Origin of the sequence: Actinoplanes octamycinicus (genome assembly GCF_014205225.1) — a bacterium.
Classification (GTDB): domain Bacteria; phylum Actinomycetota; class Actinomycetes; order Mycobacteriales; family Micromonosporaceae; genus Actinoplanes; species Actinoplanes octamycinicus.
Window position 1 is genome coordinate 3,489,272 of the sequence record NZ_JACHNB010000001.1, and the last position, 57,671, is coordinate 3,546,942.

A 57,671-nucleotide genomic window follows, 5' to 3' on the forward strand; every position below is an offset into this window, starting at 1 on the left:
TCTCACCGGCGAGCCGCGAGCGACCGCGCGGACCTGGCTGACCGCGGCCGTGGCGGCCCTCCGCGAAGCGGAGAAGTTCCTGCCGGCGGGCGCCGAGCGGGTCCCGGAGCAGGCGCTGCGCACCGCGGCGAGCCGGGAGCGGTACGCCCGCGAGCCACACGCCTTCGACCGGGAGCGCCTGGCCGCGCTGCGGTCCCGCTTCGAGCGCCGGCGGGGCACCCTGCTCGATCCGCCGGCGCCCGACGAGCCGGCGCGGGCGCCCGACGAGCCGGCGGCGACCACGACGAGTCCGGAACGGATCAGGCGGATCGTGGCCGAGAACCGGGCCGTGGAACAGTGGGCGCAGCGGCACGACCTGGACGCCGCGACGCCCGGCGCCGGCAGCCCGGAGCAGAACCGGGAGATCGAGCGGGAGCTGCGGACGATGCGCGGCGACGACCCGGAGACCGGCCTGCCGCTGGAGACGCCGATCGGCGCGCTCGCCGCGTTCCGGCAGCTGATCGGCGATCTGGAGGCCGAGTTCGCCGGCCGGGTCGCCGAGCGGGACCTGCGCATCGGCCTCGCCCTGGCCGCCTATCAGGCTTGGTTGGCGCGGCTGCGGCAGGACGACGACGAGTGGCGCGAGCAGCTCTGGGCGGACGAGATCTGGGACGTGCCGCAGGACGTGCTGCCGCCGGCCGGCTCGGCGTGGGAGATGGTCCGGGCGGCTCGCTCGGCGATCCGGGAGCCGTTCGGTGGGTGAGCCGACGCCGTCCGCCCGCAGCGAGCACGAGGCCGCCCTGCGCCGTGCGCTGGACCATGACGCGCTGCCCGCGCCGCCGGATCAGCCCTGGTACGGCGACCGCGAGCCGTCCCAGCTGATCGACGCCGGCCAGTGGGTGCTGGTGGCCGAGCGGTACGCCGCGGCCGGCGCCCACCGGACCGCCATGGCCGCCCTCGCCGAGGCGCAGAAGTTCCTGGTCGACGAGGTGCTCCCGGACACCGCCGTGTGGACCCCGGCCGGGCAGCGGCTGCGGGCCGAGCAACCGGGCCGGCTCACCGCGGACGGGCTCCGGCGGGCCTGGGCCGAGTGCGACGAGCGGCTGGGCACCGCGTTCGTCGACGATCCGGGCGAAACGGCCCGGCGGCAGGCCCGGCAGCGCGCGCGGGCGGGCGCCGATCCGGAGCGGGCCGTGCGTCAGTTGTCCGGGTTGGATCAGGCGACCGGGTTCAGCCCGCACTCGCCGCGGGCCGCCATGAGCGCGTTCCACGAGCTGCTCCGGGAGATCCGGCAGCGGTTCCGGGACGACCCGCAGGAGCGGGACCGGCGGCTGGCCCGGGTGGCCGGGGTGCGGGTCGACTGGGATCCGGACGAGGACGAGTGGGAGCTGCCGGCCGATCGGCTGCCGCCCGCCGACGTCGCCTGGGAGCAGGTGCGGGCCGCCCGGACGGCGGCCGGGCAGGATCCGGTGACCGGGGAGTTCGTAGGCTGATGACCGTGTTGTTCGCGCACACCTACGCCGAGGCGTACCTGTTCATCGATCTCACCCCGTGTGAGTGCGGCGAGACCCGGTTCGCGCCGGCCGCCGAGCCGGTGACCCTGCCGGACGGCCCCGCCCACCGCTGGTACGGCCCCTGCCCGCGCTGCGGCCGCGACCGTGCCTTCGTCTTCCGGTTCGCCACCTACGCCGACCGCAGCACCCCGGGCTACGTGGAGTACAGCCACCGCCCGGAGCCGTCCGAGCTGCTCGACGCCCGGCAGTGGCTCTGGGTGTCCGAGCAGTACGCCGCCACCGTCCCGCTGGAGGTCGACGCGTTGCGCGCGCTGCCCCGGGACGAGCAGCGGGCGGTCAAGCTGCGGCTCAGCGCGGCCGAGTCGGCGCTGGCCGAGGCGGCCAAGTTCGGCGCGCTGCCGGCCGGCCTGCCGGAGCGCCGGGAGCTGTTCCAGGAGTTGCTCAGCATCCTGCCGGACCTGACCGACGAGGAGTTCTGGGGCGCCGAGGGCGGCTACCGGGAGAAGATCCAGCGGCTCGCCGAGGTCCGCGCGATGTGGGCCGCCCGGCACGGCCTGACCGGGACCGACGACGACCGGGCCACCCCGGAGCAGGAGGCCGAGCTGGTCCGGGCCGAGCGCGCGGCGTCCGATCTGGACGTGGCCACCGGTTTCTCGACGCAGCTGCCGGCCGCCGCGGTGGCCGCCTACAACCGGCTGCCCTGGCTGGTCAAACGGCACTACACCGACCCGGCGGAGCGGGACCGGCGGCTGGCCGCGGTGGCCGCGACGCGCGCCGGGTGGCTGGCCCGGACCGGTCATCCGGGCTGGGACCCGGACTCCTACGAGGACGAGTTCGACATCCCGGCCGACCGGTTGCCGCCGGTCGCGGAGACCTGGGAGATGGTCCGGGCCGCCCGGGAGGCGGCCGGGATGGACCCGTTCACCGGGGAGTGGCGATGACCGAGCGGATCGCCGGCGCCCGCTACTCGTTCCGGACCGCGCATCCGGCCAGCCCGATGCTGCGGGTCCGCTACCGCTACGGCGTCCCGGTCGACCCGTCCGGCTTCCCGGACTGGACGCCCTACGCCCGGCTGCTGGTCGCGCTGCCGCCGGCCATCCCGGACCTGACCGTGGACGAGGCCCGGGTGGTCGACGTCCGGGCCGCCGACCTGGTCGCCCGGGTCAGCGGCGACCCGCTCTGGGCCGGCGCGCTCGGCACCCCGGTCGGCTGGACCTGGGCGCACGTGGCGCAGACCCGGCACCTCGCGCTGGTCCCGGCCGAGCTGCACGCCGCCTTCCGGCATCTGGGCGGGGTCAGCGTCGGCGGGGTGCGGGCCGCCGGGCGCGGCCTGACGGCCGGCTCCGGCGAGCCACCGAAGGTGCTGGTCACGGAACGCTTGACCGAGGCGGCGATGGCGGTCGGCGAGGAGATCCTGAAGGTACGGTTGCCGGCCGCCTACCGCGACTTCCTCTTGCGTACGAACGGAGCGGCGCCGTCCGTGCCGTCCGTCCACCCCGGACACGGCTTCATCCTGGACCAGCCGTTGTTCGGCTTCCGCCCGGACCGGCTGCACGACCTCGGCTACCAGAACGCCTTCCTGATCGACCGGTTCACCCCGGACTGGCTGGCCGTCGGGCAGGTGCAGGGCGGGCTGCTCGCCGTCCGGGTGCGCGGGACCGACGCGGGGGCGGTCGGTTACCTGGACGACGACGACTGGCGCGACCGTGATCACTTCACCGCGGCCGACGTGTGCGAGCGGCTGCTGCACCGGCTGGCCGGCGACTTCGCGTCGTTCTGGCTGGCGCTGCGCCCAGTCCCGGACGACCTGGAGGACCTGGCCGCCGGGGTGGCCGCCGGCGCCGGCCTGGCGTGGCCGGACGGCCTGGGCGCGCTGCTGCCGGCCACGCACCGGAGGGCCGCCGGATGACCGGGGCCGTCTGGGAACCGGCCGGCGCGGTGGAGGAGACCCTGCTGGGCGCCGCGGTGGCGGACGACCGGCAGCTGTTCTTCCAGGTGCTCGCCTCGTCCGACCTGTACCTCCCGCAGCTGAGCGGGGCGTCCGGGCCGCAGCGGTTCGTCACCCTGCACGCGATCGGCCAGGTGTTCCTGCCGGTGTTCACCTCGGTCCGCGGGCTGGCCGCCCGGTTCGGGCACGCGGTCGACGGCTACACCGTGACCAACTTCGCCGAGCTGCGGCGCAAGTGGCCGGACCCGGACTGGCGGCTGGCGATCAACCCGGGGACGCCGATCGGGGCGTACCTGTCGGTCGACGCCCTGGTGCAGGCGGCGCTCGGCGAACTCCAGGTGCCGACCCTGGGGGAACTGGCCGAGACGGCCGAGCGGGACGAGCTGCTCGACGCGGAGCTGCGGCAGCGGCACGCCGACGCGTCCTATCCGGACTCGCCGGACGACCCGGCGGCGCTGCGGGCCGCGGTCGAGGCCGGCGACGTGTACGGCTACCTCGACCGGCTGCTCGACGCGAACGTGCTGATCCCCACCGCGCGACCGGCCGACCCGGCGGAGATCCTGGCCGACGACGAGTTCCCCTGGCTGCCCGGCCCGGACGCCACCGTCGAGGTGTTCACCAGCGTCGAGGCGCTGGCCCGCCGGCACCCCGCGGGGACGCCGCCGGTGGTCGAGGTGGCGCTGGCCTTCGCCCTGGCGATGTGGCCGGAAGGGCACGGCATCGCGGTCGACCCGGACAGCGAGGCGAGTTTCCGGCTGCCGGCCGACCAGGTGCTCGCGCTGCTCGCCTTCGAGGGGCTGGACGGATCCGCCGACGGTGGTTCCTGAGCTGCGGGCGTACCCCGGGAAAGTCGCCGTTGAACCGCTCCGCGCGACGGCGGGACGCCACAGGGTGACGCCCGCCCGGATCGACCGGCATATCATCGGCGGGTGCTACCGGCTGCCAGGACGCGTGACGAAGCAAACCTGTACATGGACCTGCACGGGTGCCCGCGCTGCGGCAGCGTCGACGTGACCTGGTCCGCGGCGCTGGTCGACCGGTCCGGGGTGATGGCCCGCCGCTACTCCGGGCCGTGCGGCGGCTGCGGCGAGGAGCGGGAGTTCGTCTTCGCGCTGCCGGAGCGCCCCACCCCGCCGCGCCCGGACGCCTGGGCCACCTTCGGCGCCGCCGGCGAGACCTCGCAGCTCTTCGACGCCGGCGAGTGGGTCGCGGTCGCCGACATGCTCAGCCTGGCCGCCGGGCTGACCGACACCCCGGAGGCGGAGGCCCGGCAGCACGCCGGGATCGCGGTGGCCTGCCTCGACGAGGCGCTCAAGTTCCTTCCGGAGGGCGCGGTGGAGGCCCCCGAGCAGGCGTTCTGGAGCGACCAGGGCCGGGCCTTCCGGGCCCGGTCGCCGGAGCGGTTCCGCCGCGCCGACCTGATCGAGCGCCGGGCCGCGCTGGCCGGCCGGGCCGGGAGCAGGTGACCATGGCGAGCCTGCTCCGGCGCGGGACCGCGGTGGCGCTGACCGCGGGCCTGCTCACCGTCGCCGCGCCGGCCGGGCTCGGGCCCGCCCCGGCCCGGGCCGCCCAGTGCGCCCAGGCCGGCCGGCTCGCCACCGACACCGCCTGGCCGCGGGACATGCTGGCGATCGACACGGTCACCCGGTTCAGCCGGGGTGGCGGCGTGCTGGTCGCGGTCCTGTCCACCGGCGTCCGGGCCAATCACCCGCAGTTCGGCGACCGGGTGCTGATCGGCGCCGACGCGGTCGCCGGCCGCGGCACGGCGAACACCGACTGCACCGGCACCGGCACCCGGGTGGCCGGGGTGATCGCCGCCGCGCCGGCCGAGCGCAGCCCGGTGGTCGGCCTGGCCTATCGGGCCGGCGTGCTGCCGATCCGGGTGCTGTCGGACGACTCGTCCACGCAGGGCCTGGCCACCCCCGGCGCGATCGGCCGGGGCATCGAGATGGCCCTGCAGTACGGCGCCGACGTGATCGTGGTGGCCAACCCGGCGTACCAGGACGGCCAGCGGATGCGCTCGGCGGTCGCGGCGGCGATCGCCAAGCAGGTACCGGTGATCGCGGCGGCCGGGGACCTCGGCTCGCCGCAGGACGAGAACCCGACGCCGTACCCGGCCGCCTACCCGGAGGTGATCGCGGTCGGCGCGATCGACCAGGACGGGCAGATCTACTCCAAGTCCCAGCACGGCGACTACCTCGATCTGGTCGCCCCCGGAGTGGCGGTGCCCACCCTGCAGGGCGGCGGCCTGACCGAGGCGGACGGCACCGCGCTGGCCGCCGGTTACGTCGGCGCGGCCGCCGCGCTGATCCGCAGCCGGTCCGGGAAGATGCCGGTCGCCGACGTGACCCGGCTGCTCACCGCGTCGGCCAGCCCGGCCGCCGGCGGCGACGCGTTCGGCGCCGGCGTGGTCAACCCGTACGCCGCGGTGACCGGGGAGATCACCGCGAAACAGCAGCGGGCCCTGCCCGCGGTGTCCGCCCCGGCCGCCGAGCGCACCGGCGCCGAGCAGCGGCGGCGGACGGCGGCCTACGCCGGCGCGATCATCGCGGCCGTCGCGGTGGTGGCGGTGCTGATGGTGACCGCGGCGATCCGGCGCAGCCGGCGGCAGCACTGGCGGCCCGCGATGGCCCCGCCGCTGCCCGAGTACGACGAGCCGATCGAGCCCGGCCCGCCGGTCATGCTGCTGGAGCAGCCCGGCCCTAATTGACCGCGGTGACCGGCTTGACCGCCGCGGCCGGATCCAGCGTGACCCCGGCCGGGATGCTGTTCACCAGGGCGGTCGGCACCTCGGTCGCCGAGCCGGTGGCGTAACCCAGCCGGCCGAGCGCGTCCGCGCTGGGCACCGGGTGCCGCACGCCGAGGTCGGTCACCACCTGGTAGCCACCCGAACCGGGCACCTTCACCAGGGCGAACCGGCCGGCCGGCACCAGCACCGCGTCGGCCAGCGCCTTGCCGCCCGGGGTGCTGCCGGCGGTGGGCACCGCCGCGGCGAGACCGGCGGCCGAACCGCCGTAGACGATCGTCGGCGCCTTGGCCGCCGCCCGGGTGATCGCGCACGCGGTGGTGCCGCCCGCGATCGTGACCAGCTCCGGCGGGTCGGCCGGCGGCTGCGCCTCGGCCGGGCCGTTGTTCTGCTTGAGCTCCGGGAAGAACGGGGTGAGCACGCTGATGTCCACGGTCCGCGGCTCGGCCGGGAACCGGGCCTTGAGCACCGCCTGCTGCAGCGCGGTGATCGGCAGCACGCCGGTGTCCAGGATCAGGTAGTACTGCTTGCCGACCCCGGTCTCCACGGTCAGCACCTGCCCGTTGGTGAACCCGGTCACCCGGTCCGACCGGGCACCGCGGTTCTGCACCTGGATGGCCTCGATGTCGGCGCCGGCCGGCACCGCGTTCAGCCAGGCGGTGCTGACCTCGTTGACGTCCACCGCGCCGAACAACGCCGGCAGCGTGGTCTGCGCGTCGTCGATCCGGTGCTTGAAGCCGTGCCAGACCAGCTGCGCGTCCCGGTCGGTGCCGTCGGTCACCAGCAGGCCGCTGTCGCCCAGCGCGGTGCCGGCCGGGCCGGTCTGGCCGACCAGCAGCGCGGCGGTCGGCTCGTCGCCCGGCACCGCGCACATCGACCAGGGCAGGCCGACCTGCTGGCCGGCCTCGGGCAGCGAGGCGGGCGCGTTCGGGATGCCGATGGTGATCCCGCGCGGCGTGCCGGCCAGCGCCTTGGCCGCGATCCGGTAGACGACCGGGTTGGGCCGGCCGGCGGCCAGCTTGGCCGAGGTGAAGTTGAGCGCCGGGTTGAGCCGGCCCTGCAGGTAGACGAAGCTGGCGCCGGACTCCCGCTCGACCACCACCGAGCCGTCGCTCTTCCACGCGTCGGTGCCCACCTTGGTGAGCACGCCGTAGATGCCGAACCCGGCCCCGATCAGCACCGCCACCATCAGGCCGCCGAACAGCGCGCCGATGCCGCGCCGCAGCGGGGACTGCGCCGGGTCGGTCTCCCGCATCACGAACGCGGAGATCACCCGCTGGTTCAGGAACTGGTAGGACTGGAGCTGGTCACGCCGCGAAGCCACGCCGGATCACCCGCCGATCGAGGAGAACAGCCCGCGGATGTCGTCGAAGACGCCCATCACCGCGCAGGCCAGCGGGATCAGCGCCATGATCGCCAGCACGTCCAGCAGGTCGGCGGCCCGGCCCAGATAGGGCGAGGGCTGCCGCTGGCTGAAGACCACCGCGGCGTAGAGCGCGACGCCGCCGGCCAGCGCGGCGGCGGCCAGCAGCACCAGGCCGGGGAGCACGTCGTTGTGCACCGCGCCGATGCCCAGCACGGCCAGGCCGGCCACCCCGGCCACCAGCAGCGGGCTGCGCTGCCGCGGCGTGGCCAGCAGCCGGGAACGCAGCATCAGGGCGGCCACCGCGGCCACGATCAGGAACATCGCCGACCGGCTCGGATGCGACCAGCCCAGGAAGACGATCGCCAGCACGCTGCTGAACGCGGTGGCCAGCAGCAGCCCGGTGAGCACCTCGTCGGCCCGGACCACGGCGGCGAAGACGTCCGCCCGGCGCGGCAACGGCTTGTCCTTGAGGATCTCCTCGGCCCGGCTGGGCAGCTCCGGGAACGGCAGCCGGCCGATCCAGCTGGCCAGCACCGGGTACCCCGGGAGCAGGCCGATCACGGCGGTCAGCGCCACCGCGGCGGCGCCGTCCGAGGACACCCCGCCGAGGGTGAGCAGGGCGGCCAGCAGGCCGGTCAGGGCGACCGCGATGCCGGCCACGAAGAGTCGCGGCAGCCCGGCCACCCCGGCGTGCCCGAGCACGCTGAGCACCAGCAGCACCGCGGAGCCGAGCAGCAGGGCCGGGGCGCCGATGTCGAGCACCCCGGCGCCGGAGTCGGCGAGCAGCCAGGCGCCGCCGAAGAACGCGTAGGGCAGGCCGCTGGCGGCGACCACGGCGCCGGCGCCGGCGTCGGTGAACGCCCGGGACAGCAGGATGCCGACCACGGCCAGGCCGAGCGCCACGGCCAGCGCGACGATCGCCGCGGTCTGCCGGGCCGGTCCGCCGTAGGCCAGGCCGTAGAGCCCGACCAGCAGGGCCACCGCGAAGACCGCCAGGCCGCACCGCCGGGTGGCGGCGGCGCCCCAGGACCGCCCGGCGCGCCGGGCGCCGCTCGCGATCACCTCGACCACGTCGTCATAGGCCAGCTCGGGCCAGTCCTCCCGGGCCGGCTTGAGGTGCAGCAGCTCGCCGTCCCGGACGCCCTGGGCGGCCAGGTTGCGGTGCGCCTCCAGGGCGGCGCCGGTGGTCCGGCGCAGCACCCAGCCGCCGTGCCGCTCGGCCGGCTCGCCCAGCGCCCCCTCGGCGTGCCGGAGCAGGTGCGGCAACAACTCGCCGACCAGCATGTTGTCCGGCAGGGCGATGTCCATCCGGCGGGTCGGCGCGGCGATCGTCACCCGGGCCAGACTCGGGCCACCCGGTGCGGTCACGCGGTCACCTCCTGCTGTGCCTTCAGTGCCCCACAAACTAGCAGGCCCGGTCGGTGCGAATTCGCCCCGGCGAATGCCTGCGGAACTTCGCTGTCCGGGGTGACGGCTAAGATGAGCGGCAATACGCCAGCAGGGGAGAGCCAAGCGTGACCGTCACCATCGTCAAGCGCCCCCCGCGCCGTCCGGCGCCGGTGATGCCCTCCGGCGAGGTGCTGCTCGATCCGCCGCCGGAGGTCCCGCCCCCGGCCGGCAAGGGCTGGACCCGGATGCTCATGGTGCTGCCGATGGGCGCCGGCGCGGCCGCGATGGGCCTGATGATGAGCCGGCAGGGCGGCGGCGCGCTGACCTACGTCGCCGGCGCGATGTACGGCGTCTCCATCCTCGGCATGATCGCGATGATGGCGACCAACACCTCGGGCCCCGGCAAGCGCGAGATGATCGAGTCCCGCCGGCAGTACCTGCGGCACCTCTCCCAGCTCCGCGCCCAGCTGCGGAACACGATCCGGCAGCAGCGCGAGGCGCTCTACTACCGCAACCCCGACCCGGCCACCCTGTGGACCTTCGCCGACAGCGGCCGGCTGTGGGAGCGGCGCCGGGGCGACGCCGACTTCACCGTGGTCCGGATCGCGGTCGGCGTGCAGGAGGTGGCGACCCGCCTGGTCCCGCCGCAGACCCGCCCGGTCGACGAGCTGGAGCCGCTCTGCGCGATGGCGCTGCGCAAGTTCGTCAACACCTACTCGGTGGTCCCGGACCTGCCGGTCTCGGTCGCCCTGCGCGACTTCTCACACATCTACCTGCGCGGCTCCGACCAGGCGGTGCACGACTTCACCCGGGCCCTGGTCGCCCAGATCGCCACCTTCCACGCCCCCGACGACCTGCGCGTCGGCGTCTGCGTGCCGGACCACCAGCGGCCCTGGTGGGAGTGGGCGAAATGGCTGCCGCACGCCCAGCACCCGGACAAGACCGACGCGGTCGGCCCGGTCCGGCTGGTCGCGCCGAGCGTCCCGGCGCTCGAGGCGATGCTCGACGACGTGCTGGTCAACCGGTCCCGGTTCGACCCGTCCGGCCCGCCGCCCGGCGGCCCGCACGTCGTGGTGATCATCGACGGCGGCTCGACGGCCGGCTCCGACCACCTGATGACCGAGGGCGGGGTCGCCGGCGTCACCATCCTCGACCTGTCCGTCCCGCCGCCCCGGCTGCTCGACGACAGCTCGGTGGTCCTGGAGATCGCCCCGGACGGGACCATCACCGGCACCACCATGGACGGGTCCACCGAGGTGGGACGGGCCGACGCGCTCGGCATGGCGGAGATCGAGGTGCTCTCCCGGGAGCTGGCGCCGCTGCGGCTCTCCGCCGCCACCTTCGGCGACCAGCCGGCCATCTCGCAGGACATGGGGCTGGCCGAGCTGCTCGAGCAGGACGATCCGTACCAGATCGACCTGGAGACGCTCTGGGCCGGCCGGCCCAACCGGGACCGGCTGCGGGTGCCGATCGGGATCGGCGTCGACGGCCGCCCGGTCGAGCTGGACCTCAAGGAGTCGGCGCAGGACGGCATGGGCCCGCACGGCCTGCTGATCGGCGCCACCGGGTCCGGCAAGTCGGAGCTGCTGCGCACCCTGGTGGTGGCGCTGGCGCTGACCCACAACCCGGAGATCCTCAACTTCGTGCTGGTCGACTACAAGGGCGGCGCGACCTTCGCCTCGCTCGACCGGCTGCCGCACACCGCCGCGATGATCACCAACCTGCAGGATGAGCAACCCCTGGTCGACCGGATGCTCGGCGCCATCCAGGGCGAGCTGACCCGCCGCCAGGAGCTGCTGCGCAAAGCCGGCAACTACGCCTCGCAGCGCGACTACGAGCGGGCCCGGGCGGCCGGGGTGCCGCTCGCCCCGCTGCCCAGCCTGGTGCTGATCGTCGACGAGTTCTCCGAGCTGCTCGCCGACCGGCCGGACTTCATCGACATGTTCGTCCAGATCGGCCGGGTCGGCCGGTCGCTCGGCATCCATCTGCTGCTCGCCTCGCAGAAACTGGACGAGGGCCGGCTGCGCGGGCTGGAGTCGCACCTGTCGTACCGGATCGGTCTGCGCACCTTCTCCTCGATGGAGAGCCGCGCGGTCCTCGGCGTGCCGGACGCCTACGAGCTGCCGCACCACCCCGGCCACGGCTACCTGCGGGCCGGCACCGACGGCCTGGTCCGGCTCAAGGCGGCGTACGTGTCCGGCGCGGTCCGCAAGGAGGGCATCGTCGCGGCCGGCGGCACCCGGGCCGGCAGCCCGATCCGCGAGTTCAGCACCTACTACTCCTCGCCGGTCCAGGAAGAGCGCCCGGAGCCGGAGGAGGCCGGCCAGGAGGTCGAGGAGAAGGTGCAGGGCGACACCCTGATGGACGTCCTGGCCCGGCAGATGGAGGGTCGCGGCACCCCGGCGCACGAGGTGTGGCTGCCCCCGCTGGACAAGGCGCCCACCCTCGGCCAGATGCTGCCGCCGGTCATCTCGATGCCGGACCGGGGGCTCGCGGTCGACGCGGCCGAGCGGTTCGGCACCCTGCACGCCCTGGTCGGCATCATCGACAAGCCGTTCGACCAGCGCCGCGATCCGATGTGGCTGGACCTGTCCGGCGCGTCCGGCAACCTGCTGGTGGTCGGCGGCTCGCAGTCCGGCAAGTCCAACCTGCTGCGCACCCTGATCACCAGCCTGGCGCTCACCCACACTCCGCGTGAGGTGCAGTTCTACGGCCTCGACTTCGGTGGTGGCCCGCTCAGCGCGCTCACCGACCTGCCGCACGTCGGCGGCGTCGCCACCCGCCGCGACGTGGACCGGGTGCGCCGGACGATCGCCGAGGTGCACGGGCTGATGCGGATCCGCGAGGACCTGTTCGCCCAGCAGAACGTGGAGGGCATGGCCGCCTACCGGCGGGCCAAGGCCCAGGGACGGTACGCCGAGGACCCGTTCGGCGACGTGTTCCTGATCGTCGACGGCTGGTCCACGATGCGCGCCGAGTTCGAGGACCTGGAGCCCACGGTCAACGAGCTGGCCAACCGGGGACTCGGCTTCGGCATCCACGTGGTCGCCGCGACGAACCGCTGGATGGACGTCCGCCCGCAGATCCGCGACGTCTTCGGCACCCGGGTCGAGCTGCGCCTCGGCGAGCCCAGCGACTCGCTGATCAACCGCCGCGAGGCGGTCAACGTGCCGGAGCAGTCCCCGGGGCACGGCCTCACCCCGGAGGGGCACCACTTCCTCGCCGCGCTGCCCCGCATCGACCGCGAGCAGCGCGCCGAGGACCTCGCCGAGGCGGTCGCCGAGCTGGTCAAACACGCCACCGAGCACTGGACCGGCCCGCCCGCGCCGCGGGTCCGGCTGCTGCCGCCGGAGCTGCCGTTCGAGATGCTCCCGCCGGCCCGCGGCCCGGTCGTCCCGGTCGGCATCGCCGAGACCGACCTGCAGCCGGTCTGGCTGGACTTCGACGCCGAGCCGCACGCCCTGCTCTTCGGCGACATCGAGAGCGGCAAGAGCTCGTTCCTGCGCAGCCTGGCCAAGTCGATCGTGGCCGGGAACAGCCCGGCCGAGGCCCGGGTGCTCTGCGTCGACCTGCGGCGCAGCCTGCTCGGCTGCGTCCCGGCCGAGAACACCATCGGGTACGGCACCTCCCACCAGGTCACCGCCGACCTGATCAAACAGGTCGTGGTGGTGATGCGGGAGCGCCTCCCCGGCCCGGACGTCACCCCGGAGATGCTGGCCAACCGCAGCTGGTGGAAAGGCCCCCAGCTCTACGTCCTGGTCGACGACTACGACCTGGTCGCCGCCGCCGCGCAGAACCCGCTGCTGCCCCTGCTGGAGTTCCTCCCGCAGGCCCGCGACATCGGCCTGCACCTGGTGATCACCCGCCGGATCGGCGGCGCCGCCCGCGCCATGTTCGACCCGGTCATCGGCCGGATCCGCGAGCTGGCCTCGCCGGGCATCATGATGTCCGGTCCGCGCGAGGAGGGCCCGCTGTTCGGCACCATGAAGCCTCAGGTGCTGCCGCCGGGCCGCGCTTGGATGATCACCCGGCGGCATGGGGCCCGGTTGGTCCAGCTCGCCTGGACCCCACCGGCCCGCTGATCTCCCCTCGTCCATCGGTCGGTCGGTGCTGTCACCGATCGGCGGCGACTTCGCGGACGGCTGCGGCGATGGCCGGGAAGTCTTTGCGCAAGATCGCACCGTGGTTGCTGGAGACCTTGGCGCTGATCCGGATCTTCGGGTTGCGGGCGACCACGGCGTCGAGGCCGGCCCGGATCCGTTCCTGCTCGTCGCCGCGGCTGCCGAAGGAGGAACCGGAGGCGAGCACGTACCGAGTCGGGACGCTGATGCGGTCCAGTACCGGGCCCAGCTCGCTCTCCCGGGCGATCCTGCCGAGTTCGATGTTGGACTCGGCCTGCTGCTCGGCGCTCATCCGGGGGACCAGGCCGGTCGGGCGCAGCAGCGGCGCGAACCACCCGATCCGGCGGAACAGCTTCCGGATCCGCACCTCCATGGCCTCGTCCAGCCAGTCGAAGGGCTGCGCGCCGTCGACCAGGACCGCGCCGATGGTGCGGTCCGGGTTCCGACTGGCCCAGTGCGCTCCGACGAACGCGCCGTAGGACCATCCCACCACCACCGCCCGCTCCACACCGCGGGCCGCGAGCACGGCATCGACGTCCCGGACGGCGGCCTCGAACGAATAGTCCGCGGACAGTTTCGACTTCTTGCCACGGGCCCGTTCGTCGTATGTGATGTGCCGCCACTCCGGTCCCAGCTCGGCGGTCAGATGACGCCAGTAGCTCTGGGTGGCGAACTGCCCGTTGAGGTAGATCACCGGGGTCCCGGAGCCACCGGTGTCGGTGACGGCCAGGGCGGTGTCGTCGACCGGGATCATTCCGGTCCATGCCGAGGGGGTCCGGGAAGCGCTGTTCTTCGTCATCTTTTCACCTGTCCAAACCGGAGTGTGGGTGTCGGCTCCTGCGGGTTCCGCCGGGGAAGGGGCGGAAGGGCGGTCGATGGGCCCGGCCACCCGGCCGGGCCCACCGACCGTCAGAGGCTGCGGGCGGTGATGTCGCCGTACGACGTGGTGGCGTGAATGTCGAGCTCGGCGCTGCCGTCGTTCTTGAGGGTGTTGCTGATCCGGCCGTAGGAGGTGCCGGCGTCCAGGGCGGCCGAGACGCCGTGCGCGGCGGCGACCGAGATGCTGCCGGACTGGGTGTTCAGCACGACGGTGCCGCGCTTGGCCTCGGCGATCCGGATGTCGCCGCGGGTGGTGGTGATCTCGGCCGGGCCGTTGAGGCAGCCCACCTCGACGTCGCCGTCCACCGCGGTCAGGCGGATGCCGGTGGCCTCGTCGATCTTGATTTGGCGGTAGGCGCCGTCGAACGCGAGGTTTCCCAGCCGGCCGACGCCGCGGAGCTCGGTGGCGGCGGCGGTGGCCTCGACGTGCGAACCGGCCGGCAGCTGCACGGTGATCTCCAGGGAACCGGACGAGCCGAGAAGCTGATTCTTGGCTTCGGGAGCGCGAACCCGCAGGACGCCGTCGGTGTAGGTGACCGTGGTCTGTTCGGCGGCTTTGATGTCGCGGCTTTTGCCGGGGTTCGCCGGCCGCACCTCGACGGTGGTGTCGGCGCGGTCGGCGGCGATGAGCTGAACTCGCCCGGCCGGAACGTCCAGGACGGCGGAGATCGGGGCCGGGGTAGCGAACTTCTGCATCATGCTCTCCAGTGCTCGTTTCTCGTTTCTGATAGAAGAAACGCTACGTTGCGTTCGAGCATCATGCAACAAGCTTGTTGCTTAAGAGTTGGGTCTTAGCAGTTCAACGGCATGAATTCGTTGCAACGGCACAGGATTGATTGCAACGGTCGGAGCAGGGGTCTGTTGCATTAAGCGGAATGAACGCTATCTGCGCACAGCGCGGACGCACGAAGGCCCGCGGCGTGGTGCGGTGTCATGGAACGGGGCGCGCTGGGCCCGGTGCGGAGCGGCAGGGCGAGGCGGGGTGCGTCAGCGGCGGGGGAGGCCGACGAACTGCTGCTCGGTCTGGGTCTGGGCCAGGAACAAGTAGCGGTCGGTGCCCTCGCCGATCACGGCCAGCATGTCGTCGGCCATGAACTGGAGGAACTGGCTGCTGTGCGGGCGCAGCTTGAGGGCCGAGGCGGCCAGGGCCGACTCGTCGCCGCCGAGACGTTGCAGGAGGGCCAGCTGGGCGTCCTGCAGGGCGGCCAGGCCGGGGCGGTCGAGCTGGCGCAGGATGGTCAGCTGGGTGCGCCACGGGCCGAGCGGCGGGGTGGTCGCCGGGCCGGTCATGCCCAGGTCGTAGACGGCCAGGGTGGGGGTCTGCGCGGTGCCGTTGAGCTGGACGCCCTGGTCGCTGCTGTGCACGGTGAGGCGGTTGTACTGCCCGGTGGCGCGCTCGCCGAAGCCGGCCCAGGCGCGCGGCTCGGTGGTCACCACGACCACCCGGGCGCCCAGCGCGAAGGCTCGGAAGATCAGCAGCTGGGCCGCCCAGACGCCGCCGACCAGGGCGATCCGGACCGGCTCCGGGGCGAACAGGTGCAGCGGGACCGGGGCGTGCTGGCGGTCCCGGCCGAGCACCAGGCCGGCGCCGGCGGACGGCGCGACGGTCACCCGGCGCAGCGTCTTGCGGGAGATCGCGTGCCAGCCGATGTGCAGCGGCGACGTCTTGCCGGACGGGCCGGTGCGGGCCTCGTCCTCCGGAGCCGGCTCGTCGGGCGGGGTGTCATCCGGCCAGCCGTGCGCGGCGGCGGCCATCGCCCGGCCCTGCGGCCCGGCCAGCGGCGCCGACGTCAGCTGCGGGGCGGCCAGGCGCCGGCCGGCAGCCTCGGCGCCGCCCTGCTGCTGCCCCTGCTGGGCCGGCGACTGGACGGCCTGCCCCTGAAAGGCCTGCACGACCTGCCCCTGAGGCGCCTGCACGGGCTGCCCCTGAAACGGCTGAACAACATGCCCCTGAGCAGGCTGCCCCTGAAACGGCTGCGCCTGCCCCTGAGCGGCCTGGCCCTGGAACGGCTGGGCCTGCCCCTGAGCGGGCTGGCCCTGGAACAGCGGAGCCTGCCCCTGGACGGGCTGGCCCTGGAACGGCTGGATCGGCTGCGCCGGCATCGGGCTCACGGCCTGCGACGGCGGCGTCTGCGCGGCATACTGCCCCGGCGGCCCATAGGGCTCCTGCGCCGGGTACTGCTGCTGCGCGAACTGCCCCGGCGGCGGCGGGAACTGCCCCTGCGGCCGCACCGATGCCCGGGCCACCGCCTGCGGCGGGAAGACGGCCGGAGGCGGAGGCAACGGCTGCTGTTGCTGCTGCTCGTCCTCGGCGGGCTGCTGCGGAGGGTACGGCCGCCAGGCCCCCTCCCGGTCCGGATGTGTCATCCCGCCCCACCTCCGGTCGGCGCCGTGGCATAGGTGGCCGGCCCGTGCTCCCCGTCCAGCGGCTCCAGCTCGGCCCCGACCCGCCGCACCCCGTCGACCAGCACCCGGTCGAGCGCGCCCAAATCGGCGTCGGGCCGGGTGGCCAGCCGGATGAAGGCCCGCACCGCCACGTCGTCCCCGTCGGCCGCCGCGTTCAGCACCAGCGCCACGCTGGTCTGCGCGGCGGGCGCGGTGGCCGCCCAGGCGAACAACGAACCGATCTCCCCGGCCGAGGTGGGCCAGGTCTTCAACCAGTACGTCCGGTGCACCAGGCGGGCCGACCGCCAGTGCGTCCAGTCCTCGTCGACCTGCGAGCCCTCGGCCAGCGCGCCGGCCTCGACGTCGCAGGACCGGGCCAGCGCGGCCAGCAGCTCGTCGGCGTCCAGCACCCGGCAGCCGATCCCGACCCGGCGCAGGCTGGTCGCCACCTTGCGGCCCAGGCCGGCCACCAGCGCGGCGGCCGCCTCCAGGTCGGCGGTGTGGTCGTGGAGCGCCTCGGCCAGCACCCGGGCGTCGACCCGGACGCTGATCGTCGACTCCCGGTGCGCCGGGACCGGCTCCGGGCTGAGCGACTCGACCAGCTGCCGATAGGACGACCCGGCCGGCGACGCGGCGTGCACGTCCGGGCTGGGCGCCGGCACGGTGTGCGTGACCAGCTCCAGCACCACGCCCGGTTGCTCGGTCGCGGCGAGCACGCTGACCAGCGCGTCCAGTGGGATCGGGGCGCCGTCGTGGTGCATCGGGGCGGTCGGGGTGAGGGCCACCACGCTGAACCAGCCGGCCTCGTCCTTGGCCACCCCGGCTTTCGCCCCGTCCTGCGCGGTCATGTCGCGGACCGCCAGGCCGGGCGCGATGGTGCGGAGCGCGGCCAGCACCGGGCCGCTGCCGGTCTCCAGGGTGGCCGCCCGGCGCCGGGCGTGCGCCCGGGCCACCTGCCGGTGCTCCAGCCACCAGCGGCCGCGCTGCCGGGCGAAGAAGACCACGATCAGGACCAGGCCGCAGGCGCCGACCACGAGTGCGGGCAGCAGCCCCTGGATCGCCGCGGCCACGGTGGCCAGCACGGCCAGCTCGGCGACCACGATCTGGGTGAGGCTGACCGGGCCGACCTGGCCGCGGCGCGGGATCGCCCGGACCCCGGCGTCGCCGGCCGCGCCGGCCGGGCTGGGCGGTGGCGGCGCGGGGTGCCGCTGCGGCGCGGGCGCGGCGGCGGGTGGCTGCGGGGAGCCGGCGGCCGGCACCTGGACGCTGCCCCGCGCCTGGGTGCTGACCCGGCGCAGGGGGGTGGCCGCGGCGGTGGCGTGGGCCTGCGCCGGCGCGGCCGGCACCGCCGGGGGCGGGGCGGGCTGAGGCTGCGGCGCAGCGGCGCCGTACGCCGGCCCCGGGTAGCCGTCAGGGTTCACCGCTGCCTCCCCGTCCCCCGCGATAGAGAGCCCATTCTATGTGCTGCCCCCGACAATCAGCGGATCGCTGTCAGCAGGTCGTCGACGACGAGCGTGGTCAGGTCGTCCCGGCTGGGCATCCGGCCGAGCGAGCGGAGCCGGCCGGACTGCGCCTTGCGCATCCCCTCCAGCAGCTTGCGGGCCTCGCGCGCGTTACCGAAGTTGCGGTCCCGCTCGATCTGCGAGAAGTGCTCGTAGAGCGCCTCGGTCAGGCCGGGGGCGAAGACGTAGTCGTCGTTCTTGGCGATCCGGGTGGCGATCAGCACCAGCTCGTCCGGACCGTAGTTCTCGAATTCGAGGGTCTTGGCGAACCGGGAGGCCAGACCCGAGTTGGCGTCCAGGAAGTCGAGCATCTCCTGGGTGTACCCGGCGACGATCACGGCGACCTGGTCGCGGTGGTCCTCCATCAGCTTGACCAGGGTGTCGATCGCCTCCTGGCCGAAGTCGGCGCTGGCCCCGCCGGCCCGGGACAGCGTGTACGCCTCGTCGATGAACAGCACGCCGCCCATCGCCTCCTCGAACACCGAGGTGGTCTTCTCCGCGGTGTGCCCGATGTACTGCCCGACCAGGTCGCGGCGGGACACCTCGCGGAACCGCCCGTTCGGCAGCACGCCGAGCGCCTTGAGCAGCTGGCCGTAGATCCGGGCCACGGTCGTCTTACCGGTGCCCGGGGCGCCGGTGAAGATCAGGTGGTGGCTGGCCGCGCCGACCGACAGCCCGGCGCTGCGCCGCCACTCGTTCACCTGGATCTCGTCGATCAGGGCGCGGACCTCATTTTTCACCCCGGCCAGGCCGATCATCGAGTCCAGCTCGGTGAGCAGCCGGTCCACCTCGGCGGCGTCCTGGCCGTTGCCGGACTCGGTGATGCCGGCCCGCGGCGCCGGCCCGCCCTCGGAGAGGGTGACCGTGGCCTGGGCCCGCGGGTCGACGCTGACCTTGGGCTCGGCGGTGCCGTCCACCCGGCACTGCTCGACCACCGCGGTGCAGCCGGCGCCGACCACGATCCCGGAGCCGCTGGTCTCGTGCACCCAGGTCTCCCGGATCTGCGGCGAGCTGCTGTTCGCCACCACGATGCCGGCGTCGCCGGTGCCGGAGACGTCACAGCGCTCGATCACCGGGCGGCCGGACTGGTAGACGTAGATCCCGCGGTAGCCGCAGTCGGCGATCGTGGTGTTGCGGATCGCCGGGTCGGCGCCGAGCCGGACGATGATGCCGTCGTCGTTCACCCCGCGGATCTCGCACGAGTCCACCGTGCCGCCCGAGTCGGAGAAGACCAGGCCGTGCTGGCCGCGCTCGACCTTCACCTCGGCGGCCTCGACGGTGGACATGTCGGTGGCCTGCAGGCCGGCGCCGTACCCGGCGGCCAGCTGGCATCGGCGGACGGTCAGCCGGGCGTTGATCGCCGAGACCGCCGGGTAGTCCCCGGAGGTCAGCGCCAGGCCCTCGACGGTGACCTCGCCGCCGAGCACGGCCAGCGCCGGACCCTCCAGCCCGGCCGCGTCCACCACCACGGTGCCCGGCTCCCCGGTGCCGCGCAGGGTCAGCCGCCGGCCCTGCAACTCGATCCGCTCCCGGTAACTGCCGGGGGCGACGCTGATGACCGCGCCGTCCGGCGCCACCTCGAGGGCGTCACGGATGGTCGGGTAGCTGCCAGGAACAGCGAGGGTGCTGGCCACGGAGGACTCCTTATTGCGAGTACGTGCGGTCGCGGATGCTGTCGGCCACTTTTTTCACGTCGTCCATCGCGGTCGCCGGCGCGGTCATCCGCAGGACGACCTCCCGGTCCAGGATGCCCTCCGGAACGGTGCGCCAGAACCCGACGTAGACCAGGCCGTAGACCGCCGTGCCGTCCAGTTGGGTGGTGTCGGCCCAGGCGCGCAACGAGCTGCCGCTGGTCCACCGTAGACCCCAGGCCTCCTCGCGCTGCCGCAGGGCGACCCGCGCGGTGTCGTCGCAGACCGGCGCGCAGGTGCGCACCGTGAGGTCGCCGCCGGCGGTCAGCGTGGTGCCCTCCCACCGCCCGCACCGGTAGTGCACCGCGGCCTCCGCCTTCTCGGCGAGCTCGCAGGTCCAGCCGGCCGGCATGCGGAAGTCGAAGCCCAGGCCGGGCAGCCCGGTCACGTCCTGGACCTCGGGCTTGCCCCAGGGGAACTTGGGCCAGCCGTCCGGCCAGGTGCCGTCCGGCGCCGGGTCCAGGCCCGGCCGGGCCGGCGGGGTGGCCGGCAGCAGCAGCTGCGCGTCGGTGTAGGTGACCGGCGCGCCGCTCGGGGCGGGGCTCGCCGCACGGTCGCCGTCGTCGTCGGTCGCGCTCACCACGGCGGCGCCGATGGCGGCGCCGACCAGCACCGACACCAGGGCCACGATCAGCAACAGGAGGCGCTCCGGTCGCGGTTTGCCGCCCGATTGACGGTACGGCGGGGAGCTCCCGGAGATCGGCACCACGGAGATCGGGTTGCCGAACGACGGAAGGCCGGAGGACGGCGGGCCGGACGTCGGGCCCCCGGCGGCCGGATGCCCGGAGACCGGGTGCCCGGAGGCCGGCTGCGCCGAGATCGGGTGGGTGGCCACCGGCTGGACCGGCACCGGGGAGGTGGCCGTGCGCTGCGCCGGGACGCTGGGCGCCGGGGTGACCGGCTGGAACGGCACCGTCGGCGGGTCGGGCTCCGGCCGTACGAAAGCGGCGTCGTGCGCGACCACCGGATCGCCGGCGCCGGACGGCGAACCCTCCCCGGCGAAAGCCGGGCGCAGCTGCTGACCGAGCACCGTGAAGATCTCCGCCGCGCCGCCCGCGCCGGCCGCGCCGGGGCAGGCCACCCAGGGCCGCTCGCCGTCGTGGTCGGACCCGGCGATCGGCAGGCCGTCGCCGTCCGCCGCGGCCAGCGCCTCGGAGGCGGCCCGGAACGCTCCGCGCCATCGCTCGTCGGCCGACGCCAACTCGTTGAGCCGGGCCACCGTCACCGGCCGGCCCCGCTCGTCGACGCCGGACCAGACGTCACCGACCTCGCAGCTCGACAGCCGGCGCTGCAGGCTGTTGGGCCCAGCGGTTGACATCTCGTCTCCGTCTTCAGTTCGTGGCCCGGCGGCGGGGGTGGACCGCCGGGATGGAGCTCAGGTCAGCGCGGACGCTGCTGCCGGAAGGCGCCCTTGCTGGGCCGCATGTTCTTCGGGATCGCGCCCTTCGGCATCTGCGGGCGGGCCATCAGCGCGCCGAGACGCTTGTCCAGCGCGTTGACGTCCTTGCCGGTGAGGTTGCGGGGCAGCTTCAGCATCGTGGTGCGCAGCTTGCGGACCGGGAGCTGACCCTCCTCGGTGCCGATCACGTAGTCGTAGAGCGGCGCGTTGCCGATCACCTTGGACAGCCGCTTCTTCTCCTGGCCGAGCAGCGCCTTGACCCGCTGCGGGTTGCCCTCGGCGAGCAGGATCACGCCGGGCCGGCCGATCACCACGTGCACCATGTCGAACTGGGTGGTCGAGCTGGCCGCCGGGCGGACCCGCCAGTCACCGCGCATGTTCTCCATCAGCGAGGCGGCGGCGCCGGGCTGGCCCTCCGCCACGTTCATCATCGCGGTGTTGGAGCGCAGGTTCAGCACGATCAGCACGGCCAGCAGGGTGACCAGGATGCCGACCGGGATCCAGAGCAAGCCCCAGTTCAGCGTGGCGACCACGGTGAGCGCGATCGGGATCGCCACCGCGCCGATGACCAGTGGAACGAACCACTTGTCCTGTTTCGCGGTGAACGAGAACACCTGGCCGATCTGCTTCAGGCGCTCGCCGAACGACACCTTCTCCTGGGGTTTTGCCATAGCCGGAAAGTGTAGTGGGACTCAGGTACCTTACGGCGGCCCGGGCACCCGCCGGCCGTGCCGTAAGGGGGTCCGCAGCCCGGATGTCGGGCAGCGTCCCCATGCGCCGGGGCCGCCTTCCCGCGAAGAGTCGACGTCAGCAAGGACGACGACCCGACTCGCGAGGAGCACGGCGATGATGCCCGAGATCAATCTGTACCTGGCCCGGCAGCGCGGCGCGGAACTCCAGCGGCAGGCCGAGGCCGAGCGGCTGGCGCGGGAGGTGGCCGGGGGACGACATCGGAGGCGCTTCTTCGTACGCCGGGTGGCGCTGCGGTCCCGAGCGGCATGATCGGCCTGGATGTCGGGTCGGGCCCGCCCGGCATGATCGGCCTCGATCTGTTGTCGGACCCGCGTGGCATGCTCGCATCCATGACGACGGGGAGCAGCCACAGCGAGATCCTGGTCGCCCGGGAGGGCGAGCTGGCCACGCTGCACGAGGCGCTCCGCCGGGTGCGCGGCGGGGAGCCGGCCGTCCTGCTGGTCGGCGGCGAGGCCGGGGTGGGCAAGACCCGGCTGGTCGAGGAGTTCACCCGGCGCCTGGCCGGCGAGCCGGTCCGGGTGCTCACCGGCCACTGCCTGGAGCTGGGCGAGGAGGGGCTGCCGTTCGCGCCGTTCGCGGCGGCCCTGCGCGAGCTGGTCCGCGACGAGGGGCGCGCGGTCCTCCAGGGGCGCGAGGCCGACTTCGCCCGGCTGCTGCCCGAGCTGGGCCCGCCGTCCGAGCTCGGCGAGACCCATCGCGGGCTGCTCTTCGAGCTGGTCGGGTCGCTGGTCGCCCGGCTCAGCGCGGAGCGGCCGCTGCTGCTGGTCCTGGAGGATCTGCACTGGGCCGACCGGTCCACCCGCGACCTGATCGGGTTCCTGGTGCGCTCGGCCCGGGCGCCCCGGCTGATGCTGCTGGCCACCTACCGCACCGACGAGCTGCACCGCGGCCACCCGCTGCGGCCGTTCGTGGCCGAGCTGGAGCGGGTCCGTGGCGTGCAGCGCCTGGAGGTCGACCGGCTCGACCGGGAGGGCACCGCCGAGCTGCTCGGCCACCTGCTCGGCGGCGAGCCGGAGCCGCAGACCGTCGACGTGGTGACCCGGCGCGCCCAGGGCATCCCGTTCTTCATCGAGCAGCTCGCCGCCGGCGCCGACCCGGCCTGCGCCGACATCCCGGAGACCCTGCGCGACCTGCTGCTCGCCCGGGTCGACCTGATGCCCGAGGCGGCGCAGCGGATGCTCCGGGTGGCCGCGGTCGGCGGCACCCGGATCGGTCACGAGCTGATCGCCCGGGTGGCCGGGGTCGACGAGCTGACCTGTGAGTCGGCGCTGCGCGTGGTGGTCGCCGGCCAGCTGATCGTCTTCGACCCGGACGGGGGCTACGAGTTCCGGCACGCCCTGGTCCGCGAGGCGGTCCACGACGACCTGCTGCCCGGCGAGCACGTCCGGCTGCACGCGCGCTACGCGGAGGCGATCGAGGCCGACCCGCAGCTGGTGCCGGCCGGCCGGGCGCCCGCCGAGATCGCCCACCACTGGCACGCGGCCAACAACCATCCGCGCGCCCTGGTCACCGCGAAACGCGCGGCCGACGAGGCGTGCCGCCGTTTCGCCTTCGCCGAGCAGGCCCGCCTGCTCGACCGGGTCCTTGAGCTGTGGGAGCAGGTGCCGGAGGCGGCCGAGCTGCTCGGCACCTGCCACCTCGACCTGCTGGAGGAGGCCGCGCTGGTCGCGATCGAGTCCGGCGAGCTGCACCGGGCGCTCAGCCTGACCCGCGCCGCGCTCGGCGACCTGGACGCCGCTGCCGAGCCGGTGCGCGCCGGGCGACTGCTGGTGCGCCGGGCCAAGCTGCTGCGCACCGCCGGCAAGAGCGACGGCTTCGCCGAGACCAAGGAGGCGTACCGCCTGCTCACCGAGGCGCCGGACGGGCGGGACCGGGCCGAGCTGCTCGGCGAGGTGGCCTACCTGTTCGCCAGCATGGACGGCGACGAGGTGGAGCGGATCTGGGAGCAGGTCCGGGCCGCGGTCGACCGGCTCGGCGACGCCAGCGCCCGGGTCTACGCGGAGATCACCAAGGGGCAGGTCTGCGCCGGCTGGGTGCCCGCCGCCGACGGCCTGCCGATCCTGGTCCGCGCGGTCGACGAGGCCCGGGCCGGCGGTGACGACCAGGCCCTCTCGCACGGCTTGGTGAACGTCTCCGACGTCCTGTTCGAGCTGGGCCGCTACGCGGAGTCGGCGGCCGCCGCGGCCGAGGGCGTCCCGCACGCCAGCCGCTACGGCGTCTCCCGCACCACCGGGGTCTACCTGCTGGCCAACCAGGCCGAGGCGCTGATCGCGCTGGGCCGCTGGGACGAGGCGGAGGCCCGGCTCGCCGAAGCCGGCCGGCAGGACCCGCCCGGCCTGATGGCGCTGCCCTGGCTGCGGTTGCGCGCCCGGCTCCGGCTGGCCCGCGGCCACGCCCGGGCCGAGCAGGCGCTGACCCGGGCGACCGGGATGCTCGGCAAGCCTTATGTGCCCTGCGAGAAACGCCTCTGGATGCTGGAGCTGCGCGTCCTGGCCGCCCTCGCCGCCGGCGACGCCCCGGCGGCGGTGGCCGCGGCCCGCCTCGCGGTGGTCGATCCGGGCCTGCCGGACCGGCCACGGTATGCCTGGCAGGTGCTCGCCACGGCGGCTCGGGCGGTGTCCTTCGCCCGCGAGTCGGCGGGTGGGCGGAGCCTTTCGGCGGCGTCGCTGCGGGAGCCGGCTGGTGGGCGGGATGTCCTGGCGGCATCGCTCCGGGAGTCGGCTGGTGGGCGGGATGTTCCGGCGGCGCCGCTTCGGGAGCCGGCTGGTGGGCGGGATGTCCTGGCGGCATCGCTCCGGGAGTCGGCCGGTGGGCGGGATGTTTCGGCGGCTGGGGGTCGAGAGTCGCTTTCCGGGCCGGGTGCCTGGTCCGATGTGGTGGAGCAGCTGGCCGAGCGGGTGCGGGCGATCGCGGCCCGGCTGCCGCGGCGTTACCCGGCGGAGCTGGCGGCCGGGGCACAGGTCGAGGCCGAGCTGGACGGTGGGGTCGAGCGCTGGACCGCGGCGGTGGCCGCGAGGCGGGTCGACGGGCCGCCGTTCGAGCTGGCCACGGCCCTGCTGCGGAGCGCCGAGGCGCAGGCGGCCGACCGGTCCGCGGCGGCTGCGGCGCTGGCCGAGGCCACCGGGATCGCCACCGAGCTGGGCGCCGTCCCGCTCCGCGAGGCGGCCGAGACGCTGGCCCGCCGGCTCGGGGTGCGCCCGGCGGCAGCCGAGACCGCGGCGGAGGAGGTGCTGACCGCCCGCGAGCGCGAGGTGTTGCGGCTGGTCGCCGAGGGCCTGAGCAACGGTCAGATCGCCCAGCGCCTGTTCATCTCCCCGAAGACCGCGAGCGTCCACGTCTCCCGCATCATCGCGAAACTCGCGGTGACCAACCGGGTGGAGGCCGCCGCGGTCGCCCACCGCCTCCATTTGCTCGACACCTGACTGGGCGGCTGTCGGCTCGGCCGGGCGTGGGGGCCGCCGTGGTCGCCGCCGCCTTCGCCTCCTCGACGACTGACCGGTCGGCTGTCGGCGGCGCCTGGCCCAGCGGCTGTCGCGGCGGCGCCTGGCCCAGCGGCTGTCGCGGCGGCGCCTGGCCCAGCGGCTGTCGCGGCGGTGCCTGGCCCGGCGGCTGTCGGCTCGGCCGGGTGTGGAGGCCGCCGTGGTCGCCGCCGCCTTCGCCTCCTCGACGACTGACCGGCCCGGCTGTTGGCGGGGCTGACCGGGTGGCTGTTGGCGGGGCTGACCGGGTGGCTGTTGGCGGGGCTGACCGGGTGGCTGTTGGCGGGGCTGACCGGGTGGCTGTTGGCGGGGCTGACCGGGTGGCTGTTGGCGGCGCTGATCGGTCGGCTGTCGGCGGTGCCTGACCCGGCGGCTCCTCGCTTGGTCGCGGCGTGGCGGCGGGTGGGGCGTGGCTCCGCGCGGGCTGGTTCGGGTGCTGGGTGGGTGCGGCGGGTTGCGGGGTGGGGGCATTTCGGGCGCGGGGCGGCGAAGGCTAATCCCAGGTGGCGCGGGCCCGATGTTGGGGGCCGACCGACAGCTTAGGGAGCCGTCATGCAGGACACGTTTCGTTCTTCCTTCGGGGGCTGGTGATGGACAGCGCCGTCGACGACGCGTACCAGGTGGTGGAGGCGTTGTTCGGGCCGGAGTCCGGGATCCCGTGGTGGGCCTGGATGGCGCCGATCATGCTGCTTCTCGGCCGGCTGCTCTATCCGGTGTTCTTCCCCGAGGCCGCCGCGGCGGAGGCGGAGACCGATCGCCGTCTCGCCGAGTTCCGCCGGGAACGCGACGGCAAGGGTAAGGACAAGGACAGCAAAAAGGGCAAGAAGGGTAAGAAGGGCAAGAAGTGACCGGCCCGCGCGCCGCCCGAAGGCTCGCGACCACACCAGGGTGACGAAGAACCTGGAGCGGTCGCGGGCCTTCGTCGTGTCCGGGACCGTGCGGACAAAGCGGTGCCGGTCGGGCGGGGGCGATGCCGGGCTGCGCGGACAAGGCGGTGCCGGTCGGGCGGGAGCGATGCCGGACCGTGCGGACAAGGCGGTGCCGGTCGGGCGGGAGCGATGCCGGACCGTGCGGACAAGGCGGTGCCGGTCGGGCGGGAGCGATGCCGGGCTGCGCGGACAAAGCGGTGCCGGTCGGGCGGGGGAGATGCCAGGCTGCGCGGACAAAACGGGTGTGGGACCGCGTAGAAGAAACGGTGCCGTGCAGGCGAGGCGGCGCCGGGCCACGCGGGGCGAAAGTGGGCGCCGGCCGGAAAGCCGGAAAGCCGGAAAAGCAAGCGACCCCAGCCTGAGCCGGGGCCGCAGCAAAAAGACAGCGACGAGACGTCGCGAACGCAGCGACGGAACGCCGCCGCTTGTGGTGCGGACGGATCAGCCGCGGGCGTCGAGCGCCTGCTTGTAGAGCCGCCCCGCCCGGTACGACGACCGGACCAGCGGCCCGCTCATCACGCCGGCGAAGCCGATCTGCTCGGCCTCCTCGCGCAGCTCGACGAACTCCTCCGGCTTGACCCAGCGCTCGACCGGGTGGTGCCGCGGCGTCGGCCGGAGGTACTGCGTGATGGTGATCAGCTCGCACCCGGCGGCGTGCAGGTCGCGCAGGGCCGCGGAGATCTCCGACCGCTCCTCGCCCATGCCGAGGATCAGGTTGCTCTTGGTGACCAGGCCGGCCGCGCGGGCCTGGGTGATCACGTCGAGGGAGCGTTCATAGCGGAAGCCGGGGCGGATCCGCTTGAAGATCCGCGGGACCGTCTCGACGTTGTGCGCGAGCACCTCGGGCGCCGCGCCGAACACCTCGGCCAGCTGGGCGGGCTCGGCGTTGAAGTCGGGGATCAGCAGCTCGACACCGCAGCCGGGCTGCAGCTTGTGGATCTGCCGGACGGTCTCCGCGTAGAGCCAGGCGCCGCCGTCGGGCAGGTCGTCCCGGGCGACGCCGGTGACGGTGGCGTAGCGCAGGCCCATGGTGGCGACGGACTCGCCGACCCGGCGCGGCTCGTCGGCGTCGAACTCGGCCGGCTTACCGGTGTCGATCTGACAGAAGTCGCAGCGGCGGGTGCACTGGTCTCCACCGATGAGGAAGGTCGCCTCGCGATCCTCCCAGCACTCGTAGATGTTCGGGCAGCCCGCCTCCTGGCAGACGGTGTGCAGGCCCTCTTTCTGCACCAGCCCGCGCATCTGGGTGTACTCCGGACCCATCTTCGCCTTGACCTTGATCCACGGCGGCTTCCGCTCGATGGGAGTTTCGGCGTTGCGCGCCTCGATGCGCAGCATGCGGCGGCCCTCGGGAGCAATAGTCACGACCCCGAGATTACGCCGATCCGGGCCGCCCGCAGCGCAGGGGCGACGAGGCTCACGTGACCTGACCTGTGACCGCCGTCACCATATGCTGGGAAATCCGGATGCGGGTGGCGGCCGGACCTGATTAGACTGCCCGGCACGGCAGTGATGGGACCGAGTAACGCTCCGATCCGCCGGCCGAGAGAGCCACCAGCAGCTGTGACGGTGGCCCGAGCGCCGGAGCGTGAAGACACCCCGGAGCCGAGCAGTGCAAGAGGCACCCGCGTGTAACGGCGCGGGTGCGAAGGTGCGGTGGTACCGCGAGGATTCCCGCTCGCCCGCACCTCCCTGGGGCCGCGTTGCAGTCACCAGAGGAGGTAACCGCCATGCAACGCATCCTCTCCACCGAACTGGCGTCCCATCCGTACGAAAAGGTCCTGGTCGAAGGCTGGGTCCATCGGATCCGGCGGCTGAAAGCGGTCTCCTTCCTGATCATCCGGGACGCGGCCGGGCTGGCCCAGGTGGTGGTGACCGACCCGGCGCAGCTGACCGCGCCGGAGGAGAGCGTCGTCTCGGTCACGGCCACCGTCACCCCGAACGAGCAGGCGCCGAACGGCGTGGAGCTGACCTCGCCGGAGATCCACGTGCACGCCGCGGTGGACGTACCGTTGCCGTTCGAACTGCATCGACCCGTGCTGACCGCGGGCCTGCCCGCCCAGCTGGACCACGCGGCGCTGGCGCTGCGGCATCCGGCCCGGCGGGCCGCGCTGCGGATCTCCGCGGCCGCCACCGCCGGGTTCCGCGCGGCCCTGGAGGCGCAGCGGTTCGTCGAGGTGCACACCCCGAAGATCGTCGAGTCGGCCACCGAGTCCGGCGCGAACGTCTTCCAGCTGGACTACTTCGGCCGGCCCGGCTATCTCGCCCAGTCGCCGCAGTTCTACAAGCAGATGATGGTCGGGGTCTTCGAGCGGGTCTTCGAGGTCGGGCCGGTGTTCCGGGCGGAGAACAGCGACACCGCGCGGCACCTGACCCAATACACCTCGCTGGACGCCGAAATGGGCTTCATCGCCGACCACCGGGACGTGATGGCCGCGCTGACCCGGACCCTCGCCGGGATGTTCGGCGCGATCACCGAGCGGACCGGGTTCGCGACGCCCGGGGTGCCGGCCGAGATCCCGGCCGTGCACTTCGCCGAGGCGCTGAAGATCGCCGGGGCGCCGGCCGACGAGCCGGACCTGGCCCCGGCGCACGAGCGCGCGCTGGGCGAGTGGGCGCGGCGCGAGCACGGCTCGGAGTTCGTCTTCGTGACCGGCTACCCGATGCGCAAACGGCCGTTCTACACCCACCCGGACCCGGCGGACCCGGCGTACTCGAACGGGTTCGACCTGCTCTTCCGGGGGTTGGAGATCGTCACCGGCGGGCAGCGGCTGCACCGGCACGCCGACTACGTCGCCGCGTTGCACGCGGCCGGCGAGCCACTCGCCGCCTATCGGGGCTATCTGGACGCTTTCCGGTACGGCATGCCCCCGCACGGCGGCTGGGCGATCGGCCTGGAACGTCTGGTCGCCCGGCTGACCGGGGCGGCGAACGTCCGCGAGGTCACCGCGTTCCCGAGGGACCCGCACCGGCTCGCGCCGTAGTCGTAGGTTGGGCCCGTGCTCATCGACCTCGACGTGGCGCCGGCCCCCGCCCCGGAGCGGGACCGCCGGATCCCGTGGCGCAAGCTCCGGGGCGCGGCCGCGGCTGCCGTGCTGTTGCTGCTCGGCGGCGCGGCCGCGCCACCCCGGATCGAGGCGTTCCCGCAGATCGCCGGCACCTCGGGCCGGGCCGCGATCACCGTCCTGCTCACCCCGGAGGCGCTGTACACCGCGCACCCGGCCGCCGACGAGGGCACCGACCTGGTCGCCCGGCCGCTGCGGCCGGGCGGCCCGGCCTGGCAGGTCCACCTCCAGCTGATCCCCGGGGCGGATCTCCGGCTGACCCGGTCCGGCGCGGTGCTGGTGGCCACCGACGAGACCGAGCTGGTGGCGCTCGACCCGGCCACCGGGAAGGAGCGCTGGTCGGCGGCGAGCCCGCCGACCCTGCTCGGCGACCGGGCGCTGCTCAGCGACTGGGACGACGACGTCGGCGTCATGCGCCTGGCCGACCTGGCGACCGGCCGGATCCTCTGGAGCCGGCCCGCCGAGGCGACCGGCGCGATGCTCGACCCGGCCGGGCGCTACCTGCTCACCCTGGACGGCCTGGGCAGCGCGCAGGTGTGGTCGGCGGCCGACGGGCGGCCGCTGGGCAGCCGGGTCGTGGACGAGGCGATCGACCCGGACGACCCGCTGGCGGTGCTGGCCGGCGACCAGGCCTACGTGCTGGGCCCGACCACGATCACCGCGCTGCGCCTGCCCGACCTGAAGCTGGCCTGGGCGCAGCCGTCCAGTGTGCTGATGCCGCGCGACGCGGTCCTCTGCGGCGCCCTGCTCTGCGTGCTGGGGGAGCGCGGCCTGACCGCTTTCGACCCGCGCACCGGGGCGGTGCGCTGGACCGCGCCCGGGTGGCACGACTACGCCGACGGGGTGGTCCGTTCCCTGGACGGGCGGCTCGCGCTGCTCGACCTGACGACCGGCGAGGTGCTCCGCAGGCTGGGCCGGGGCGAGGTGACCGACGGCCTGCTGCTGCGCGCGGCCGGTGACCACACCGAGGTCACCGACCTGCGCACCGGCCGGCTGTACGGCACGCTGCCGCGGGTGCTGTCCTACGGCTGCACGGCCGTCGACGACCTGGTGGCCTGCCCGGACCGGGGCGCCACCGTCGTCTTCCGGATCAGAAGAGGGTCGTGAGGTGCCGCTCGACCACCGGCATCACCTCGGCCACGGTCACCGGCCGGCCCAGCTCGGCGCTGAGTGAGGTGACCCCGGCGTCGCGGATCCCGCACGGCACGAACCGGTCGAAGGCCGCCAGGTCGCAGTCACAGTTCAGCGCGAAACCGTGCAGCGTGACACCACGGGCCACCCGGATGCCGATCTGGGCGATCTTCCGGTCCGGGCCGCCGTCGGTGGCCCGGACCCAGGCGCCGCTGCGGCCCTCGACCCGCTCGGTGGGCACGCCGAACTCGGCGCAGACGTCGATCAGCAGCTGCTCGACCCGGCGGACATAGGCCACCACGTCGACCGGGTCGGGCAGGCGCAGGATCGGGTAGCCGACCAGCTGGCCGGGACCGTGCCAGGTGATCTTGCCGCCGCGGTCGACGTCGACCACCGGGGTGCCGTCCCACGGCCGGTCGGCGGGCTCGGTCCGCTTGCCGGCGGTGAAGACGCTGGGGTGCTCCAGCAGCAGGATCGTGTCCGGCTGGGCGCCGCTCGCCACGGCCTCGTGCAAACGCTTCTGCTCGTCCCACGCGTCGCGGTAGTCGACCAGCCCGGGGCGCAGAACGGTGAGTACGGAGGAGGTCACAGCGGAAAGCCTAGCCCCGTACTCACCGGTACTCAGCGGTCGACCGGGTCCACCCCGCGACGAATGCGCCACACCAGCACGTCGTCCACCCGCTCCGGCGGGCCGAGCAGATCGGTGGCGGTGGTCAGCAACGCGTCCCGGAACAGGGTCTGGTGGTCGGAGCCGGTGATCTCGGCGGGCAGGAAGACCGCGTCCAGGCCCCAGTAGGCGAAGTCGGCCCGGGCCTGCGCCCGGTCCGCGTTGGTCGCCTGGACGACGTAACCCCACCAGGCGGCGCGCAGGAACATCCAGTCGGTGGCCCGCTGCGGAGCGCCGATCTGGCCCTCCAGTTTCCGGCCGGCCTCGCCCTCGGCCTGCGGGCCGAGGAAGTAACCGCCCGGGATCCGGAACTGCCGGCCGCCGCGGGCCATCGTGTACGCCTGCCAGCGCTGCCCGTCCGCGGTCACGTTCAGCGCGAACGGCAGCGCGGAGAGCGTCCCGCCCTCCGGCACGTACCGCTTCCAGGTGCCGTTGGCGATGAACGCCGGCTCCGGCGAGCGGTGCTGGACCCGGACCGGCAGCGGGAACAGCGGCAGCAGGCTGACCACCACGGCGGCGCAGAGCGCGCCGTGCTGCGCGCCGAGCGGGATCCGCCGGCTGATCAGCTCGTCCAGCAGCAGCGCCAGCAGGATGCCGAACACCCCGACCACGACCAGCGAGAACCGGACCGGCAGCGCCGAGTCGAACAGCGGCAGGTGCTGGAGGGCGGCGTAGGGCAGCGGGAAGCTGTACTGATGCTTGTTGATGAACAGCCGCGGACCCCAGGAGAGCACCGCGAAGATCAGCCCGACCAGGCCGACGGCGCGCAGCGTGGCCCGCCGCCCCGGCGCGACCCGGTTCCGCAGCAGCATGAAGGCGAGGACCATCAGGACCACCATCGGTACGCCGAAGAACGACGTCTCCTCGGTCCGGTTCGGCGCGAGGTCCTTGTGCAGCCCGATCATCCCGGCCAGCGACCGGTTCGGGTAGGACAGGTACGCCCCGAGGTCCTCGGCGAAGTACTTCTGGTTGAACCCGGTCCCGGAGAACGTCTGCGGCCCGGCGAAGTGCATGTAGAGCGGGTAGCCGAGCAGCGTCCCGGCCACCACCGCGGTCACCCCGAGCGCCCGCAGCACGGTGCCCAGCGCGGCCCGCGCCTCGTGCCGCACCGCTTTCGCGCAGGACCAGATCAGCAGGAAGATGCCGCTGGCCAGGGCGGTGTAGAACAGCCCCTCGGCGGCGATCGAGAAGCCGATCGCGAGCAACAGCCCCAGCTTGATCCCGTTGCGCAGCCAGCGACCCTCCTCGCGCAGCTTGAGCACCTGCCAGATGACCACCGGGGCGACCCAGCCGGCGGTCCAGTTCAGGTGGCCGTTGGCGTGCGAGATGAAGCCCGGGGCGAACCCGCAGAACAGCCCGGCCACCGCCGCCGCCCCGGCGTTGCCGACCAGCCAGCGGCGCAGGAACAGGTACCACGCGAAGGCGGAGCCGGCCAGGTTCAGGGTCAGCACGGTCACGAAGCTGACCTGCGGGCCGGCCAGGTGGGTCAGCGGCGTCAGCAGCACCGTGTAGACCGTGATCGAGGTGTTCGCGGCCAGGTTCACGCCGAGCGGCGTGTTCAGCAGGTCGGTGAAGAACGGGTCCGCGCCGTGCGTGACGGTGTAGTACCCGTACCCCATCAGCCACTCGAAGAAGGCCTGGTCGCCGACGTTGTCGGAGAGCACGTGACGGTACGGGTCCGCCCATAGGCCGTGGGTCACGTAGCCCGCCAGGGCGAGCGCGATCAGAGCCACGGTCAGATGAGCCCGCCAGGCGCGCGGCCGGCGGCCGGACGTGGTGACGGGCTCGGAAGGGGGATCGGCGGACGCTGCTGGGGCGGGGGCGGCTACGGACATCAGCCGCAGGTTAGCAGCGAGAGCTGTAGTTCAGCGGCCGATCGCGGGTTCCGGTCGCAAAGCCGCCTGCAGAGCGGACGCGATGTCCGGGTATGCCCAGGAGAATCCGGCGTCGCGCAGCACTCCGGGCACCGCCCGCTGACTGTGCCGCAACTCGCCGCCGAGCTCGCCGAGCGCCAGATCGAGCACCGGACCGGGCACCGAGAGCAGCGCCGGGCGGTGCACCGCGGCGGCCAGCGTCCGGGTGAACGCGGCGTTGGTGCACTGCTCGGCGGAGACCAGGTTGACCGGCCCGGCCAGGTCCTCGCGGTCCAGCAGGAACTCGGTCGCGCCCAGCCAGTCGCCCAGCGCGATCCAGGCCATCCACTGCCGCCCGCTGCCCAGCCGCGCCCCGCCGCCCAGCTTGAAGAGCGGCAGCAGCGGTTTCAGCGGCGCGCCGGTCCGGTCCAGCACCGGCGCGGTGCGCAGCAGCACGACCCGGGTGCCGGCGTCCTCGGCGGGCCGGGCGGCGGCCTCCCAGACCCGGCACAGGTCGGCCAGGAAGGTGCTGCCGGCCGGCGCCTCCTCGGTGACCTCCTGGTCGCCGGTGTCGCCGTACCACCCCACCGCGGAGGCCTGCAGCAGCGTGCGCGGGCGGTCGGCGGCCGGCAGTCTGGCGATGGTCCGGGCGATCGTGTCGGTGGTGTTCACCCGGCTGGACCGCAGCACCCGCTTGTAGTTGGCGGTCCAGCGCTGCGCCCCGATGTTCGCCCCGGCCAGGTTGACCACCGCGTCCGCGCCGGCCAGCGCGTCCGGGTCGAGCCGGCCCTGCCCCGGGTCCCAGGTGGCCGGCTGCCGGACCAGCCGGTGCACGTCGTGGCCGCTCTGCCGCAGCCGATCGGCGAGCCGGGTGCCGAGAAAGCCGGACGCACCGGCCATGACGATCCGCATGGTCCCACCCTTTCCCGAAAGAGATTCAGATCAAAACAGAACTGGGGTACGCCACAGTGGCGCACCCCAGCAATGTCTTACCGGTGTCAGAGCCCGAGGTCGGCCTCGAAGTGCCCGGCCTCCAGGCGCTCCTTCAGCGTGCCCAGGAAGCGGGCGGCGTCCGCGCCGTCCACGATCCGGTGGTCGTAGCTGAGCGCCAGGTAGACCATCGACCGCGGCGCGATGATCTCGCCGAGGTTCGGGTCGTTGACGATCACCGGGCGCTTGACCACCGCGCCCAGGCCGAGGATGCCGACCTGCGGCTGGTTGATGATCGGGGTGTCGAAGAGGGCGCCCCGGCTGCCGGTGTTGGTCAGCGTGAAGGTGCCGCCGCCGATCTCGTCCGGCCCGATCTTGTTGTTGCGGGTGCGGTCCGCGAGGTCCGCGATCCGCTTGGCCAGCCCGGCCAGGTTGAGGTCGCCGGCGTCCTTGATCACCGGGACGACCAGGCCCTTCGGCGCGTCCACCGCGATGCCCAGGTGCTCGGCGCCGTGGTAGGTGACCGTGCCGGCCTCGACGTCGATCGACGAGTTGACCACCGGGTGCTGCTGCAGCGCCTCGACCGTGGCCAGCGCGAAGAACGGCAGGAAGGTCAGCTTCACGCCGTGCTTGGCCTGGAAGTCGGCCTTCGCCTTGTTCCGCAGCGTCGCGATCTTGGTGACGTCCACCTCGACGACCGTGGTGAGCTGCGCCGAGATCTGCAGCGACTCGACCATGCGGCGCGCGATGGTGGCCCGGATCCGGGTCAGCTTCTCGGTGCGGCCGCGCAGCGGGCTCGGCTCGGCCTTCGCCTTGGCCGGGGCCTCGGCGGCGGCCGGGGCAGCGGCGGCGGGCGCCGGCGCGGCGGCCTGGGCCTTGGCCGCGGCCGCCTTCTCGGCGGCGTCGAGCACGTCCTGCTTGCGGATCCGGCCTCCGACGCCGGTCCCGGTCAGCGAGGCGAGGTCCACGCCCTTCTCCGCGGCCAGCTTGCGGACCAGCGGGGTGACGTAGCCGGCGTCGCCGGCGCCGTTCGCCTTGACCGTCTCGGCGGCCGGCGCGGCCGGCTGCGCGGGAGCGGACGGGGCCGGCTGCTTGGTCTCCGCGGCCGGGGCCGGGGTCGCGTAGGACTCGCCGACCGGCGCGGACTCCGCCTTCGGCTGGGCCTGCTGCGGCGCGGGCGCCGGCTTCGACTCGACCTGCGGGGCCGGCTTCGACTCCACCTGCGGCGCGGGCGCCGGCTTCGACTCGGCCGCCGGCGCGGACGACGCCGAGCCGACGATCGCGAGCACGCCACCGACCTCGGCGGTCTCGTCCTCCGGGACCCGGATCTCCAGCAGCGTGCCGGCCACCGGCGACGGGATCTCGGTGTCGACCTTGTCGGTGGAGACCTCGAGCAGCGGCTCGTCCACCTCGACGGTGTCGCCGACCGCCTTGAGCCAGCGGGTGACGGTGCCCTCGGTGACGCTCTCGCCGAGCGCCGGCATCGTCACCTCGGTGCCCTCGGCGGAGCCGCTCGCCGTCTGCGGCGCGGGGGCCTCCTCCTCGACCGGCTTCTCGGTCGACGGGGTGGTCGGGGCCGGCGGCTCCGGCTCCTCCTGGGCCTGCTCCTGCTCCTGGGCCGGCGCGGGGGCGGACGAACCGGCGTCCTCACCCTCGCCCGCGATGACGGCCAGCTCGCTGCCGACCTCCGCGGTCTCGTCCTCGCCGACCACGATGCGGGAGAGCACACCCGCGGCGGGCGACGGGATCTCCGTGTCGACCTTGTCGGTGGAGACCTCGAGCAGCGGCTCGTCGATCTCGACGCGCTCGCCCTCCTGCTTGAGCCAGCGCGTGACGGTGCCCTCGGTGACGCTCTCACCCAGCCGCGGCATGGTTACCGATGTCGGCATCTTTCCCCAAACTCCTTAACGCCAATGAGGCTTGTTCACGACGGTCGAGACGTACCCACGACGCTTATCGTGAATAAGCCTCATCGAAGCGATCTGATTCAGCTGTGCGCGTGCAGGGGCTTGCCCGCGAGCGCGAGGAAAGCCTCGCCCAGCGCCTCGTTCTGCGTCGGGTGGGCGTGCACCAGCTGGGCGACCTCCTCCGGGAAGGCCTCCCAGTTGTAGATCAGCTGCGCCTCACCGACCAGCTCGCCCATCCGGGCGCCGACCATGTGGACGCCGACCACCGGGCCGTCCTCGACCCGGACCAGCTTGACGAAGCCGGCCGTCTTGAGGATCTGGCTCTTGCCGTTGCCGCCCAGGTTGTAGTTGTACGACGTGACCTTGTCGGCGCCGTACTTCTCCTTGGCCTTGGCCTCGGTGAGCCCGACCGACGCGACCTCCGGGTCGGAGTAGGTGACCCGCGGGATGCCGGCCTCGTCGATCACCGCCGGGTTCTTCCCGGCGATCTCCTCGGCCACGAAGATGCCCTGCTGGAAGCCGCGGTGCGCGAGCTGCAGGCCGGGCACGATGTCGCCGACCGCGTAGATGTTGCCGACGCCGGTGTGCAGGCGCTCGTTGGTGATCACGAAGCCGCGGTCCAGGGTGATGCCCTGCTCCTCGTAGCCCAGGCCGGCCGTCGACGGGCCGCGGCCGACCGCGACCAGCAGCACCTCGGCCTCCAGGGTCTCGCCGCCGGCGATGGTCACCTTGACGCCGTCCGCGGTCTTCTCGACCTTCTCGAACGGCTTGCCGACCTTGAAGTTGATCTTCCGCTTGCGGAACGCGCGCTCGACGGTCTTCGAGATCTCCTCGTCCTCCGCGGCGACCAGCCGGGGGAGGGCCTCGATGATGGTCACGTCGGCGCCGAACGACTTCCACACGCTGGCGAACTCGACGCCGATCACGCCGCCGCCCAGCACGATCGCCGAGCTCGGCACCCGGTCCAGCTTCAGCGCGTGCTCGCTGGCGATCACCTTCTGGCCGTCGATGTCCAGGCCGGGCAGGGTGCGCGAGTAGGAACCGGTGGCGAGGATGACGTTCCGCCCGGTGTAGCGCTGCCCGTCGACCTCGACGGTGTCCTTGCCGACCAGCTTGCCGGCGCCCTGGACCAGGGTGATGTTCTTGTTGTGGCCCAGCAGGCCCTGCAGGCCCTTGTAGAGACGGCCGACGACGCCGTCCTTGTAAGAGTTCACCCCGGCCATGTCGATCCCGACCAGATCGGCCTTCACGCCGAACTGCTCGCTCTCCCGCGTCTGGTCGGCGATCTCCGCCGCGTGCAGGAGCGCCTTGGTCGGGATGCAGCCCCGGTGCAGGCAGGTGCCTCCGACCTCGGCCTTGTCGATCAGCGCTACGGAGAGGTTCAGCTCGGCGGCGCGAAGCGCGGCCGCGTACCCGCCGCTGCCTGCGCCGAGAATGACGATGTCGAAGGTTCCGCCGTTCGGCTGGCTCACGTTGACTCCAGTAGTCGAGTCGTCGCCATGTGGGTCACACAATGGAAACGGTCACAGTCCCGTCTCGGACATCTTGTCACTTCTGGACCCGCTCTATGCGGGCAGGTGCCCCAAGACACGTCGGCTCGTCGTACCCTTGCGGGACCTGAGACGAGGGGGAGCGGAAGTGGCTTGGTTTCGACGGCGCCCGAGATCGGTCGGTGCCGGAGGACGACCGGTTGACCAGGCCGATCTCGACCACCTTACCCAGTTCGTGCGCAGCCGGACCGGTGTCGAGGCATTCATCGAGCCGCGGACCACGGTGACCGAGACCACGGTGTTGCTTGTCGCACACGACGGCGAGTGGACCCGGCGGCGGATCGAGTCGCCCGAGGTCGCCCGCCGGTTCGCGCACAAGCTCTCGCTGCCCATCTACGACGTCCGGCTGCTCGGTTACCCGCAGCGGATGCGCGACTTCAACGAGCGGCGGAAACGCCGCCCGGCCTGAGCCAGGCCGGACGGCGGATCGGCTCAGAGCGAGTCGACGACCTGCAGCAGGGTGCGGATCGGCACGCCGGTCCCGCCCTTGGTCCAGTAACCGGTGGCCTCCCCGGAGTGGTAGGCCGGGCCGGCCACGTCGATGTGCGCCCACTCCACGCCCGGCGCCACGAACTCGCGCAGGAACACGCCGCCCTGCAGCATGTGCCCGGCCCGGTCCAGGTTGGCGTTGGTCTGGCAGATGTCGGCGATCTCCGACTCCATGCCCTTGCGCACGTCGTCCGGCAGCGGCATCGGCCAGGCCGGCTCGCCGACCGTGTCACCGGCCGACTTGACCAGCGCGGTCGCCTCCTCCGAGCCCATCAGGCCGGAGATCCGCTTGCCCAGCGAGATCACCTGGCCGCCGGTCAGGGTGGACGTCTCGAACAGGTAGTCGGCGCCGTCCGCGCAGGCCCGGGCCATCGCGTCGCCGAGCACCATGCGGCCCTCGGCGTCGGTGTTGAACACCTCGACCCGCTTGCCGTTGAACATGGTGATCACGTCGCCCGGCCGGTACGCCGACCCGGACGGCATGTTCTCGGCGATCGCCAGGTACCCGGAGACCGCCACCCCTGGCTTGAGCGCGGCGATCGCCAGCATGGTCGCGCCGACCGCGGCCGCCCCGGCCATGTCCGACTTCATCTCCCACATGCCGGCCGCCGGCTTGATGCTGACGCCGCCGGTGTCGAAGGTGATGCCCTTGCCGACCAGTGCGACCCGCTTCGGCTCGGCCACCCCGTCCGGGGTGTAGCTCAGCTTGACCAGCCGCGGCGGCGCCTCGGACCCCTGCCCGACCGCCACGATGCCGCCGTACCCCCCGGCCTTGAGCTGCTCGAAGTCGAGCACCTCGACGGCCAGCCCGGCCTGCTCGGCGGCCGCCGCGACCAGGTCGGCGAAGGTCGCCGGGCGCAGCTCGTTGGGCGGCATGTTGACCCAGTCGCGGGCCTGCCGGACCGCGCGGCCGACCACCTCGGCGCGAGTCACCTCGGACTGCGCGGCCGGGTCGGCGGCATCCGGCACGTGCACCCGCAGCGCGGTCACCGGCTCCCGGCGGCCCTTCTGCGGCTTGGTCTTGTAGCCGGCGAACCGGTAGCCGCCGAGCAGCGCGCCCTCCAGCGTGGCGCGCAGCACCGCTGGGGCGTCCGCGTCGTCCGGCACCGGCAGGGCCAGCGCCACGGTGGCGCTGCCGGCCAGCGCGCGGACCGCGGCGCCGGTGCCCCGGCGCAGCGTCTCCAGGTCGGGCGCGGAGCCGGCCGGCTCGTCACCCAGGCCCACCGCGACCACCAGCGGTGCGGCGACCGTGCCGAGGGTGGCCAGCTTGGTCACCTCGCCCGGGGCGCCGGTCGCGCCGAGCAGCGCCAGCGTCGAGGTCAGCTTGCCGTCGAACGCGGCGGCGATGCTCTCCGCGCCGGACGCCGGAAGCAGGGCGCCGTCCTGGTCGGGCTGGCTGTGCAGGCCGATGACGATGGCATCGACCGCCAATTCGGCCGGGTCGGTGTCGACCAGGCTGAGGGTGGGCTGGGTCACTCGGGCACTCCGCGACGATCGGGGCCGGGATCCGCCGGTGGGCGGTGCTCCCGGCTGGTGGGAAACACTTGGTGTTCCCCGCGACTCTAACCAGCGCCAAGGTCACCGGTAAGTTGAGTCTCATGTCTGCCGACCACTTGCGCTCTCCGCTGCACGAACGCCACGTCGGGCTGGGCGCCAAGCTGGCCCCGTTCGGGGGCTGGGAGATGCCGCTGGAGTACGCCGGCGGCGGCGTGCTGAAAGAGCACGCCGCGGTCCGCGAGGCGGCCGGCGTGTTCGACGTGTCGCACCTGGGCAAGGCCCGGGTGACCGGCCCCGGCGCGGCCGCCTTCGTCAACTCCTGCCTGACCAACGACCTGGACCGGATCGCGCCCGGCAAGGCGCAGTACACGCTCTGCTGCGACGAGTCCGGCGGCGTGGTGGACGACCTGATCGCCTACCTCTACGGCCCGGACGACGTCTTCCTGATCCCGAACGCGGCGAACACCGCCGAGGTGGTCCGCCGCCTCGCCGCCGCCGCGCCGGACGGCGTCACGGTCACCGGCCAGCACCGCGACCACGCGATCCTGGCCGTGCAGGGCCCGGAGTCGGCCGCCGTCCTGGACCGGCTCGGCCTGCCCACCGGCCACGACTACATGTCGTTCGCCGAGGCCACCCTCGGCGACACCCGGCTGGTCGTCTGCCGCACCGGCTACACCGGCGAGCACGGTTACGAGCTGGTCATCCCGTGGGAGTCGGCGACCACCGTGTGGGACGCGCTGACCGGCGCCGGGGTCCGCCCGTGCGGCCTCGGCGCCCGCGACACGCTGCGCACCGAGATGGGCTACCCGCTGCACGGCCAGGAGCTCACCCTGGAGATCAGCCCGGTCCAGGCCCGCTCCGGCTGGGCGGTCGGCTGGTCCAAGCCGGCCTTCTGGGGCCGCGACGCCCTGCTCGCCGAGAAAGCCGCCGGCCCCCGCCGCCAGCTCCGCGGCCTGGAACTGACCGGCCGCGGCATCCCGCGCGGCCACATGACCGTCTTCGCCGGCGACACCCCGATCGGCGAGACCACCAGCGGCACCTTCTCCCCGACGAAGAAGGTGGGCATCGCCCTGGCCCTGATCGACACCGCCCCGGCCCTCCCGGACGACACCCTCGTCGAGATCGACATCCGCGGCCGCCGCATCGAGGCCCGGCTGGTGAAGCCCCCGTTCGTGCAGCCGTCGGTCCGCTGACCCCGGGGGGCCCAGGCCGCTCACTGGGCGCTGGCCCCGCGGCGTCCAGCCCGCTCACTGCCCGCTGGCCCCGCGGCGTCCAGCCCGCTCACCGCCCGCTGGGCGCCCCTCGGCCGCCGTTGCCCCCGGCCAACCCATTCCCGGTACGTCCGAAGCCCCTGCCCTGATCTCCCCCTACGTCATCAGACCCCGCCCACCCAGGGGGCCGACCCATCGATCAGTGTGGCCGAGAGGCCCAAGATCCGGCTGTGGCCCTGTGGACAACTCGGGAGTGTGGACAACGCCCCGCGCGGTTCCGACGGCCGGACAGTGTGCGTGCCGGTGTGAGCAGGGGACAGACGGCGGGAGTGCCCGTGGTGAGTTGCGGGCGGGCGTCGTGTGCGCGTGGTGAGCTGCGGACGGTGTGCGTGCCGGTGGTGAGCTGGGGACAGACGGCGGGAGTGCCCGTGGTGAGTTGCGGGCGGGCGTCGTGTGCGCGTGGTGAGCTGCGGACGGTGTGCGTGCCGGTGGTGAGCTGGGGACAGGCGGCGGGAGTGCCCGTGGTGAGTTGCGGGCGGGCGTCGTGTGCGCGTGGTGAGCTGCGGACGGTGTGCGTGCCGGTGGTGAGCTGGGGACAGGCGGCGGGAGTGCCCGTGGTGAGTTGCGGGCGGGCGTCGTGTGCGCGTGGTGAGCTGCGGACGGTGTGCGTGCCGGTGGTGAGCTGGGGACAGGCGGCGGGAGTGCCCGTGGTGAGTTGCGGGCGGGCGTCGTGTGCGCGCGTGGTGAGCTGCGGGGCGGGCGGCGTGCGTGCCGGTGGAGCTGGGGGAGGGCGGCGTGCGTGCCGGTGGTGAGCTGCGTGGCGGGGGGCGGGAGTGCCCGTGGTGAGCTCCGGGCGGGCGGCGTGTGCGCGTGGTGTGCTGCAGGCGGCGTCCGTGCCGGTGGTGAGGTGGCGGGCGGCGGGAGTGCCCGTGGTGAGTTGCGGGCAGGCGGCGTGTGCGCGTGATGAGCTGCGGGCGGCCTGGGTGCCGGTGGTGAGCTGGGGGACGGGCAGAGGGCTCACCGCGTACCGGAAAGCCCTGACCGCGATCCGGACCGCCCACCTCTCGTGGGTCAGCGCACCGAGAGCGTGATCAGCGCGATCGTGACGGCGGTCTCGACGCATGCGCCCAGCACGTCGCCGGTGATGCCGCCGAGGCGGCGGACGCAGTGCCGGAGCAGGATCAGCACCGCGGCGACCGCGACGGCCACCGCGACCGGCCCCTGCCAGGGACGGTCCGGGACGGCCGGGATCGCGGCGGCGGCGACGAGCGCGGCGGCGAGCAGGGTGGCCGGGAGCGGGACGGTGCCGGCGACCATCGCCCCGAGGCCGTCCGGGCGGGCCGGGGGGACGCCGCGGCGGCACGCCACGGTGATCGCCAGCCGGCCGGTGGTCCAGGCGATCACCAGCGCCCACCAGGTGACCGCGGTGAGTGCGGCCGCCTGGACGAGTACGGCTGCGGCGAGGGCCACTACGCCGAACGGGCCGATGTCCGGCTTTTTCATGATTTCTAGGGCGGCGGGGCCGGAGCGGTAGGAGCCGAGCGCGTCCACCGTGTCGGCGAGCCCGTCCAGGTGCAGGCCGCGGGTCAGCAGCGCGCCCGCGGCCACGGTGACCCCGGCGGCCACCAGAGCGGGCGCGCCGAGCGCCCGCAGCCCCTCGTGCAGGGCCGCGAGCGCCAGCCCGAGCAGCGCGCCGATCAGCGGCGCGAGACCCATCGCGACGGCCGCGGCAGCCCGGTCCACCCGGCCACCACGGACCGGCAACACGGTCAGCGTGGTGACCGCCAGCCGCAGCCCGTCGATCACGAGCGCCCGGCCGCGCCGCCCTCGACGCCGGTGGCCGGGTTCCCGAAGCCGTCACCGGCCGCCGGGCCGTCACCGGCCGCCGGGCCGTCACCGGCCGCCGGGCCGTCACCGGCCGCCGGGCCGTCACCGGCCGCTGGGCCGTCAGTGCCCACCGGGCCGTCAGCGACCGTGGGGCCCTCAGTGACCGCGGGGCGGTCAGTGCTGTCGCCGGCCGCCGGCCCGTCGGTGATCGTGGTCTCGTCCCCGGCCTCGTCCGCCTCGGTGAGGTTGGCGTCCGGGTCGTCGAGGCCGGTGTCGTCGTGGCCGGCCAGCATGGCCGGGTGCACCGGCAGGGCCGCGGCCAGCCCGATCGCCGTGCGCAGCATCGGGAGCACGGCCAGCGCGTTCGCCCCCTCGCCGAGGTCCAGGCCGAGCTCCAGCACCGGGGTCAGGCCGAGCACGTCGGCGCCCTGCTTGACCAGCGCCAGCGTGCCCGCCTCGGGCAGCAGGCACCAGTGCCGGGTCTGCGCGGCCACGTCCCGGGCGACCAGCCCGGCGGCGATCCCGAGCGGGCCGTCCAGCAGCACCGGCAGGCGCCGGGCGGCCGCGCCGAGCAGCAGGCCGGTGGCCACCGCCAGGTCCAGCCCGCCCAGCTCGCGGAGGATGTCGGTGGCGCCGCGCGGTTCCTGCCGGATCCGGTGCAGGGCGTCCCGGATCGCGGCGCAGCGCACCATCCAGGCGTGGTCGTCGAACCGGCCGCCGGGCAGCAGCACCCGGGGCAGCGTGGCGGCCGGCTCGGCGCCGGTGGTCGCGGCGAGCACCGCGGTGGCCACCGCCTCCACGCCGACCCCGACCCCGGCCAGCAGCAGCGCGTCCCGGCCGGCGTCGGCCGCCTCGTCGGCCAGCTGCCAGCCCTGCCGCAGCGCCGCGTCGACCGCGTGGTCGGCGGTCACCGGGCCGTCCTCCATCGCGCCGGAGGGCTGCACCCGCAGCACCGCGAGGTCCGCGCCGGCCTGGCCGGCCAGCCGGCCGAGCAGGCCGGTGCCGAGCTCGGTCTCGGCGACCCGGCGTTCCACGTCGTCCGGGTCGGCGCCGGCCGCGGCCCCGCCGCCGTGCCGGCCGGAGATCACCACGACCCGGACCGAGGACCACGGCTGCGGGCTGGTGGTGTCCTGGGTGGCGGCGGCGAACTCGATCGCCTCGCCGACCATGCCGAGCCCGGCGCCGGGCAGGTCGATCAGGCCGAGCCGCTCCCGGGCGTCCGGGCCGGCGTCGCTGCTGGGCAGCGGCAGGTCCATGCCCGGCTCGATCTTGGTGAGGCCGGAGGCGACCAGCGGCAGGCTCATCGTGGCGCCGGCGAACGCGTCGCTGGCCGCGGGGATCTCCGCGGCGACCACGCTGGCCTCGGTGGGAGCCTCGACGAAGCCGGTAGGCGCCACCATGACCGGCGCCGGCGCCGGGGGCGGCGGGGGCGGCGCCGGGGTGGCGGTCACCGGCGGCTTGGGTTTCGGCGCCTCGAAGGCCGGGGCGGCTGTCCGCTTCAGCCAGCTCGGCTGCCCGGCGACCACCAGCACCACCCCGTCGCACGCCTCGGCGAGCGCCTGGTTGGTGGTGCCCAGCGCGTCCGCGAACGCCCGCCCGACCGGCGTCACCGGCACCAGCGAGAGCCCGACCTCCGGGCTGACCAGCACCACCCGCGCGGTGCAGTCACGCACCGCGGCGGCCAGCGCGGCCACGTCGGCCTCGTCGTCGTTGGGCTGCCGGGCCGGGTCGAGCACCGCGGCCACCCAGCCGCCCAGGTCGTCGACGAGCAGCGTGTCGCCGGGTTTCGCCTCGGTCAGCAGCTCGGTGAGCCGGGCCGGGTCGGCGCCGGTCTCCTCGGTCGACCAGGACTGCGGCCGGCGTCGCTGATGCTCCTCGATCCGGGCCAGCCACTCCGGGTCGTCCTCGCCGCCGACCGCGGTGGCGACGTAGCGCACCGCCGGCGCGTCGGCCACCAGCGATTCGGCGAACGCGGATTTACCGGAGCGGATACCGCCGAGCACCAGGACCGTGTTCCACCGATCTTCGGACATGCCCCGTACCTTAGAGCCGGGTCGCACCCGTGCACGCCGTAGGGTGGAAGGCCACCGACGGTACGACATGAGGGGGCGGCTCAATGCCGTGGAGTTGGCGGTACGAGGACGTCGACGGCAAGACGGTCGACGGGCCTGCCGAGACGTTCAGCAGCCAGGCCGACGCCGAGTCCTGGATCGGGCAGGAGTGGCGGGCGCTGCAGTCCGGCGGCGTCAGCACGGTCACGCTGGTCGAGGACGACCGGGTCGACTATCAGATGAGCCTGCAACCGGCGGAGTGACGTGACCTACGAACCGGTCTACACACGCACGCCACGGAACGCGTTCGTCCCGAGCCCGGTCTTCGTCGGCATCGTCGCGGTCTTCGCGGTGAGCGGCGTCCTGACCTGGCAGCAGTTCGGCAATGTCGGTTTCGACGTGTTCCTGTTCATCATCTCGGGCTGGCTGATCTCGCTCTGCCTGCACGAGTACTCGCACGCGATCGCCGCATACTTCTCCGGCGACCTGACCGTGGCCGATCGCGGCTACCTGCGGCTCAACCCGTTGAAGTACACGCACCCGCTGCTCTCCATCGTGCTGCCGATCGTCGTGGTGATCCTCGGCGGCATCGGCCTGCCCGGCGGCGCGGTCTGGGTGGACCACCGGTACATCAACAGCAAGATCAAGGACTCGCTGATCAGTGCGGCGGGGCCGCTCACCAACGTCGTGCTGGCGGTGGTGGCGGCCGCGCCGTTCCTGCTCGGCCTGGGTCCGGACGTGGTCGACACCGGCGCCCGGACGTTCATCATGACGGATCACCCGGAGTTCTGGGCGGCGCTCGCCGCGCTGGCCTTCCTCCAGGTCACCGCGAGCGTGCTGAACTTCCTGCCGATCCCCGGGCTGGACGGCGGCAGCATCCTGCGGCCGTGGCTCAGCGCGGAGTACCGGCGGGCCTGGGACATGTTCGCCCCGTTCGGCTTCCTGCTGCTGTTCGTGGCGCTCTGGCAGACCAGCCTCAGCCGGTACTTCTACGACGTGGTCCTCTGGGGCTGCGACCTGCTCGACGTGGACCCGACCCTGATCGGCAAGGGCCTGGACCTGATGCGTTTCTGGAGCTAGCCGGCGGACCCGGTGCTGAGCCGGCCGGCCTCGCTCGCTCGGGTAGGACGCGCCCTGGACGGGCGCGTCCTACGGCCGCTTCTCGGGGCTGGTCGTGAGCGCCGGGTCCCGGGTGACGACCGGCTCGACCACCTCGTCGATCGCCTTGAGCAGCCCGTCGTCGAGCTTCACCCCGGACGCCTTGACGTTGTCCCGGACCTGCTCCGGCCGGGACGCGCCGATGATCGCCGCGGACACGTTCGGGTTGCTCAGCACCCAGGCGATCGCCAGCTGCCCCATGGTCAGCCCGGCCTCGTCGGCGAGCGGTTTGAGCCGGGCGACCGCGTTCAGCACGTCGTCCTCCAGCCAGCGGGCGATGAACCCGGCGCCGGACTTCTCGTCGGTGGCCCGCGAGCCGGCCGGCGGCTGCTGCCCCGCCTGATACTTTCCGGTCAGCACGCCCTGCGCCAGCGGCGACCAGACGATCTGGCCCAGACCCAGCTCCTGCGAGGCCGGCACCACCTCCGCCTCGATCACCCGCCACAGCAGCGAGTACTGCGGCTGGTTCGACACCAGGCGGATCTTCAGCTCGTCGGCGAGCGGTTTGGCGGCGCGGATCTCGGCGGCGCTCCACTCGGACACGCCGATGTAGTGCGCCTTGCCCCGGTGCACCACGTCGGCGAACGCCTCCATGGTCTCCTCGAGCGGGGTGTGGTGGTCGTACCGGTGCGCCTGGTAGACGTCCACGTAGTCGGTGCCGAGCCGGCGCAGCGAGCCGTCGATCGAGGTCATGATGTGCTTGCGGGACAGGCCGCTGTCGTTCGCGCCCGGCCCGGTCCGCCAGTAGACCTTGGTGAGGATCTCCAGGCCGTCGCGCCGCTCGTCCTTGAGCGCCCGGCCCAGCACCTCCTCGGCCCGGGTCCCGGCGTAGACGTCGGCGGTGTCGAACGTGGTGATCCCGGACTCGAGGGCCGCGCGCACACAGGCGAGCGCGGCCTCCTCCTCCACCTGGGACCCATGGGTGATCCAGTTGCCGTAGGCGATCTCACTGACCAGCAGGCCGGAACGGCCGAGATGACGGAACTCCATATCTCGAACCCTATCGAAGAACTAGAGAACCGGCCGCGCGTCCGGGAGCAGCCGGACGACCTCCTCGACCGCGTCGGCGCGCTCCACGTACCGGGTCTCCACCAGCGGCCGGCCCTGCCGGTCCAGCGCACCCCAGCGGCCCGCCTCGTCGGCGATCAGGAACGCCGACGGGTGGATCACCACGGCCTTGTGCACCGGCGGGACCACCGGTTGCCCGGCCCGGTCCACGACCCCCAGGCCGGTGCCCGCGTCGACCACCGCGAGCCCCTCGTCGCCGAACCCGTCGATCGGCCCGCCGGAGCTCAGCGCCGTGGCGAACCGCCGGTACTTCGGCTGCACCGCGAGCCGCCCGTGCCGGTCGACGGCGCCCCAGCCACCCCGCTTGACCAGCGCCAGGCCGCGCCGGAACGGCCGGACGTCCTCGAAGCCGCCGGGCACGATCAGCCGGTTGCCCCGGTCGATCGCGAACCAGCCGCCCTCGGCGTCCCGGGTCACCCAGGCCAGCCCCTCGGCGAACCGGCCGGCCGCCAGGTAACCGGAGTCGGCGCCGATCAGCACCTGCCCGGACGGGTCGATCAGCTCCCAGGCCGCCGAGTCCGGGCGGCGCACCCAGGCGACGCCCTCGGCGAACGGCTGGGCCTCGGCGTACCGGGGCTCGACCGCCGCGGCGTAGCCCCACAGGGTGGTGCCGTCGTCGCGCAACGGGACCGGCGCCGGCGGCAGGCCGAGCACCTGGTCCCGGCTGCGCGGATACGGACCCCAGCCGTCCCCGGACCGCCGCGCCATCACGTCGAGGGCCAGCTCGACCCGCTCCACCAGCTCCGGGTCGCCGCCCTGGCACAGGTCCAGGGCCCGCTCGAAGTGGTTCACCGCCTCCAGGAACCGCCCCTGCTCGAACGCCGACCGCCCGGCCAGCTCGCGGATCTCGGCCCGCAGCCGGGCCGGCAGCTCCGCCGAGTCGGCCTGCGCGTAGAGCCGGTCCGCCTCGGCGAACTCACCCCGCCACTGCAGCACGTGCGCCAGCCGCGCCTGCGCGATCGACACGGTCCGCGCCTCGCCGGTCGCCTCCGCGTGCCGCAGCGCCGCCCGCCCGTCGGCGAGCGCGTCGTCCAGTTCCCCGAGCACCCGCGACACCACGGCCCGCAGGCTGAGCAGCCCGGCCCGCACGTTGTCCCGCTCGGCGAACTCCAGCCGGTCGGTCAGCCGGTCCGCCACGTCCCACAGCCGGTCCGGCTCGTCGACCCGCTCGCGCAGCGTCGCCGGGTCGAACATCCACGGATACGACGCGAGGATCTGCTCCGGATCGGCACGCCGCCGGTCGGCCGGCGCCCGCTGGTCGCGACGCTGCCGGATCGGCTCCGGGTCCGCCGCCCGCTCCGGACCGCTTCCCGATTCCCCGGTACGCGGGACCGCCGCCCGCTCCCGGTCGTCCGCTGATTCTTCGGTACGCGGGACCGCCGCCCGCTCCCGGTCGTCTGCCGATTCTTCGGTACGCGGGACCGCCGCCTGCTCCCGGTCGTCTGCCGATTCTTCGGTACGCGGGACCGCCGCCTGCCCCCGGTCGTCCGCCGATTCTTCGGTACGAGCGTCCGCGTCGGATTCGCGGTCGTCCACTGAAGCTTCGGCGTTACCCGTGGCCGTCTCAGCCGCCGGTGAAGCCGCCGGGGTCTCCGTGGTCGCCTCCGGTCCCACCGGAGCCGTCACGGCGATCTCAGCCGCCCGTGCGGCCGTCTCCGTGGTCGCCTCAGCCGGCTCGGCGGTCACCGCGGCCGGCGCGGACTCGCTGTCCGTTCCGTGCGCCGGTGCGCCGTCCACGATGACCGGGACGGCGGCCGCATCGGTCATGGTGTTGTCGGCGAGTGCGGATACCGGTTCGGTCCCGCTGTGGTGGTGCGCGGCGGCAGACCCAGGTCCGGGCGCATCGTGGGCGTCCCCGGCCGCCGGTTCCGCACCGGCACTCGCCGCACCGGCCGAGAGGCCGCCGTCCCAAGCCGTCCCCGCCGCGCCACCGCCACTTCCTGCGACGGTCTGCTCGTCGGCGTCGGCGTCGATCTCGCCGGCTCCGGCTGCCACAACGGTCTGCTCATGCGTGCCGGCCGCGTTGGCCTCCACGGTGACCTGGTCGTGGCGGGCCGCGGCGCTGTCCTCGACGACGGTCTGGTCAGCCCGCGCGGACTCCGCGACCTGGTTGCTCGGTGCCGCGAACCCCGCGGCCATGGCGAGTTCCGCATCCGCGACGTGGTCTGCACCAGCCGATTCGCTCAGCGCTGCGATCGCCTCGGCGGAGCTTTCACCCTCAACGGCCTCGGCTGCCTCTGCGGTGTCGCTGCTCAGCGCCGCGAACCCCGCGGCCATGGCGAGTTCCACGTCCCCGCCGAAACCCGCACCGTGCGCGTCGTGGCCGTTCTGCGCCTGATGACCCGTCTGCGCGTCGTGGCCCGCCTGCGCCTCCTGCGTCGCCTCCGCCTCCTGAGCCTCGTGAGTCGCCTCAGCCTCGTGAGTCGCCTGAGCCTCGTGCGTCGCCTCAGCCTCGTGCGTCGCCTCCGCGTCGTGGGCGGCTTCCGTGGTGTGGGCGGCTCCCGAGGTGTGGTCGGCTTGCGCGGTGGCGGTCACCGCGCTGGAAGCGGCGTCCGGCGCGTTCCAGGCGGTCGTGGCCGAGTCGCGATCTGTCGCGCCGGGGTTGGTGGGCGGCCACTCCGGAACGCGCGGCCCGGCCGTCCGCTGCCCCGCCAAGACGCCGAGCAACTGACTCGCGAAGCCGACCCCGGGCCGCTCCGCAGCGTTGTCGTCAGCCGCTTCCGTGCCGTTGACCGGAGTCACCTCGACCGCCGAAGGCTCCGCAACGAGGGCGACCTGCTCCTCGACCGCGGGTACCAGCTCCTCGACCCCAGGCGTCAGCTCCCCGGCGCCGGGAACCCGCTGCTCCACAACAGCGGCTTCACCCACGCCGGACGCCGTCTCCGCCTCCGGGGCAGCATCCGCGATCGCTTCCGGCTCCCGACGCCCCACGAACTCGCCGGCCGCCAGCACGTCCTCGAAGCTCGGGTCCGCCGCGGACTCGTCTTCGAAGCCCGGCTTCACCGGGTCCGGGGCCGCAGGAGCCGGGTTGACCGGGATCGGAGCACCCGAGACCGGGATCGCCGAGGTCGGCGCGGCCGCGGCAGAGCCCGATGAGGTGGTTGCGGTCGAGTCCGGGATCGCCGAGGTCGGCGCGGCCGAGACAGGGATCGCCGACGTCGGTACCGCCGAGGCGGGAATCGCTGAGGTCGGCGCGGTCGAGTCCGGGGCGGCCGAGGTGGGGGCGGTCGAGTCCGGGACGGCCGACGCTGGGGCGGCCGGGACCGGGACTCCTGAGGTGGGCGCGACCGTGGCGGAAACCGACCAGGTGGGCGCGGCCGAGACCGGGATGGCCGAGGTGGGCGCGGCCGGGACCGGGATGGCCGAGGTCGGCGCGGCGGATACCGGAGCTGCGGAGACCGGGAAGGACGACGTCGGGAGGGCCGAGATCGGGGCGGCGGAGATCGGGTTCAGGGTGTCGTCGGTCGGGTCGGCAGCGGCGTGGTGCCCGCCGAGCGGCTGATCGAAATCAGTCGCTTCGTGGCGGCCCGGGATGTCTTCCGTGGTCCGCTCGTGCCGACCCGCCCCGGCCAGGGTGGCCGGGCTTCCGTAGGCGGCGAAGTCCCGGTCGTCACCGGCCGGGAGATCGTCGTCCGGACGAGCGTGGCTGTGCGGCGCCACGACCGCATCCTGCCCGGCGATCTCCGGCTGGACATCCCACGGGTACATGCCGACCGGCGTCTCCCGGTGGACCGGCTCGTCCTGAACCGGTTCCACAGAGACTTCGGCCTCGACCGCGAACTCATCGGCCACCACCTCGTGACCAGGACCGTCGTGCACCGCATGCGCTTCGACGATGATGCCCTCGGCGGACTCGCTACCTGCCGGCGTCGCAGCCTCGACCACCTCGACGTCCACCACGGTGGCGAACTCCGGAGCGTCACCCCGGTCCCTGTCCGCAGCCTCACCCGAAGCGGCGTCCGGGGCGTCGCCCAGGGCGCCTTCTGGGGTCTCGCCGAGGGTGGCGTCAGCGGTATCGCCCACGGCGATCTCGCCGAAGGTGACGTCGGTGGTCTCGTCCGGAACGGCGCCCGTGGCGTCGCTCAGGGTGACCTCGGAGATTTCGCTCAGGTCGGCGTCGGCGGCGTCACCGAGGGTGGCGTCGGCGGTGTCAGCCGAAGTGGCGTCGTCAACAGAGGTGGCGTCCGAAGCGCCAGCCTGGACGATGTTCGCGGCCTCGCCGGAGACATCATCCGCGGCGTCGGTCGAGAGCCCATCCGCGGTGCTGCCGGAGACACCGTCCGCGGCGGGGCTGGAGGTGGTGTCCGGTGCGTCCTCGGAGGTGGCGTCCGTGGTCGCGTCGTCGAGGCCCGGCGCGAACCAGCCGGCCGGCTTCTCCTCGGCCTCCGCCACCACCGCCGGATCCGCGAGCGGAGAGGTGTCGGGCACCGGCGTCTCCGCACCGAGCCCGCTCATCGACAGCAGCCAGCCGAGCCCACGCGGCTCCTCGGCCGCGGGTTCCGCAGGCACCCCGGTGACCTGCGCACCGGCGGCGTCGAGCGGCGTCGCGGCGGCCGGCACTCCGGTCGCGTCGAATGGAACACCGGTGACCGGAGCCGCGACCGCGTCGAATGGAGCACCGGTGACCGGAGCCGCGGGCGGGTCGAGCGGCGTACCGGTAATCGGTGCCGTGACCGCGCCGAACGGCGGATCAGTGACCGGCGCAGCGGTCTCGGCGATCGGCGCACCCGGGTCCGTGGCGGCCGTCGGCTCGCCGCCCGGCTGGCCGGTGACCGGCGCGACCGGGCCGGCCGCGCGCGGGTCGATCGGCTGGGTGCGCTCCTCCGGCGGATACGGCGCGCCGCTCTGCTGCTGCGCCCGGTAGGCGCTCAGGTCGACTCCGCTGACGTCGATCGCCTGAGTGCGGTCGACATCCACCGGGTGACCCTGCTGGTGCCGGCCGGACGCGTCGAGGTCGACCCGCCGGGGGTCGAACGGCCGGGTCGGCTCGTCGTGGCGCTCGACCGGGTCGGCCGGGCGGGCCGGTTCGGGCCGTGCCGGCTGCCCGGCACGCCGCGGGTCGAGGGGCCGGGTGCGCTCCTCGTAGTCGTGCGCGTGCCCCGCTGCCCGGAGGTCCTGCTCCTCCGCCATCGGCGGCTGAGCACCCGGCGCGACGATTCCGGAGACCGGCCGGTGGGCCGCCCAGTCGTCGTCGCGGCGGTAGCCACCGGGCGCGGCCACGCCGGAGACCGGTGCGGCCGCGGCCTGGCCGGGCACGACCGGAGCCGGACCGGGCCGGCCGTGCGTGGCCGGCGGCTGGCCGGGGTGCGCAGGAGCCTGTCCGGGCACCGCCGGGTAGACCGCGGCCGGCGGCATGACCGGCTGCTGCGGCGTCATCCGGGTCGGCTGCGCCGCCGGGCGCGCCGGAGCCGGGGCGTTCCGCTCCGGCGGGACCGGGCGCAGATCGAACGGCGAGTCCGGGGTACGCCCGGACCGCGCCGGGAACGCCTCCGGCGGAACCGGGCGGGCGCTGCCGTAGGTCGGCCCGGCAGGCGACATCGGCCGCGGCCCACCCTGGCGCGGGTCGGCACCGGGCCGGGACCCGGCCTGCTCCGGCCGCCCACCGTGCTGCTGCTCCGTCCCGGGCCGGCCGTGCTGGTCGTGCGTCGGGCGGCCGTGCTGGTCGTGCACAGAACGACCGTGCTGGTCGTGCGTCGGCCGGCCGTGCTGGTCGAAGCCGGAGCGGCCCTGCTGGTCAAGGCCAGGACGGCCGTGCTGCTCGGGACCGGGACGACCCTGCTCGGGACCGGGACGACCCTGCGGCCCGGGACCGAACCCGGGCGCCCCGCCGAACCGCTGCTGTTGCTGCTGCCCCGGGTGCCGCCCCTCCGGACCACCCGGCGGCACCGGCCCGCGCGACCCGGGCGGGACCTGCCCGCCCCGCGCCGGCGGCACCGCGCCACCCTGCTGACCGGGACCGAACCCGCCACGCGGCGCCGGCGAGACCGGCCGCGAGCCGTACCCGGGCGCGTCGCCGCGCCCGAACGACTGCCCACCCCAGTTCTCCGGCCCACGCTGCGGCGCGCCGGGACCGCCACGGCGGGGGCCCTCCGGCTGCTGCGGGACCCGGGCAGCGCCCGCCGACCGGCTGGGTGAGACCGGCGCCGACGACGGACGGCCGGGGGAGACCGGCGCAGACGACCCGGGCGCACGCCCGTGACCGGGCGTCACCGGCGCCGAGGACGCGCCCCGCCCGTAGACCGGGGCCGGCCCACGACGCTGGTCCGGCGCGCCGCCGTAGGGCATCGGCCGGTTCCACGATGGATCGTCGCGGGCGTCACGGGGCGGGCTGACCACGTACCTCTGCGGATCCTCAGCCGGAACCCGGCCGCGACCCTGCGCCGCGCCGCCGCCCTGTTGCTGCGGACCGCCTTGCGGGCCCGCCGGAGCCGAGCTGACCGGCGCGGACGACCCGCGGGACGCCTCGTAGACCGGGGTGTGCACGGCCTTGCGGCGGCCCTGGTCGCCCGGATAGCGCTGCCCGGGCAGTGGTTCCCACTCCCAGGTGAGCTCGTACACCCACGCCGGTTCGTCGTCCCAGCCTTCCGCACCCGGGCGGGAGCTCCAACCGTTCATCGGGCGTCCAGGCCCGGCGATTGGCAACGCTCCGTCACGGCGAACTCCAACGTGTGAAAAAACGAGCCGTGGCCGACCGGGGAACCCGGGTACAGTCTCCCGGCTCCACTGCGGGTGTGTGGGAAGGAGATTAGCGGCGTGTCCGGGAAGGGCGCCAGCGTGCTCACGATCTCAACGGTTGGTCCGTTAAGGGGATGGGTCGCTACTTTCGGTGCACTGGTCGGGTCGGGTTTCCGGCGCTACACCACCTATCGTCAGGCCACCATAGCCGGAACGTTCACCAATGTGGTGTTCGGCTACATGCGCTGTTACGTGCTGCTCGCGGTGGCCGCGAGCGCTCCCGGCGGGCAGCCGGCCGGTTATCAGCCGGACCAGCTGGTCACCTACGTCTGGTTCGGCCAGGGGCTACTCAGTGTGGTCATGCTGTGGGGCTGGGCCGAGCTCGCCGACCGGATCCGCACCGGCGACGTCGCGGCCGATCTGTTACGTCCGGTCGCCCCGGTGACCGCCTACCTCGCCGCCGACCTGGGCCGGGCCGGGCACGGGATGCTCACCCGGTTCCTCCCGCCGGTGCTGATCGGGGCGCTGTGTTTCCCGATGCGGCTGCCGACCCGCTGGCCGACGGTCCCGCTGTTCCTGGTCTCGGTGCTGCTCGCGGTGATCGTCAGTTTCGGCTGCCGTTACCTGGTCAACGCCACCGCCTACTGGCTGCAGGACGCCCGCGGGCCGATCATGCTGTGGGTGCTCGGCGCCGGGGTGCTGGGCGGCCTCTACTTCCCGCTGCGCCTGCTGCCGGAGTGGCTGGCGGTCGCCCTGTGGGTGGGCACGCCGCTGCCGAGCATCCTGCAGACGCCGCTGGACGTGGCCGCCGAGCGGGACGGCCCGGCCATGCAGGCCGCCCTGATCGGGTTGCAGGCCGGCTGGGCGGTCGCGCTGCTGGCGCTGGCCGCGCTGGTGCAGAAGCGGGCCGAGCGGAAGCTGGTGGTGCAGGGTGGGTGAGCTGCGCGCCTACGCCGCGCTGGCCGCCGCGCAGGCCCGTTCGGTGGTCTCCTACCGCACGTCGTTCCTGATCGAGCTGCTCACCAACGTCGGCGCCACGGTGTTCGACGTGCTGACCGTGCTGGTGCTGTTCCGGGCCACCGACCGGATCGCCGGGTTCACCCTGCCCGAGGCGCTGCTGATCACCGGCATCATCTCGGCCGGGTTCGCGCTGGCCGACTTCACGATCGGCAACGTCGACCGGCTCAAGACCTACGTGCGGGCCGGGACCCTGGACGCGGTACTGGTCCGGCCGCTCGCCGCGCTGCCCCAGCTGCTGCTGATGGACCTGCCGATCCGCAAGCTGCTGCGGGTGGTGTTCGGCTTCACCGTGCTGGTCGTCGCGGTCCGGATGAACGAGATCGACTGGACCCCGGCCCGGGTGGCGCTGCTGCTCGTGGCGCCGCTGTCCTGCGCGGTGTTCATGAGCGCGATCTTCGTGATCAGCGCCAGCCTGGCCTTCTGGTGGGTGGACTCGGGGGAGTTGGGCAGCGCCTTCACCTACGGCGGGCGGGACTTCGCGTCGTACCCGATCACGGTTTACGGCCCGGTCTTCCGGACGCTTTTCGCGTACGTCCTGGGTCTCGCCTTCATCGGCTACCAGCCTGCCCTGGCCCTGCTCGGCCGCCCGGACCCGCTGGGTCTGCCGGCCTGGGCCGGCTTCGCCTCGCCGCTGGTCGCGCTCGCCGCGGCCGTCGTCGCCGCCGCGGTCTGGCGCGTCGGCCTCCGTCACTACAGGAGCACCGGCTCATGATCAAGACCAAGGACCTTCGGAAGACCTTCGACGTACGCGTGAAGCGCGGCCGGTTCCGCCGCGAGAAACGCACCGTGGAGGCGGTCGCCGGGGTGACGCTGACCATCGAGCCGGGCGAGATGGTCGGTTACATCGGCCCGAACGGCGCCGGCAAGTCCACCACCCTGAAGATGCTGACCGGCGTGCTCACCCCGTCCGGCGGCGAGGTGGAGGTGTGCGGCCTGCGCCCGGTCCCGCAGCGCACCAGGCTGGCACTGGGCATCGGGGTGGTCTTCGGCCAGCGCTCGCAGCTCTGGTGGGATCTGCCGCTGCACGAGTCGTTCACCCTGCTCCGGCACATCTACCGGGTGCCGGCCGGGGAGCACCACGCCCGGCTGCGCCGCTGCCGGGAGCTGCTCGACCTGGACGACTTCCTGGACACCCCGGTCCGGCAGCTGTCGCTGGGCCAGCGGATGCGCGGCGAGCTGACCGCGGCGCTGCTGCACGGCCCGCGGGTGCTGTTCCTGGACGAGCCGACGATCGGCCTGGACGTGGTCAGCAAGCAGGCGGTCCGTTCGTTCCTGGCCGAGCTGGGCGCGACCGGCGACGTCACGCTGGTGCTGACCACCCACGACCTGGCCGACATCGAGCGGCTCTGCGAGCGCCTGGTGGTGATCGACCACGGACGGGTGGTGCACGACGGCACGATCGAGGCGCTGCACGCCCGGTACGGTTCCCGGCGCAGCCTGGTCGCCGATCTCGCGATCCCGCTGCCGGCGGAGTTCGAGCTGCCCGGCGCGACCCTGGTCGACGTCGAGGCCGACCGCCACCGGGTGACGTTCGCGCTGGACGGGGTGACCGCGGGGGAGGCCGTCGCCGAGCTGGTGGCGGCGGTGCCGATCCGGGATCTGTCGGTGGTCGAGCCGGACATCGAGGACGTGGTCGCCCGGCTGTACGCCGGGTAGCGAATCGAAAGCGGTCCGGCGGTCCTCCTCCGTCGCCCGCCCGGGTAGCGAATCGGGTGGGGTCCGGCGGTCCGCCTCCGTCGCCCGCCCGGGTAGCGAATCGGGTGGGGTCCGGCGGTCCGCCTCCGTCGCCCGCCCGGGTAGCGAATCGGGTGGGGTCCGGCGGTCCGCCTCCGTCGCCCGCCCGGGTAGCGAATCGGGTGCGGTCCGGCGGTCCTCCTCCGTCGCCCGCCCCGGGCGGCGATGGTGCGCGGCATGAGACGACGAGCGCTGGCCGCCGCCGTGGCCGCCCTGCTGCTGGCCGCCGGGATCGCCGCGCCGGCCCGCGGCGCCGCCGCCGAGCTGGTGCTGAACGGCTCCGCCGTCCGGGACCTGACCGGCTGGACCGCGGCCGCGCAGTCCGGCGAGGTGGGCCTGCGCCGGGTGACCGGGCTGCGCGGCGCCCCGGCCACCACGGCGGTCCAGCTGAGCCGGCCGGCCGCCTCCGGCGCCTGGGCCTTCGCCCTGGCCCGGCTGACCGGCGGCTTCGTGCCCGGCCGGACCTACCGGATGACGGTGTGGGCCCGGGACACGGCCGGCGCCGGCAGCCGGCTCGGCATGCTGCTCGCCAACGGCGCCTGGGAGCACCGCCCGGCCGGCGTCATCGAGTTCGGCACCCTGGCCGGCACCGGCTGGCGGCGGATGACCCGGACCTTCGTGGCCACCTCGGCCGGCGCCGCGGACACCGGGTTCTATTTGAGCCTGCCGGCCGGCGGGCCGTTCACGATCCAGGTGACCGGGCTGACCGTGCAGGCGGTCACCGCCCCGCTGCCGGCCCGGGTCTCCGGCGCGCCGTCCCGGGTGATCACTTTTGCCGGGGCGGCCGGCTCGGCGCCGGACAGCCGGGTCTGGAACCACGATCTGGGCGCCGGCGGGTGGGGCAACGGTGAGCTGCAGACGTACACCTCGAGCAGCGACAATGTGCGCCTGGACGGCGCCGGGCGGCTGCTGATCACCGCCCGGCGGGACGAGCGCGGCGGTCTCACCAGCGCCCGGCTGACCACCCGGGGCAAGGTCGCGGTGCCCGCCGGGTCGTACGTCGAAGCGTCCCTGACCGCCCCGGTCGGCGCCGGGGTCTGGCCGGCGTTCTGGCTGCTCGGCACGTCGATGGAGAAGGTCGGCTGGCCGGCCTGCGGCGAGCTGGACGTCTTCGAGGGCACCGGCGCGGAACCCACCCTGGCCAAGTCCGCCGCGCACCTGCCGGACGCGGCGAACCCGCGGCTGGACCGGCCGTACGACTGGGGCGAGGGCGGGGCCACCACCGACCTCGGCGTGCCGCTGGACGCCGGCCCGCACCGGTTCGGGGTCTACTTCGACGCGACCGTGGTGCGCTTCTTCGTCGACCGGAAGCCGACCTTGACGCTCTGGGCCTCCGACGCGGTCGCCTCGGGCCGCTCCTGGACCTTCGGCAAGCCGCAGTTCCTGCTGGTCAACGTCGCGGTCGCGGGAGATGTGGACTCGTCCGCGACGAGCTTCCCGCGCACCATGACGGTCGGCCCGATCTCGATCTGGACCGGGGGCGTGCCGGCCTAGCGGTGCTCCATGACGAGGACCGCCCAGGACGGCTCCAGCGCCTCGTAGCGGTGCGGGACGTCGCCCGGGAACGACACGTAGTCACCCGGCCCGACCTCGATCGGCTCCTCGACCGGCCCGGTCCGGATCCGGCCGGCGCCGACCACGATGTGCTCGACGCTGCCCGGGATGTGCGCCTCGGCCTCCCGGGCCTCGCCCGGCTCCAGCTCCATCAGGTACAGGTCGCGCCGGGCGTGCGGGGACCCGGTGGCGAGCAGCGTGGCC

The 57,671-nt window shown here is 74.1% G+C and carries 42 protein-coding genes (2 of these 42 running past the window's edge); 21 read left to right on the top strand and 21 right to left on the bottom strand.

Annotated elements, in window-relative coordinates; genetic code table 11:
• The 7 genes from BJY16_RS15695 to BJY16_RS15725 all read left to right on the top strand — a co-directional run.
• Nucleotides 1–742, top strand: partial view of a hypothetical protein gene (locus BJY16_RS15695; RefSeq protein ID WP_185040169.1) — the 3' portion only. 329 nt of this gene lie to the left of the window's left edge; the window shows 742 of its 1,071 coding nt (coding positions 330–1,071); its start codon lies beyond the left edge, outside the window; the stop codon is at nt 740–742.
• Nucleotides 735–1,472, top strand: coding sequence for a hypothetical protein (locus BJY16_RS15700; protein WP_185040170.1), 738 nt, complete (start codon nt 735–737; stop codon nt 1,470–1,472). Before BJY16_RS15695 ends, BJY16_RS15700 begins: the two co-directional genes overlap by 8 nt.
• Entirely contained in the window at nt 1,472–2,434 is a 963-nt protein-coding gene (locus BJY16_RS15705) for a hypothetical protein (RefSeq protein WP_185040171.1), read from the top strand. The genes BJY16_RS15700 and BJY16_RS15705 overlap by 1 nt, the downstream gene beginning before the upstream one ends.
• A complete protein-coding gene (locus tag BJY16_RS15710; protein WP_185040172.1) occupies nt 2,431–3,402 on the top strand; it encodes an HNH endonuclease in 972 nt (323 codons plus the stop codon). The genes BJY16_RS15705 and BJY16_RS15710 overlap by 4 nt, the downstream gene beginning before the upstream one ends.
• Nucleotides 3,399–4,268: an SseB family protein gene (locus BJY16_RS15715; RefSeq protein WP_185040173.1), complete on the top strand. Its 870-nt coding sequence runs from the start codon at nt 3,399–3,401 to the stop codon at nt 4,266–4,268. Before BJY16_RS15710 ends, BJY16_RS15715 begins: the two co-directional genes overlap by 4 nt.
• Nucleotides 4,269–4,412: 144 nt before the next feature.
• Nucleotides 4,413–4,907, top strand: coding sequence for a hypothetical protein (locus tag BJY16_RS15720; protein ID WP_185040174.1), 495 nt, complete (start codon nt 4,413–4,415; stop codon nt 4,905–4,907).
• Between the two features lie 2 nt (nt 4,908–4,909).
• Entirely contained in the window at nt 4,910–6,151 is a 1,242-nt protein-coding gene (locus tag BJY16_RS15725) for a S8 family serine peptidase (RefSeq protein ID WP_185040175.1), read from the top strand.
• On the opposite strand, the gene eccB is transcribed toward BJY16_RS15725, so the two are convergent.
• Nucleotides 6,144–7,511 (bottom strand): type VII secretion protein EccB, encoded by a 1,368-nt coding sequence (gene eccB / locus BJY16_RS15730; protein ID WP_185040176.1) that lies wholly within the window; start codon nt 7,509–7,511, stop codon nt 6,144–6,146. The two genes, BJY16_RS15725 and eccB, sit on opposite strands and share 8 nt — an antisense overlap.
• A gap of 6 nt (nt 7,512–7,517) precedes the next feature.
• Entirely contained in the window at nt 7,518–8,921 is a 1,404-nt protein-coding gene (gene eccD / locus BJY16_RS15735) for a type VII secretion integral membrane protein EccD (protein WP_185040177.1), read from the bottom strand.
• A gap of 146 nt (nt 8,922–9,067) precedes the next feature.
• Between eccD and eccCa the strand changes: the two genes are divergently transcribed.
• Nucleotides 9,068–13,024, top strand: a complete 3,957-nt coding sequence (gene eccCa / locus BJY16_RS15740) for a type VII secretion protein EccCa (RefSeq protein WP_185040178.1) — start codon at nt 9,068–9,070, stop codon at nt 13,022–13,024.
• A 31-nt stretch (nt 13,025–13,055) separates the two neighbouring features.
• On the opposite strand, the gene BJY16_RS15745 is transcribed toward eccCa, so the two are convergent.
• The 7 genes from BJY16_RS15745 to BJY16_RS15775 form a co-directional block, all read right to left on the bottom strand.
• Entirely contained in the window at nt 13,056–13,862 is an 807-nt protein-coding gene (locus BJY16_RS15745) for an alpha/beta fold hydrolase (protein ID WP_185040179.1), read from the bottom strand.
• A 110-nt stretch (nt 13,863–13,972) separates the two neighbouring features.
• Nucleotides 13,973–14,638, bottom strand: a complete 666-nt coding sequence (locus BJY16_RS15750) for a DUF4097 family beta strand repeat-containing protein (RefSeq protein WP_185040180.1) — start codon at nt 14,636–14,638, stop codon at nt 13,973–13,975.
• 291 nt (nt 14,639–14,929) lie between these two features.
• Nucleotides 14,930–16,309 (bottom strand): hypothetical protein, encoded by a 1,380-nt coding sequence (locus BJY16_RS15755; protein WP_185040181.1) that lies wholly within the window; start codon nt 16,307–16,309, stop codon nt 14,930–14,932.
• A complete protein-coding gene (locus BJY16_RS15760) occupies nt 16,306–17,748 on the bottom strand; it encodes a type VII secretion protein EccE (RefSeq protein ID WP_185040182.1) in 1,443 nt (480 codons plus the stop codon). The genes BJY16_RS15755 and BJY16_RS15760 overlap by 4 nt, the downstream gene beginning before the upstream one ends.
• Nucleotides 17,749–17,804: 56 nt before the next feature.
• The gene (locus BJY16_RS15765; protein ID WP_185040183.1) at nt 17,805–19,463 is read right to left on the bottom strand and encodes a right-handed parallel beta-helix repeat-containing protein; all 1,659 of its coding nucleotides are present in this window, start codon (nt 19,461–19,463) and stop codon (nt 17,805–17,807) included.
• Between the two features lie 10 nt (nt 19,464–19,473).
• A complete protein-coding gene (locus tag BJY16_RS15770) occupies nt 19,474–20,838 on the bottom strand; it encodes a hypothetical protein (RefSeq protein WP_185040184.1) in 1,365 nt (454 codons plus the stop codon).
• A gap of 62 nt (nt 20,839–20,900) precedes the next feature.
• Nucleotides 20,901–21,590, bottom strand: a complete 690-nt coding sequence (locus BJY16_RS15775) for a DUF4191 domain-containing protein (protein WP_185040185.1) — start codon at nt 21,588–21,590, stop codon at nt 20,901–20,903.
• A 175-nt stretch (nt 21,591–21,765) separates the two neighbouring features.
• Here BJY16_RS15775 and BJY16_RS15780 point away from each other — a divergent pair, with 175 nt between their 5' ends.
• The 3 genes from BJY16_RS15780 (at nt 21,766) to BJY16_RS15790 (ending at nt 25,999) form a co-directional block, all read left to right on the top strand.
• Nucleotides 21,766–21,921: a hypothetical protein gene (locus BJY16_RS15780; RefSeq protein ID WP_185040186.1), complete on the top strand. Its 156-nt coding sequence runs from the start codon at nt 21,766–21,768 to the stop codon at nt 21,919–21,921.
• Nucleotides 21,922–22,001: 80 nt separating this feature from the next.
• Nucleotides 22,002–25,094, top strand: a complete 3,093-nt coding sequence (locus BJY16_RS48430; protein ID WP_185040187.1) for a helix-turn-helix transcriptional regulator — start codon at nt 22,002–22,004, stop codon at nt 25,092–25,094.
• 647 nt (nt 25,095–25,741) lie between these two features.
• Complete coding sequence (locus tag BJY16_RS15790; protein ID WP_185040188.1) at nt 25,742–25,999, top strand: hypothetical protein; 258 nt, start codon at nt 25,742–25,744, stop codon at nt 25,997–25,999.
• A gap of 522 nt (nt 26,000–26,521) precedes the next feature.
• Here BJY16_RS15790 and lipA read toward each other — a convergent pair.
• A complete protein-coding gene (gene lipA, locus BJY16_RS15795) occupies nt 26,522–27,445 on the bottom strand; it encodes a lipoyl synthase (RefSeq protein WP_373873404.1) in 924 nt (307 codons plus the stop codon).
• Between the two features lie 365 nt (nt 27,446–27,810).
• Here lipA and aspS point away from each other — a divergent pair, with 365 nt between their 5' ends.
• A complete protein-coding gene (gene aspS, locus BJY16_RS15800; protein ID WP_185040189.1) occupies nt 27,811–29,064 on the top strand; it encodes an aspartate--tRNA(Asn) ligase in 1,254 nt (417 codons plus the stop codon).
• 15 nt (nt 29,065–29,079) lie between these two features.
• Nucleotides 29,080–30,252 carry an outer membrane protein assembly factor BamB family protein gene (locus BJY16_RS15805; protein WP_185040190.1) on the top strand — a complete coding sequence of 391 codons (1,173 nt, stop codon included), beginning with the start codon at nt 29,080–29,082 and terminating at the stop codon, nt 30,250–30,252.
• Here BJY16_RS15805 and lipB read toward each other — a convergent pair.
• The 5 genes from lipB to lpdA all read right to left on the bottom strand — a co-directional run bounded on the left by lipB (nt 30,236) and on the right by lpdA (nt 37,105).
• Nucleotides 30,236–30,865 carry a lipoyl(octanoyl) transferase LipB gene (gene lipB, locus BJY16_RS15810; RefSeq protein WP_185040191.1) on the bottom strand — a complete coding sequence of 210 codons (630 nt, stop codon included), beginning with the start codon at nt 30,863–30,865 and terminating at the stop codon, nt 30,236–30,238. The two genes, BJY16_RS15805 and lipB, sit on opposite strands and share 17 nt — an antisense overlap.
• Before the next feature lie 32 nt (nt 30,866–30,897).
• Nucleotides 30,898–32,778, bottom strand: a complete 1,881-nt coding sequence (locus tag BJY16_RS15815) for a DUF6311 domain-containing protein (protein WP_185040192.1) — start codon at nt 32,776–32,778, stop codon at nt 30,898–30,900.
• Nucleotides 32,779–32,808: 30 nt separating this feature from the next.
• Nucleotides 32,809–33,708, bottom strand: coding sequence for a TIGR01777 family oxidoreductase (locus BJY16_RS15820; RefSeq protein ID WP_185040193.1), 900 nt, complete (start codon nt 33,706–33,708; stop codon nt 32,809–32,811).
• Between the two features lie 86 nt (nt 33,709–33,794).
• Entirely contained in the window at nt 33,795–35,615 is a 1,821-nt protein-coding gene (sucB, locus tag BJY16_RS15825) for a 2-oxoglutarate dehydrogenase, E2 component, dihydrolipoamide succinyltransferase (protein ID WP_185040194.1), read from the bottom strand.
• 98 nt (nt 35,616–35,713) lie between these two features.
• Nucleotides 35,714–37,105 carry a dihydrolipoyl dehydrogenase gene (gene lpdA, locus BJY16_RS15830; protein ID WP_185040195.1) on the bottom strand — a complete coding sequence of 464 codons (1,392 nt, stop codon included), beginning with the start codon at nt 37,103–37,105 and terminating at the stop codon, nt 35,714–35,716.
• A gap of 166 nt (nt 37,106–37,271) precedes the next feature.
• On the opposite strand from lpdA, the gene BJY16_RS15835 reads away from it, so the two are divergent.
• On the top strand, nt 37,272–37,592 hold the full coding sequence (locus BJY16_RS15835) for a hypothetical protein (protein ID WP_185040196.1): 321 nt from the start codon (nt 37,272–37,274) through the stop codon (nt 37,590–37,592).
• Nucleotides 37,593–37,615: 23 nt separating this feature from the next.
• Here BJY16_RS15835 and BJY16_RS15840 read toward each other — a convergent pair whose 3' ends face one another.
• Nucleotides 37,616–39,148, bottom strand: a complete 1,533-nt coding sequence (locus tag BJY16_RS15840; protein ID WP_185040197.1) for a leucyl aminopeptidase — start codon at nt 39,146–39,148, stop codon at nt 37,616–37,618.
• A 122-nt stretch (nt 39,149–39,270) separates the two neighbouring features.
• Between BJY16_RS15840 and gcvT the strand changes: the two genes are divergently transcribed.
• Complete coding sequence (gene gcvT / locus BJY16_RS15845) at nt 39,271–40,362, top strand: glycine cleavage system aminomethyltransferase GcvT (protein ID WP_185040198.1); 1,092 nt, start codon at nt 39,271–39,273, stop codon at nt 40,360–40,362.
• Nucleotides 40,363–41,451: 1,089 nt separating this feature from the next.
• Here gcvT and BJY16_RS15850 read toward each other — a convergent pair.
• Together BJY16_RS15850 and BJY16_RS15855 are read right to left on the bottom strand one after the other, a co-directional pair.
• Entirely contained in the window at nt 41,452–42,186 is a 735-nt protein-coding gene (locus BJY16_RS15850) for an adenosylcobinamide-GDP ribazoletransferase (RefSeq protein ID WP_185040199.1), read from the bottom strand.
• Nucleotides 42,183–44,240 carry a bifunctional adenosylcobinamide kinase/adenosylcobinamide-phosphate guanylyltransferase gene (locus tag BJY16_RS15855; RefSeq protein ID WP_260418284.1) on the bottom strand — a complete coding sequence of 686 codons (2,058 nt, stop codon included), beginning with the start codon at nt 44,238–44,240 and terminating at the stop codon, nt 42,183–42,185. Before BJY16_RS15855 ends, BJY16_RS15850 begins: the two co-directional genes overlap by 4 nt.
• Before the next feature lie 83 nt (nt 44,241–44,323).
• Between BJY16_RS15855 and BJY16_RS15860 the strand changes: the two genes are divergently transcribed.
• On the top strand, nt 44,324–44,521 hold the full coding sequence (locus BJY16_RS15860; protein WP_185040200.1) for a hypothetical protein: 198 nt from the start codon (nt 44,324–44,326) through the stop codon (nt 44,519–44,521).
• Nucleotide 44,522: 1 nt separating this feature from the next.
• Nucleotides 44,523–45,338, top strand: a complete 816-nt coding sequence (locus BJY16_RS15865; protein WP_185040201.1) for a site-2 protease family protein — start codon at nt 44,523–44,525, stop codon at nt 45,336–45,338.
• A 69-nt stretch (nt 45,339–45,407) separates the two neighbouring features.
• Here the strand turns inward: BJY16_RS15865 and BJY16_RS15870 are convergent, their stop codons facing one another.
• Together BJY16_RS15870 and BJY16_RS15875 are read right to left on the bottom strand one after the other, a co-directional pair.
• A complete protein-coding gene (locus BJY16_RS15870) occupies nt 45,408–46,406 on the bottom strand; it encodes an aldo/keto reductase family protein (RefSeq protein ID WP_185040202.1) in 999 nt (332 codons plus the stop codon).
• 21 nt (nt 46,407–46,427) lie between these two features.
• On the bottom strand, nt 46,428–53,099 hold the full coding sequence (locus BJY16_RS15875) for a WG repeat-containing protein (protein ID WP_185040203.1): 6,672 nt from the start codon (nt 53,097–53,099) through the stop codon (nt 46,428–46,430).
• A 285-nt stretch (nt 53,100–53,384) separates the two neighbouring features.
• On the opposite strand from BJY16_RS15875, the gene BJY16_RS15880 reads away from it, so the two are divergent.
• The 4 genes from BJY16_RS15880 (at nt 53,385) to BJY16_RS15895 (ending at nt 57,407) form a co-directional block, all read left to right on the top strand.
• Nucleotides 53,385–54,098 carry an ABC transporter permease gene (locus tag BJY16_RS15880; RefSeq protein ID WP_239176522.1) on the top strand — a complete coding sequence of 238 codons (714 nt, stop codon included), beginning with the start codon at nt 53,385–53,387 and terminating at the stop codon, nt 54,096–54,098.
• Nucleotides 54,091–54,891, top strand: coding sequence for an ABC transporter permease (locus BJY16_RS15885; protein ID WP_185040205.1), 801 nt, complete (start codon nt 54,091–54,093; stop codon nt 54,889–54,891). The genes BJY16_RS15880 and BJY16_RS15885 overlap by 8 nt, the downstream gene beginning before the upstream one ends.
• Nucleotides 54,888–55,835, top strand: a complete 948-nt coding sequence (locus tag BJY16_RS15890; protein WP_185040206.1) for an ABC transporter ATP-binding protein — start codon at nt 54,888–54,890, stop codon at nt 55,833–55,835. The genes BJY16_RS15885 and BJY16_RS15890 overlap by 4 nt, the downstream gene beginning before the upstream one ends.
• Nucleotides 55,836–56,090: 255 nt before the next feature.
• Nucleotides 56,091–57,407 (top strand): family 16 glycosylhydrolase, encoded by a 1,317-nt coding sequence (locus tag BJY16_RS15895; RefSeq protein WP_185040207.1) that lies wholly within the window; start codon nt 56,091–56,093, stop codon nt 57,405–57,407.
• On the opposite strand, the gene BJY16_RS15900 is transcribed toward BJY16_RS15895, so the two are convergent.
• Nucleotides 57,404–57,671 carry the final stretch of a helix-turn-helix domain-containing protein gene (locus tag BJY16_RS15900; protein WP_185046471.1) on the bottom strand. The gene runs 290 nt beyond the window's last position, so 268 of the gene's 558 nt are visible here — the last part of the coding sequence; its start codon lies beyond the right edge, outside the window; the stop codon is at nt 57,404–57,406. The genes BJY16_RS15895 and BJY16_RS15900 overlap by 4 nt on opposite strands.

What these genes read in the sequence shown, in the direction of transcription:
- BJY16_RS15710 (WP_185040172.1), top strand. Translation starts at nt 2,431, where the DNA reads ATGACCGAGCGGATCGCCGGCGCCCGCTACTCGTTCCGGACCGCGCAT.
- aspS (WP_185040189.1), top strand. Translation starts at nt 27,811, where the DNA reads ATGCAACGCATCCTCTCCACCGAACTGGCGTCCCATCCGTACGAAAAG.
- BJY16_RS15755 (WP_185040181.1), bottom strand. Translation starts at nt 16,309, where the DNA reads ATGACACATCCGGACCGGGAGGGGGCCTGGCGGCCGTACCCTCCGCAG.
- gcvT (WP_185040198.1), top strand. Translation starts at nt 39,271, where the DNA reads ATGTCTGCCGACCACTTGCGCTCTCCGCTGCACGAACGCCACGTCGGG.
- BJY16_RS15715 (WP_185040173.1), top strand. Translation starts at nt 3,399, where the DNA reads ATGACCGGGGCCGTCTGGGAACCGGCCGGCGCGGTGGAGGAGACCCTG.
- BJY16_RS15725 (WP_185040175.1), top strand. Translation starts at nt 4,910, where the DNA reads ATGGCGAGCCTGCTCCGGCGCGGGACCGCGGTGGCGCTGACCGCGGGC.
- BJY16_RS15745 (WP_185040179.1), bottom strand. Translation starts at nt 13,862, where the DNA reads ATGACGAAGAACAGCGCTTCCCGGACCCCCTCGGCATGGACCGGAATG.
- BJY16_RS15780 (WP_185040186.1), top strand. Translation starts at nt 21,766, where the DNA reads ATGATGCCCGAGATCAATCTGTACCTGGCCCGGCAGCGCGGCGCGGAA.
- BJY16_RS15790 (WP_185040188.1), top strand. Translation starts at nt 25,742, where the DNA reads ATGGACAGCGCCGTCGACGACGCGTACCAGGTGGTGGAGGCGTTGTTC.
- BJY16_RS15875 (WP_185040203.1), bottom strand. Translation starts at nt 53,099, where the DNA reads ATGAACGGTTGGAGCTCCCGCCCGGGTGCGGAAGGCTGGGACGACGAA.
- BJY16_RS15775 (WP_185040185.1), bottom strand. Translation starts at nt 21,590, where the DNA reads ATGGCAAAACCCCAGGAGAAGGTGTCGTTCGGCGAGCGCCTGAAGCAG.
- BJY16_RS15860 (WP_185040200.1), top strand. Translation starts at nt 44,324, where the DNA reads ATGCCGTGGAGTTGGCGGTACGAGGACGTCGACGGCAAGACGGTCGAC.
- BJY16_RS15705 (WP_185040171.1), top strand. Translation starts at nt 1,472, where the DNA reads ATGACCGTGTTGTTCGCGCACACCTACGCCGAGGCGTACCTGTTCATC.
- BJY16_RS15890 (WP_185040206.1), top strand. Translation starts at nt 54,888, where the DNA reads ATGATCAAGACCAAGGACCTTCGGAAGACCTTCGACGTACGCGTGAAG.
- BJY16_RS15820 (WP_185040193.1), bottom strand. Translation starts at nt 33,708, where the DNA reads ATGCGGATCGTCATGGCCGGTGCGTCCGGCTTTCTCGGCACCCGGCTC.
- BJY16_RS48430 (WP_185040187.1), top strand. Translation starts at nt 22,002, where the DNA reads ATGACGACGGGGAGCAGCCACAGCGAGATCCTGGTCGCCCGGGAGGGC.
- BJY16_RS15770 (WP_185040184.1), bottom strand. Translation starts at nt 20,838, where the DNA reads ATGTCAACCGCTGGGCCCAACAGCCTGCAGCGCCGGCTGTCGAGCTGC.
- BJY16_RS15720 (WP_185040174.1), top strand. Translation starts at nt 4,413, where the DNA reads ATGGACCTGCACGGGTGCCCGCGCTGCGGCAGCGTCGACGTGACCTGG.
- BJY16_RS15855 (WP_260418284.1), bottom strand. Translation starts at nt 44,240, where the DNA reads ATGTCCGAAGATCGGTGGAACACGGTCCTGGTGCTCGGCGGTATCCGC.
- BJY16_RS15750 (WP_185040180.1), bottom strand. Translation starts at nt 14,638, where the DNA reads ATGCAGAAGTTCGCTACCCCGGCCCCGATCTCCGCCGTCCTGGACGTT.
- BJY16_RS15895 (WP_185040207.1), top strand. Translation starts at nt 56,091, where the DNA reads ATGAGACGACGAGCGCTGGCCGCCGCCGTGGCCGCCCTGCTGCTGGCC.
- BJY16_RS15815 (WP_185040192.1), bottom strand. Translation starts at nt 32,778, where the DNA reads ATGTCCGTAGCCGCCCCCGCCCCAGCAGCGTCCGCCGATCCCCCTTCC.
- BJY16_RS15870 (WP_185040202.1), bottom strand. Translation starts at nt 46,406, where the DNA reads ATGGAGTTCCGTCATCTCGGCCGTTCCGGCCTGCTGGTCAGTGAGATC.
- sucB (WP_185040194.1), bottom strand. Translation starts at nt 35,615, where the DNA reads ATGCCGACATCGGTAACCATGCCGCGGCTGGGTGAGAGCGTCACCGAG.